At 66.1% G+C, this 45,998-nt stretch carries 42 protein-coding genes; 20 read left to right on the top strand and 22 right to left on the bottom strand.

Annotated features, from left to right (window positions below; genetic code table 11):
* Positions 1–56: 56 nt before the first annotated feature.
* The 4 genes from mmsB to AC07YR_RS14010 all read right to left on the bottom strand — a co-directional run bounded on the left by mmsB (position 57) and on the right by AC07YR_RS14010 (position 5,559).
* Positions 57–1,373: a multiple monosaccharide ABC transporter permease gene (gene mmsB, locus AC07YR_RS14025; protein ID WP_055807299.1), complete on the bottom strand. Its 1,317-nt coding sequence runs from the start codon at positions 1,371–1,373 to the stop codon at positions 57–59.
* Positions 1,374–1,378: 5 nt separating this feature from the next.
* On the bottom strand, positions 1,379–2,908 hold the full coding sequence (mmsA, locus tag AC07YR_RS14020) for a multiple monosaccharide ABC transporter ATP-binding protein (protein ID WP_494734335.1): 1,530 nt from the start codon (positions 2,906–2,908) through the stop codon (positions 1,379–1,381).
* A 107-nt stretch (positions 2,909–3,015) separates the two neighbouring features.
* Positions 3,016–4,140, bottom strand: a complete 1,125-nt coding sequence (gene chvE, locus AC07YR_RS14015) for a multiple monosaccharide ABC transporter substrate-binding protein (RefSeq protein WP_200939444.1) — start codon at positions 4,138–4,140, stop codon at positions 3,016–3,018.
* Between the two features lie 315 nt (positions 4,141–4,455).
* A complete protein-coding gene (locus AC07YR_RS14010; protein ID WP_494734334.1) occupies positions 4,456–5,559 on the bottom strand; it encodes a DNA alkylation repair protein in 1,104 nt (367 codons plus the stop codon).
* A gap of 155 nt (positions 5,560–5,714) precedes the next feature.
* On the opposite strand from AC07YR_RS14010, the gene AC07YR_RS14005 reads away from it, so the two are divergent.
* Both AC07YR_RS14005 and AC07YR_RS14000 read left to right on the top strand, forming a co-directional pair.
* Positions 5,715–6,497: a phosphatase PAP2 family protein gene (locus tag AC07YR_RS14005; protein WP_436058613.1), complete on the top strand. Its 783-nt coding sequence runs from the start codon at positions 5,715–5,717 to the stop codon at positions 6,495–6,497.
* 6 nt (positions 6,498–6,503) lie between these two features.
* A complete protein-coding gene (locus AC07YR_RS14000; RefSeq protein ID WP_436058612.1) occupies positions 6,504–6,809 on the top strand; it encodes an MmcQ/YjbR family DNA-binding protein in 306 nt (101 codons plus the stop codon).
* Between the two features lie 42 nt (positions 6,810–6,851).
* On the opposite strand, the gene AC07YR_RS13995 is transcribed toward AC07YR_RS14000, so the two are convergent.
* The gene (locus AC07YR_RS13995) at positions 6,852–7,148 is read right to left on the bottom strand and encodes a MerR family transcriptional regulator (protein ID WP_055807284.1); all 297 of its coding nucleotides are present in this window, start codon (positions 7,146–7,148) and stop codon (positions 6,852–6,854) included.
* A 140-nt stretch (positions 7,149–7,288) separates the two neighbouring features.
* On the opposite strand from AC07YR_RS13995, the gene AC07YR_RS13990 reads away from it, so the two are divergent.
* The 4 genes from AC07YR_RS13990 to AC07YR_RS13975 all read left to right on the top strand — a co-directional run bounded on the left by AC07YR_RS13990 (position 7,289) and on the right by AC07YR_RS13975 (position 10,166).
* A complete protein-coding gene (locus tag AC07YR_RS13990) occupies positions 7,289–7,714 on the top strand; it encodes an Hsp20/alpha crystallin family protein (RefSeq protein WP_055807675.1) in 426 nt (141 codons plus the stop codon).
* A gap of 105 nt (positions 7,715–7,819) precedes the next feature.
* The gene (locus AC07YR_RS13985; protein ID WP_436058611.1) at positions 7,820–8,218 is read left to right on the top strand and encodes a J domain-containing protein; all 399 of its coding nucleotides are present in this window, start codon (positions 7,820–7,822) and stop codon (positions 8,216–8,218) included.
* Between the two features lie 18 nt (positions 8,219–8,236).
* Complete coding sequence (locus tag AC07YR_RS13980; protein ID WP_436058610.1) at positions 8,237–8,626, top strand: hypothetical protein; 390 nt, start codon at positions 8,237–8,239, stop codon at positions 8,624–8,626.
* Between the two features lie 40 nt (positions 8,627–8,666).
* A complete protein-coding gene (locus AC07YR_RS13975; protein WP_494734333.1) occupies positions 8,667–10,166 on the top strand; it encodes a GH1 family beta-glucosidase in 1,500 nt (499 codons plus the stop codon).
* A 44-nt stretch (positions 10,167–10,210) separates the two neighbouring features.
* On the opposite strand, the gene AC07YR_RS13970 is transcribed toward AC07YR_RS13975, so the two are convergent.
* The 3 genes from AC07YR_RS13970 to AC07YR_RS13960 form a co-directional block, all read right to left on the bottom strand.
* Positions 10,211–11,269, bottom strand: coding sequence for an App1 family protein phosphatidate phosphatase (locus AC07YR_RS13970; RefSeq protein WP_436058608.1), 1,059 nt, complete (start codon positions 11,267–11,269; stop codon positions 10,211–10,213).
* Positions 11,270–11,358: 89 nt separating this feature from the next.
* Positions 11,359–12,090, bottom strand: coding sequence for a DUF72 domain-containing protein (locus AC07YR_RS13965; protein WP_436058607.1), 732 nt, complete (start codon positions 12,088–12,090; stop codon positions 11,359–11,361).
* Positions 12,091–12,124: 34 nt separating this feature from the next.
* Positions 12,125–13,006: an aldo/keto reductase gene (locus AC07YR_RS13960; protein ID WP_494734332.1), complete on the bottom strand. Its 882-nt coding sequence runs from the start codon at positions 13,004–13,006 to the stop codon at positions 12,125–12,127.
* A 47-nt stretch (positions 13,007–13,053) separates the two neighbouring features.
* On the opposite strand from AC07YR_RS13960, the gene AC07YR_RS13955 reads away from it, so the two are divergent.
* From AC07YR_RS13955 to AC07YR_RS13935, 5 genes are all read left to right on the top strand, one after another.
* A complete protein-coding gene (locus AC07YR_RS13955; protein WP_494734331.1) occupies positions 13,054–14,847 on the top strand; it encodes a glycoside hydrolase family 15 protein in 1,794 nt (597 codons plus the stop codon).
* A gap of 106 nt (positions 14,848–14,953) precedes the next feature.
* Complete coding sequence (locus tag AC07YR_RS13950) at positions 14,954–15,826, top strand: fumarylacetoacetate hydrolase family protein (RefSeq protein WP_494734330.1); 873 nt, start codon at positions 14,954–14,956, stop codon at positions 15,824–15,826.
* 84 nt (positions 15,827–15,910) lie between these two features.
* Positions 15,911–16,288 carry a VOC family protein gene (locus tag AC07YR_RS13945; protein WP_494734329.1) on the top strand — a complete coding sequence of 126 codons (378 nt, stop codon included), beginning with the start codon at positions 15,911–15,913 and terminating at the stop codon, positions 16,286–16,288.
* A 115-nt stretch (positions 16,289–16,403) separates the two neighbouring features.
* Positions 16,404–16,715, top strand: a complete 312-nt coding sequence (locus AC07YR_RS13940) for a DUF1508 domain-containing protein (protein WP_055807253.1) — start codon at positions 16,404–16,406, stop codon at positions 16,713–16,715.
* 61 nt (positions 16,716–16,776) lie between these two features.
* On the top strand, positions 16,777–17,475 hold the full coding sequence (locus AC07YR_RS13935; protein WP_494734328.1) for an HAD family hydrolase: 699 nt from the start codon (positions 16,777–16,779) through the stop codon (positions 17,473–17,475).
* A 24-nt stretch (positions 17,476–17,499) separates the two neighbouring features.
* Here the strand turns inward: AC07YR_RS13935 and AC07YR_RS13930 are convergent, their stop codons facing one another.
* From AC07YR_RS13930 to AC07YR_RS13905, 6 genes are all read right to left on the bottom strand, one after another.
* A complete protein-coding gene (locus AC07YR_RS13930) occupies positions 17,500–17,718 on the bottom strand; it encodes a hypothetical protein (RefSeq protein ID WP_055807248.1) in 219 nt (72 codons plus the stop codon).
* A 138-nt stretch (positions 17,719–17,856) separates the two neighbouring features.
* Positions 17,857–19,020, bottom strand: a complete 1,164-nt coding sequence (locus AC07YR_RS13925) for a serine hydrolase domain-containing protein (protein ID WP_494734327.1) — start codon at positions 19,018–19,020, stop codon at positions 17,857–17,859.
* Between the two features lie 155 nt (positions 19,021–19,175).
* Positions 19,176–19,988, bottom strand: coding sequence for a bifunctional allantoicase/(S)-ureidoglycine aminohydrolase (locus tag AC07YR_RS13920; RefSeq protein ID WP_043431026.1), 813 nt, complete (start codon positions 19,986–19,988; stop codon positions 19,176–19,178).
* Between the two features lie 10 nt (positions 19,989–19,998).
* Positions 19,999–21,273, bottom strand: coding sequence for a DUF6986 family protein (locus tag AC07YR_RS13915; protein ID WP_436058600.1), 1,275 nt, complete (start codon positions 21,271–21,273; stop codon positions 19,999–20,001).
* Between the two features lie 3 nt (positions 21,274–21,276).
* Positions 21,277–22,875 (bottom strand): malate synthase A, encoded by a 1,599-nt coding sequence (aceB, locus tag AC07YR_RS13910; RefSeq protein WP_436058599.1) that lies wholly within the window; start codon positions 22,873–22,875, stop codon positions 21,277–21,279.
* A gap of 26 nt (positions 22,876–22,901) precedes the next feature.
* The gene (locus AC07YR_RS13905) at positions 22,902–24,341 is read right to left on the bottom strand and encodes an NAD-dependent malic enzyme (RefSeq protein WP_436058598.1); all 1,440 of its coding nucleotides are present in this window, start codon (positions 24,339–24,341) and stop codon (positions 22,902–22,904) included.
* Between the two features lie 221 nt (positions 24,342–24,562).
* Between AC07YR_RS13905 and AC07YR_RS13900 the strand changes: the two genes are divergently transcribed.
* Positions 24,563–25,318, top strand: a complete 756-nt coding sequence (locus AC07YR_RS13900; protein ID WP_011693256.1) for an IclR family transcriptional regulator — start codon at positions 24,563–24,565, stop codon at positions 25,316–25,318.
* Between the two features lie 199 nt (positions 25,319–25,517).
* Here AC07YR_RS13900 and AC07YR_RS13895 read toward each other — a convergent pair whose 3' ends face one another.
* The 4 genes from AC07YR_RS13895 to pucL form a co-directional block, all read right to left on the bottom strand.
* The gene (locus AC07YR_RS13895; protein WP_436058597.1) at positions 25,518–27,080 is read right to left on the bottom strand and encodes an NCS1 family nucleobase:cation symporter-1; all 1,563 of its coding nucleotides are present in this window, start codon (positions 27,078–27,080) and stop codon (positions 25,518–25,520) included.
* Between the two features lie 118 nt (positions 27,081–27,198).
* A complete protein-coding gene (locus AC07YR_RS13890) occupies positions 27,199–28,023 on the bottom strand; it encodes a MurR/RpiR family transcriptional regulator (protein WP_436058596.1) in 825 nt (274 codons plus the stop codon).
* Between the two features lie 104 nt (positions 28,024–28,127).
* Entirely contained in the window at positions 28,128–29,633 is a 1,506-nt protein-coding gene (locus tag AC07YR_RS13885) for a nucleobase:cation symporter-2 family protein (protein WP_494734326.1), read from the bottom strand.
* Between the two features lie 179 nt (positions 29,634–29,812).
* Complete coding sequence (pucL, locus tag AC07YR_RS13880; protein WP_494734325.1) at positions 29,813–30,721, bottom strand: factor-independent urate hydroxylase; 909 nt, start codon at positions 30,719–30,721, stop codon at positions 29,813–29,815.
* 363 nt (positions 30,722–31,084) lie between these two features.
* On the opposite strand from pucL, the gene AC07YR_RS13875 reads away from it, so the two are divergent.
* Entirely contained in the window at positions 31,085–31,273 is a 189-nt protein-coding gene (locus tag AC07YR_RS13875; RefSeq protein ID WP_055807224.1) for a hypothetical protein, read from the top strand.
* Between the two features lie 113 nt (positions 31,274–31,386).
* Here AC07YR_RS13875 and ligD read toward each other — a convergent pair whose 3' ends face one another.
* Positions 31,387–32,631 carry a non-homologous end-joining DNA ligase gene (ligD, locus tag AC07YR_RS13870; protein ID WP_494734324.1) on the bottom strand — a complete coding sequence of 415 codons (1,245 nt, stop codon included), beginning with the start codon at positions 32,629–32,631 and terminating at the stop codon, positions 31,387–31,389.
* 44 nt (positions 32,632–32,675) lie between these two features.
* Entirely contained in the window at positions 32,676–34,040 is a 1,365-nt protein-coding gene (locus AC07YR_RS13865; protein WP_494734323.1) for an 8-oxoguanine deaminase, read from the bottom strand.
* 410 nt (positions 34,041–34,450) lie between these two features.
* On the opposite strand from AC07YR_RS13865, the gene AC07YR_RS13860 reads away from it, so the two are divergent.
* From AC07YR_RS13860 to AC07YR_RS13830, 7 genes are all read left to right on the top strand, one after another.
* Positions 34,451–34,945: a nucleoside deaminase gene (locus AC07YR_RS13860; RefSeq protein WP_494734322.1), complete on the top strand. Its 495-nt coding sequence runs from the start codon at positions 34,451–34,453 to the stop codon at positions 34,943–34,945.
* 14 nt (positions 34,946–34,959) lie between these two features.
* Positions 34,960–36,492: an NCS2 family permease gene (locus tag AC07YR_RS13855; RefSeq protein ID WP_494734397.1), complete on the top strand. Its 1,533-nt coding sequence runs from the start codon at positions 34,960–34,962 to the stop codon at positions 36,490–36,492.
* A gap of 217 nt (positions 36,493–36,709) precedes the next feature.
* A complete protein-coding gene (locus tag AC07YR_RS13850) occupies positions 36,710–38,017 on the top strand; it encodes an XdhC family protein (protein ID WP_494734321.1) in 1,308 nt (435 codons plus the stop codon).
* On the top strand, positions 38,008–39,018 hold the full coding sequence (locus tag AC07YR_RS13845; RefSeq protein WP_494734320.1) for an FAD binding domain-containing protein: 1,011 nt from the start codon (positions 38,008–38,010) through the stop codon (positions 39,016–39,018). The genes AC07YR_RS13850 and AC07YR_RS13845 overlap by 10 nt, the downstream gene beginning before the upstream one ends.
* Before the next feature lie 2 nt (positions 39,019–39,020).
* Positions 39,021–41,894, top strand: a complete 2,874-nt coding sequence (locus AC07YR_RS13840; protein ID WP_494734319.1) for a molybdopterin-dependent oxidoreductase — start codon at positions 39,021–39,023, stop codon at positions 41,892–41,894.
* Positions 41,895–41,901: 7 nt separating this feature from the next.
* A complete protein-coding gene (locus tag AC07YR_RS13835) occupies positions 41,902–42,885 on the top strand; it encodes an aldo/keto reductase (RefSeq protein ID WP_055807669.1) in 984 nt (327 codons plus the stop codon).
* Between the two features lie 94 nt (positions 42,886–42,979).
* Positions 42,980–43,630, top strand: a complete 651-nt coding sequence (locus tag AC07YR_RS13830; RefSeq protein ID WP_494734318.1) for a uracil-DNA glycosylase — start codon at positions 42,980–42,982, stop codon at positions 43,628–43,630.
* Positions 43,631–43,634: 4 nt separating this feature from the next.
* Here the strand turns inward: AC07YR_RS13830 and nboR are convergent, their stop codons facing one another.
* Together nboR and AC07YR_RS13820 are read right to left on the bottom strand one after the other, a co-directional pair.
* Complete coding sequence (gene nboR / locus AC07YR_RS13825; protein WP_494734317.1) at positions 43,635–44,243, bottom strand: nicotine blue oxidoreductase; 609 nt, start codon at positions 44,241–44,243, stop codon at positions 43,635–43,637.
* Between the two features lie 84 nt (positions 44,244–44,327).
* On the bottom strand, positions 44,328–45,998 hold a 1,671-nt coding region (locus tag AC07YR_RS13820), incomplete at its 5' end, for a transketolase-like TK C-terminal-containing protein (protein ID WP_494734316.1).

The following is a 45,998-nucleotide window of genomic DNA, read 5'->3' as shown; positions in this document are numbered from 1 at the left end:
CCCCCCCCCCCCCCCCCCCCCCCCCCCCCCCCCCCCCCCCCCCCGGGGGGACTCTGTCAGGAGTTCCGCACGGTGCTTTCCTGCCGGGAGCTGGCGGGGACGGCGACCGGGCGGTCCGCTGCGGTCTCCGCGCTTTCTGCAGCAGCCGGAGGCGTGGTCTTCAGCTTGAACCGCGTGCGGAGGGCGCTTCCTCCGCCGCGACCGCTCCGGTTCTTGTTGAAGATGTCGAAGCCGACGGCGAGGAGGAGGACCAGGCCCTTGATGAGCTGCTGGTAGTCGGTGCCGAGGCCCAGGATGGACATGCCGTTGTTAAGCACGCCCATGATCAGCCCGCCGATCATGGCTCCGGCCACGGTGCCGATGCCGCCCTGCACCGCGGCGCCGCCGATGAAGGCCGCCGCGATGGAGTCAAGCTCGAACCCGGTGCCGCCTGCGGGCTGGGCCGAGTTAAGGCGGGCCGTGAAGACGAGGCCTGCAAGGGCCGCCAGGACGCCCATGTTGACGAAGAGCCGGAAGGTGACGGCCTTGGTCTTGATGCCGGAGAGTTCCGCTGCATGGAGGTTCCCGCCGATGGCGTAGGTGTGCCGGCCGAAGATGCTGTTGTTCATCAGGGCGGAGTAGATGATCACCAGGGCCGCGAGCACGATGAGGACGATCGGGGTTCCGCGGTAGCTCGCCAGCAGGAAGGTGATGATCAGCATCAGCAGGGCGATGAACGCAGTCTTTACGGCGAACCAGGCCATTGGTTCGTTCTCCAGGTTGAACTTCCGGCGGACGCGACGCTCCTTGATGGCCTGGAAGAGGATGGCCGCGGTGCCTCCGACGCCGAGGATGACGGTGAGCCATTCGAGTACGGACGTGCCCCCGCTGATGTCCGGGAGGAAGCCGCCGCCGAGTGCGCGGAGTTCGTCCGGGAACGGGGTGATCTGCTGGTTTTTGAGGGTGATCAGCGTCAGGCCGCGGAAGATCAGCATGCCTGCCAGAGTGACGATGAAGGCCGGAATGCCGACGTAAGCGATCCAGTATCCCTGCCACGCGCCGACGAGTGCGCCGACCAGCAGGCAGGCGGGGATTGCGATCCACCATGCCCAGCCCCAGTGGACGATCATCACGCCCGATACGGCACCGATGAAGCCCGCAATGGAGCCGACGGACAGGTCGATGTGGCCGGCGATGATGACCATCACCATGCCGATGGCCAGGATCAGGATGTAGCTGTTCTGGACCACGAGGTTGGTGACGTTCTGGGGCTGCAGCAGGATGCCGTCGGTGAGGACCTGGAAGAGCAGGACGATCAGGATCAGGGCGACGAAGATGCCGACCTGGCGGAGGCGGCTTGCGAGGAAGCCGAGGGATTCTCGGAGGGCGGACATGGTCGCTATTCCTTCTCTTTGGTCATAAGGTGCATGAGGGTCTCCTGTGAAGCGTCGGCGATGGGCACTTCGCCGGTGATGTGGCCTGCTGACAGCGTGTAGATCCTGTCGCAGATGCCCAGCAGTTCGGGGAGTTCGGAGGAGATCACGATGACCGCCTTACCCTCTGCCGCGAGCTTGGTGATGATCGTGTAGATCTCGAATTTGGCCCCGACGTCGATGCCGCGGGTGGGTTCGTCCAGGATCAGCACGTCGGGGTCGGAGAACATCCACTTACTCAGCACGACCTTCTGCTGGTTGCCGCCGGACAGCTTGCCGGTGATGGCAGCCACTGACGGTGCCTTGATGTTCATGCTTTGCCGGTAGCTGTTGGCGACGATGGTTTCCTGGTTCTTGTCCACCCAGCCGCCCTTGGCCAGTTTCCGCAGGGCCGCCATGGAGATGTTCCGCTTGATGTCTTCAATGAGGTTCAGGCCGTAGTGCTTGCGATCCTCGGTGGCGTAGGCGATGCCGTGCTTAATGGCATCCGACACTGTGGAAGTGTTGATCTCCCGGCCGTGCTTGTAGACCTTCCCGGACACGGCAGTGCCGTACGTCCGGCCGAAGACGCTCATGGCCAGTTCCGTCCTGCCGGCGCCCATGAGGCCGGCCAGTCCCACCACCTCGCCCTTTCGGACGTTGAGGCTCGCGTTGGTCACCACCATCCGGGTGTGGTCCTGCGGGTGCCGCACCGACCAGTCTTCGATCCGGAGGACTTCCTCGCCGATTTTCGGGTCGCGGTCCGGATAGAGGCTGTCCAGGTCCCGGCCCACCATGCCGCGGATAATCCGTTCCTGCGTAATTTGGCCCTCATCCAGCCGCAGGGTTTCGATGGTCTTGCCGTCGCGGATGATGGTGACCGCATCCGCTACCTTGCGGATCTCATTGAGTTTGTGGCTGATGATGATGCTGGTGACGCCCTGGCCCTTCAGGTGCAGGATGAGGTCCAGCAGGTGGCCGGAGTCCTCGTCGTTCAGCGCGGCCGTTGGCTCGTCCAGGATGAGGAGTTTGACCTCTTTGGAGAGTGCCTTGGCGATTTCGACGAGTTGCTGCTTCCCGACGCTGATGTGCTGGACGGGCGTGACGGGGTTTTCGCTGAGTCCCACCCTGGCCAGCAGCTTGGTAGCCTCCAGGTTTGTCTTGCGCCAGTCCACCCACCCGTTCTTCGTCAGCTCATTGCCGAGGAAGATGTTTTCAGCAATCGAAAGATAGGGGCTTAGCGCCAGCTCCTGGTGGATGATGACGATGCCGCGCTTCTCGCTGTCGCTGATGCTGTTGAACGTGCACGGTTCGTTTTCGAAGAGGATGTCTCCGTCGAAGGAGCTGTGCGGGTAGACCCCGGAGAGCACCTTCATGAGCGTGGATTTTCCCGCGCCGTTTTCACCGCAGATGGCGTGCACCTCGCCACGCTTCACATCCAGCGTGACGTTCTGGAGGGCCTTGACGCCCGGGAAGGTCTTGGTTATTCCTCGCATTTGAAGAATGGGTGTGTTCATCGTCAATTCCCACTGACTGGTCGGTTCTGGGCCGTCCTGCGGCTGCAGGGGCCTGCCGGACGGGTTGTGGCCGGGCCGGCGACGACCCGGCCACAACCCCGCCACGGCTACTTGACGTCGGCGTCGGTGTAGTAGCCCGAGTCGATGAGTTCCTTCTTGTAGTTGTCCTTGGTGATGATCACGGACTCCAGCAGGTAGGACGGGACAACCTTGACCTTGTTGTTGTAGGTCTTCGTGTCGTTGACCTCCGGCTCCTTGCCCTTCAGCACGGCGTCGACCATCTTGACGGCCTGGGCGCCCAGCTGGCGGGTGTCCTTGAAGATGGTGGAGTACTGCTCGCCGGCGACGATGGACTTCACTGAGCCCTTCTCGGCATCCTGGCCGGTGACGACGGGCAGGCTTCCCTTGGAGTAGCCGCCGGTGCTGGTCAGCGCCGAGATGATGCCGATGGACAGTCCGTCATAGGGGGACAGCACGCCGTCCAGCTTGGTGCCGGAGCTGTAGGCGGCGGTGAGGATGTCCTCCATGCGCTTCTGGGCAACGGGTGCCTGCCAACGGAGGATGGCTGCCTGTTCGAACTTGGTCTGACCACTCGGAACCTTCAGCGTGCCGGCATCCATGAAGGGCTTGAGGGTGTCCATGGCGCCGGTCCAGAAGAAGTTGGCGTTGTTGTCATCCGGGCTGCCCGCGAATAGCTCGATGTTGAAGGGCCCCTTGCCCTCCACCTTCTTGCCGCTGGCGTCGAGGAGGCCCAGGCCGGTGAGCAGCGAGGTGGCCTGCTGGACGCCCACCGTGTAGTTGTCGAACGTGGTGTAGAAATCCACATTGGGCGTCCCGTTGATGAGGCGGTCGTAGGCGATGACCTTGACGTTCTGCTCCTTCGCCTTGGCCAGGACGTCAGTGAGCGTGGTGCCGTCGATTGCGGCAATGATGAGGGACTTGGCGCCCTTGGTCAGCATGTTTTCGATCTGTGACACCTGTGTGGGGATGTCGTCATTGGCGAACTGCAGGTCCGTCTTGTATCCCAGGTCCTTCAAGGACTTCTCGACATTCCCGCCATCGGCGATCCAGCGCTCCGAGGTCTGCGTGGGCATTGAGATGCCCACGAGCGCCCCCGAATTATCCGCGCTGGCGGCCGGGGTAGCGGCGCCGCCCCGGCTGCCGCAGCCTGTGGCCCCCACCGTCACTGCGAGGACGACGGCGAACGCGCCCAGGAGTTTCTTGATTCTCACTATGTTCTCCTTCCGCGGACGGCTCGGTCCGCGAACTGGTGCTAAACCGGAAAGCATCTGCGCTTCACGGCGGTGGGGCCGGCCGGGAGGATCCGGTCGACTGATGAGGCGGACCGGAGCCCGCTCATCGGAAGTTGATCTCGCCGGAAGGAGCGCAGGGCTCCGGTGCCAGCAGGATGATGTTCGAAATCATAGACTGAGTTGTTAGCGCTAACAACTCGTTGAGCTTAGCTCTCAGTTGCCTGTGAGTCAAATCACATTTATAACGTCTGGCGCATCCCCGCGGTTGAGTTGCTGCTGCCGTCCCGCAGTCGGTCAGACCTCGACGAGGAACTGCGTATGGGCGTACCGGATGCCGTTGATCTGGAGCTCCAGGGCGTGGCTGCCAGGGTGGTGCACGCGGGTGGTCATCTGGCGGAAGGCGTGCCGCTTGGACATGGTCCGGGTTTCACCGGGGTTCAGGGTCAGGGCCGTCAGTTTGAAGACCTTTTCTGCCTGGGAGCCGTTCGCCTTCCTATAGTGCACGATGTAGTCCACCGCGAGCTTGGCCGGGGCGGCCCCCGTGTTGGAGATCTCGAATTCGAAGGCGAGGTCCGCCGGCAGCGCCACGGTATCCCGGTCCAGCCTGGGCGGGGACACCGAGAGCGACGCCGGAGCGAACCCCTGGAGGGCCAGGGCGCCAGGGTGGGCCTTCTTGATCAGGGTGCGCAGCCCGTGGCGGACCACCCACGGCGTATTGGCATCCGGGGCTGCTGTCCACGCCGCAGCCGCAGCCACGACTGCCTCGGGAGAGTGGCGTGCCAGGTCATTGAGGTGGTTTGCCACCGAACGGCGAACGTATTCGTGCGGATCCCGGTAGAGGGCGTCGAGGATGGGGATCGTGGCCTCAGGGCGCTGGATCAGGCCCGGAACCCGGACTGCCCAGGGGAGGTACGGGCGGGTCCCTTCGCTGGCGAGGCGGCGCACATGCGCGTCGGGGTGGGCGGTCCAGGTCATCACGACGGCGAGTGCACGGTCCAGGTCGGCGGCCAGCAGCCGCCGGATGGCGAATTCCCCGGTCAGCCGCGGAGTCAGCTCGGCGAGAAGCTGGAGGCAGTCTTCAAAATCGGCGGATCCGGTCGATTCGAGGGCGAGTGCCACTGCTGTTTCCGTGACCGGCCATATGGTCCAGCCGGTGAAGTCGGGGTCGGTGAGGGCGCGGCGGAAGATGTGCGCCGCCGTCGAATAGTCCCCGGGACTTCCGGCAGCGGCCAGATCCGCGAGCAGTCCCCGGCTCACGTGGTCGGTCCGTTCGCGCAGGCTAAGGTCCGCCAGCGAGGCACCGGCAGCTTCGGCGTTGGACCAGGACACGGCGGGGGCGGCATGCGCGAGCACGCGCACCAGCCTGCCGACCGCGGCCTGGTCAATAAGTTCGTTCATGGCACCCATGCAGTCAGGCTACCGGTGCGGCCGTCGAGGCGGGTGCGCCGAGGATGCCGGCGGAACCGGATTCCCGGTACCGCGAGCCAAAATCGCGGAACCGGGATAATGTCAGCGGACACAAATCTATAAGACTGCATAGGTGGAAGCGGCACATGGCTGAAGATCGATCCCGGAAATCGCCTCACTGGTGGCGGGTTTTCCATGACAAATTCGTCGTCGAAGAACGGTATATGAGCGCTGCGTCCCGGAAGAACCTCTACCGCATCGCCGTGATCCTGATGATCCTGGGCACCGGACTCTTCCTGTTGACCTTGACGGACGTCCTGGGGCGGGACGGCCTGACCGGACTGGATGAACCCGCGCGGTCCTGGCTTGTCACCCAGCGCTCGGAGCCGATCACGGCCCTGATGATCTTCCTCGCGATTGTCTTCGGGCCTGTTGCCCTGCCGATCATCGTGCTGGTTGTCACCGTGGTGTGGGGCATCGCCGCCAAGCACGCCTGGCGGCCACTGCTTCTGGCAGGCGCCATGCTCACCGGAGTTGCGCTCGCACAAATCATCGGCCGGTCGGTCGGCCGCCAGCGCCCGCCCCTGGACCTCATGCTCTTCGGCCCAGACGTCACGTTCTCCTTCCCCTCGGGGCATGTGCTCGGTGCCTGCGATTTCCTGCTGGTCACCACGTTCCTGATCTTCTCGCGCCGCCAAAGCACGTGGCCGGCAGTGGCCGGCTTCGCCGCGGCCCTCTTCGGGATTTTCCTTGCCTCAATCAGCCGGCTCTACCTCGGCTACCACTGGGTCAGCGATGCACTCGCCTCCCTGTTCATCTCCTTCGTGGTCCTGGGCGCCGTCATTGCCTTGGACACCTGGCGAACGGCCCGTATCCCGGGAGAACATATCACCGGTGAACTGTCCAAGGCCGATACGGTCGAAAACTAGCCGCGGGTGGCAGACGAAGAGGACGTCCGCCGCCTCTGCCTGTCACTGCCGGGCGTCACGGAACGGCCCAGTTGGAACCAGCCCGCGTGGTTCGCACGGACCCTGATGGCCAGGATCTGGGAGGACGGCGTCCTCACCGTCAAGACCCGTGAACGGGAAGCGCTCGCCGGAACAAACCCGGAAACGTACTTCTGGACTCCGCACCATGAGCGGTCACCGCAGCTGGTCCTGGTCCGGCTGTCCCTGATCGACGGGCAGGAACTGGCGGAGCTCCTCGAGGAGTCCTATCTGATTGCCGGTGGCCGGCCCTGATCCTCTCTGCCATTCGGGTCAGCCCGGGGTCGGCACTATTGGTCAGTCGCGCAAGCGTGCGCGGGCTCTTTTCAGTTCGACCCTGAGCCTGGCGTTGTCCGCCTCGAGTTGCAGCACCTTGGCCACGCCGGCCAGGTTGAGCCCCTCATCCAGCAGTTCGCCGATGCGTTTGAGTACGGCGAGGTCGGCATCGCTGTACTGCCGCGTCCCGCCGGAGGTGCGGTCCGGGGTGAGCAAGCCTTTCCGCTCGTATAGCCTGATGTTCTGCTGGCCGGTTCCCACCAGGTGGGCCACCACGGAGATCGCGTACAGGCCTGTCTCCGCACTGCGCTCTGCCATGATCCTCCCAAAGATTTTCGGGCCAATGCCCTTGCCACAGTTTCTCACCAGTGCTATAAAAAATCTATACCAGCCACGATAGATATTGGCGGGTACCGAGAAAGAACTGGAACAACCACAAGCTGAAGGAGTGGGACATGATGTTGATGCGTACGGACCCGTTCCGTGAACTGGACAGGCTCACCCAGCAGGTGTTTGGAACCGCGGCGCGGCCCGCGGCCATGCCGATGGATGCCTGGCAGGAAGACGGGGAGTTCGTCGTCGCGTTCGATCTGCCAGGAGTCGACGTCGACTCTGTGGACCTCAATGTTGAGCGGAACGTACTGACTGTTCGGGCTGAACGGCGCGATCAAACCCAGCCCAACGTGGAATTGGTCGTTTCGGAGCGACCCCGCGGCGTCTTCAGCCGCCAGCTGATCCTCGGTGACACCCTGGACACGGAGAACGTCAAGGCCAGCTACGACGCCGGTGTGCTGACCCTCCGCATCCCTGTTGCCGAGCAGGCGAAGCCGCGCAAGATCGCGATCGAAACCAAGCACGACACGATGCACGAGATCAGCACCTAGTCGTCAATCAAGCGCCCCGGGGCGGCAGCCGGTCGGTACCGGCCGCCGCCCCGGCACGCAGCCGCCGCAGCCGCCCCGCGACGAGGCAGGCAGTGTGAAAACGCGATGACCAACCAGTTGCCTGACTACTACGGCGTACTGAACGTGGCCAGGACGGCCACGCGTCAGGAGATTTCGCGTGCGTATCGGGCCCTGATGCGGCTCCATCATCCCGACCTCCGGGACCGGTCCGGCAACCCGGATTGGTCCAGTGAAGGTGCCGGCGGCTCGGACGGCATAGCCAACAGCGGGCTGCTGGGCATCATGGAAGCCTTCGCGGTGCTCAGTGATGCGAAAACGCGCGCTGAATATGACCGCGCACTGTCCGTTACGCACATCAACCGCGATTTCAACCGCGGCGGGCCTCGCGAGGTGCCGGTCCGCCGGGTACACACTCCGCAGCCCCCGCTGCTGCGGGTCACACCAGTGCTTTGGGAGCGCGGCCCCTGGCCGGGCACCGGATAAGTAGAAGAGGAGCAGTCCATGAGCGCCTGGCGCCGTTTTGATTCCCATCTGATTCCGGCGTTCCACGAACGCTTCGAGCAAAGGTGGGGCGTGGGCACAGCCCCGTTCCTGGACCCCGAGGCCCACGAGGAGCCGCTCCCGCGGGCCCAGTGGATCCATCCTGAGACGGGTGCGGCACTGGCCGTGGTTCCCATCTGGACCCCGGATGACAGCCAGCACCGGTCCTTTGGGGTCTTCTATCTTCCGCCGGGCGGTGACATCTGGGTGCTTCGCCCGGGCTTCACGGGCTACCTTGAACCTGCCGCGGACGACTCCGAGCACCTGATCACGCTCCGCAACGATGCCTTCAAGAAGGCACTGGCACACGCCAAGGAATTCCTCTTCGGCTCCGACGCCACGGTGCACTAAAATCAGTCCACTATCGGAAACCACATAAGGGATCAAGCAGATGAACTATTCCGCCAAGGACCTGGCTGCCAGGATCCCCCCATCATTCACTCTGGGCGTCGCCACAGCGGCCTTCCAGATTGAGGGCGCCCTCGACGAGGACGGCCGCGGACCGTCCGGATGGGACGTGTTTGCGAAGAAGCCCGGCGCAATAGTGGACGACCACAGCCCCGTCACGGCCTGTGACCACTACCACCGGATGCCCGAAGACGTGGCGCTGATGAAGGACCTGGGTGTGGATTCCTACCGGTTCTCGCTGTCCTGGTCCCGTATCCAGCCCGGCGGAAGCGGCCCGGTCAACCCGAAGGGCCTGGATTTCTACGACCGCCTGCTGGACCAGTTGCTGGCCAGCGGCATCTCACCCATGGTCACCCTGTACCACTGGGACACGCCCCTGCCGCTCGACGAAGCCGGTGGCTGGCTGAACCGGGACACGGCATACCGGCTCGGCGAGTTTGCTTCCATCGCGGCAGCGGCCTTTGGTGACCGCGTGGCCCGCTGGGTTACCGTCAATGAGCCTGCCACCGTGACAACCAACGGCTACGCCCTGGGCCTCCACGCGCCCGGCGAAGCGCAGTTGCTCAACGCGCTGCCCACCGTGCACCACCAGCTCCTTGGCCACGGCCTGGCCATGCAGGCACTGCGTGCAGCCAACGTCCCTGGTGAGATCGGCATCACCAACGTCTACTCACCCATGATTCCGGCCTCGATCAACCCGCTGGACAAGCTGAGCTCAACGCTTATGGACGTTTTCCAGAACAGGCTGTTCGCCGATCCTGTCTTGCTCGGGAAGTACCCGGACGTCATCCGGGCCGCCACGTTCTTCAGTTCGTTCAGCCCCTCCGACGAAGACCTGCAACTAATCTCGCAGCCGCTGGATTTCTACGGGCTTAACTACTACATGCCTACGATGGTCGCGGCCGGGCCCGGCGACGGCGCAGTTCCTCCCGGGATGGCGGAGGCCATGGGGGATGACCTCAGCGGCAGCGCTCCCGGCGCGCCCTTCCACATCACCGAGTTTCCCGACGCCGAGACCACGGCATACGGGTGGCCGATCAGGCCCGACTACATGCCAGTGGCGCTTACCGAAATGGCCGAACGCTACCCCGACCTGCCGCCGGTCTTCATCACGGAAGGCGGAGCGAGCTTTGAGGACCTGGTGGTGCGGGACAAGGCCGGGGATCGGATCATCATTCCGGACGAGCGCCGCCTGCGCTATCTCGCCGAGCACATTTCCAGCGCGGTGGAGGCCACAAGCCCCGGAGGCCCCGCGGAATCCATTGATTTGCGCGGCTATTACGTCTGGTCCCTGCTCGACAACTTCGAGTGGTCCGCGGGCTATAAGCAGCCGTTCGGCCTTCTGCATGTCGACTTTGAGACGCTGAACAGGACGCCCAAAGCCTCTTACTACTGGCTCCAGGAGCTGCAGGAAGCCCGCAAGTACGGAGCAGCCACGGCAGTCAATTCGAGTGCGGCCGGTGAGCCGGAGCCGGTGGCATGACGCCTCACGCGTGGCCGGCCGCACGCCGGCCGCGCGTTCGCCAGCTAGACGATCTTGAGGTCGGCGAGGCCCTTGGTGATGCCTGCGCCGTCGGGGGAGTAGATCCACGGGACCTTTGAGCCCGTGTGGTCCCCGTTCTCCGAGTGACCGCCGGCCAGGACGGACTCGCCCACCGAGAGCTGGCGGATGGCGATGGCGGCCACACGCTCGCCGTGATCCCGGGCAAACCTGGAGTAGATCTGCTCGTCGTGCTGGCCGTTGTCGCCAATCAGCAGCCAGCGCATATCGGGGAATTCCTTGGCGAGCCGGTCCAGGTTGCCGTTCTTGTGCTCCTGGCCGCTGCGGAACCAGCGGTCCTGGGTCAGCCCCCAGTCCGTCAGCAGGAGGGGACCGGAAGGATACATGTTGCGGGTCAGGAACCGTGCCAGCGTGGGTGCGGCATTCCAGGGTCCGGTGGACAGGTAGATCACCGGCGCATCGGGGTGCTCCACCACCAGGCGGTCCATCAGCACCGGCATTCCGGGCGTGGCCATGCGTGCCCGCTCACTGAGCACGAAGGTGTTCCACAGGGCTAGGAACGGCCTGGGCAGCGCCGTGACCATCACGGTGTCGTCGATGTCTGACACGATGCCGAACTTGGTGTCAGGACCTATCACGATGATGTTGGCCTGCACCGCTTCGGTTCCGACGGCCCGCAGGGTCGCTGTGTGCCAGCCGGGGGAGAGTGCTACGTCCACCACGGTGTCCACGAGGCCGCCGCGGTCCGCCTTGACGCGGGTGGTCACACCCTCGATTTCGATGTCCACTTCGGTGAACTGCAGCGGCACGCTGGTGAACGCCCGCCAGCCGCGGATGTTCTGGTTGCCGTTTTTCGCGGCGTGTTCGGCGCGGCTTCCCGGCTTGGGCTTCGTGGTCAGCACCACCCTGCCGAGGACACGCACCCACGACGTGGAGCCATACCCTTGGTAGGCGACGGTCTGGGGAACGAAATTCCAGCGCCGGGCAAGCCTAATTCGGACGCTGTTGACTGTGTCCGAGACCCTGTGTGCCGCCCGGAGCGCGTGGGTTCCGGGCAACGATGATTCCTGCGGCGCCAATTCCATGCTTCCACTCTGCCACAATGGCGCCCGTCGGCACCGGCGTGCTGGTACTAAGGCGCCGCACCGTAACAAGCTGCACCGCAAATAAGAAGTCAGCCTTCCCCGAGCAGCCACCGCAAGGTGTCGGCATTCCGCACGGCGTTGCCGCCGCCGTCGTTATTGAAATAGACAAACACGTCCCTGCCCTGGCCTTTCCACTCCCGGATGCGGTCGGCCCACCATCGGAGGTCATCCTCCGAATACGAGCCGCCGTAGAGGTACTCGTGGTCCGGCCCGTGCAGGCGGACGTACACGAACGGCGCCGTGGCCCGCAGGATGCAGGGCAGGTTGGCGCCGCTCATGATGCAATAGGCGGCCCCGTGGCGCTCCAGCAGTGCATACACCTCGGGATGGTCCCAGCTGGGGTGGCGGAACTCCACTGCCACGCGCACCCACCACGGCAGGGCCGCCAGGAAGTAGTCAAGACGGGCGTCGTCGCGGCCAAGGCCCGGCGGGAGCTGGACCAGCAGCACCGCCCGCTTGTCACCGAGCTCATGCCAGCACTTGATGATCCGCTCCACCCAGGCGTCGGGACCGTAGAGCTTCTTGGCATGGGTGAGGCCGCGCGGGGCCTTGACGGACATCATGAAACCCTCCGGAAGGCGCCGGCGCCAGCTGGCGAAGGATGATTCCCGCGGCCAGCGGTAGAAGCTTGCGTTCAGTTCCACCGTGCTGAACCGCGCCACATAGTGGGCCAGCCGGTCGCGGGCCGGAAGGCCCGGCGGGTAGAGCACGTTCTCCCAGTGGTCATAGCTCCAGCCGGATGTGCCGATGTGGATCCCCATGATTTCGTTGGGTGTCAGTCAGTCCGCGCCGGGCTCAGACCTCGCCGGCCCAGTCCGGCGCATGCGGGGCGAACGCGTCTTCCCAACGCCGGCGCTCAAAGTCAGGCAGCGGTCCACGTCCGACGGCGGCGGCCGCGGCCTCAAGGTTGCGCACCTGGGAGGTCCCCACGATCGCCGTGCTCACGCCCGGGCTGAAGGCCGAAAACCGCAGCGCTGTGCCCTGCCAGTCATCCGTTTCCGGCTCGACGTCCATCCGGCGGAGCCTTTCCCAATACGTCTCGCCGTACACGCCCACGGGGCGCTCGGCATGGCGCCAGGGCGCGTTGGCGAGCGGCCGCTTGGCCACCACCCCCAGTCCCTGCCGGCCGGCGGCAGGCAGGACGTCACTCCGCGAGCGCTGGTCTGCGAGGTTCACGGAGGACTGCAGGGCGCCGAAGAGGCCGGCGTTTCCGGCCCAGGCGAGGGCGTCGTTCTCTCCGCTGTAGCCCGGCACCCGGACCTTTCCGGCCTCCACGCAGCGCAGCAGCGCCTCCACGGCATCGCCCTGCTGCAGGACAGCGAGCGGACAGGAATGCAGGAATACGACGTCGATCACGTCCGTTCCCAGTTTCCGCAGGGCCTCGTCGACGCCGCCGGTCACCGCTGCAGCGCTCCAGTCCTCAGCGCCGTCGACGTCGTAGCCCACCTTCGTGGACAGCACCACAGACTCGCGCCGGCCGGGCAGCCAGGAGCCGATCCGTTCCTCGGAGAGGCCGTAGCCCCGTGCAGTGTCGATGAACGTGACGCCCAGATCCGCTGCCCGGTCAAGGAGGCCGTGGGCTGCCCGCTCACTAACGTCGTCATAACCGATATGCCCGGCGCCGAATCCAAGCGCGGACACGGTCAGGGAAGAGTTTCCGAAGTTCCGTTGCAGCATGCCTTGGATAGTAGTCGGCCCGGACCGGTTGTGGCACTGTAAGGTCCATGGCACGCATAGAGGACTACGCCGTGGTGGGCGATCTGCATACGGCTGCCCTGATCAGCACCGAGGGCTCCATCGACTGGCTGTGCCTGCCGAGGTTTGATTCGCCGGCCTGCTTCAACGCGCTGCTGGACACGCCGAAGGCCGGGCGGTGGCTGTTGGCGCCTGCCGACGGCGGGGAGTGCACGCGCCGCCACTACCGCAAGGGAACCCTCATCCTGGAAACGGAGTGGGAAACTCCCGGCGGCAAGGTGAAGGTCATCGACTTCATGCCGCCGCGCGACAGCGTGGCGGACATTGTGCGGATCGTTGTCGGCGTCCGCGGTTCCGTGCGGATGCGAGGCGAGCTGGCGCTACGGTTCGACTACGGCCACATCGTGCCGTGGGTCCGGCACGACAACCACGGCATCCACGCCATCGCCGGCCCGGATGCGGCCTATCTGGTCACCGACGCCCCGCTGCGGGGCGAACGCATGCACACTGTCAGCGACTTCACGGTCCGCGCAGGCGAGCGGATTCCTTTCGTGCTGACCTGGACCCCGAGCCACCTGCCCCGGCCCCGGTCCATCGACCCGGAGGCATACCTGGACTCAACGGAGTTGTTCTGGCGCGAATGGTCCGCCAAATGCAAAATCACCGGACCGTACCGGGATGCCATCCAGCGCTCGCTGATCACCCTGAAGGCGCTGACCTACGCTCCGACCGGAGGCATCGTGGCGGCGGTGACCACGTCACTGCCCGAACAGCTGGGCGGCCCCCGCAACTGGGATTACCGGTACTGCTGGCTGCGGGATGCCACGCTGACGCTGCAGGCTCTGCTGGCCGCCGGCTACACCGAGGAAGCTGCGTCCTGGCGGGACTGGCTGCTGCGGGCGGTGGCCGGGGACCCGGCTGACCTGCAGATCATGTACGGCATCCACGGGGAGCGGCGGCTGCCGGAGATGGAGCTGCCGTGGCTGGCGGGGTATGAAAATTCAGCACCCGTCCGGATCGGCAACGGTGCCGCCGGCCAGCTCCAGCTGGACGTGTGGGGTGAGGTGCTGGACTGCCTGGCCCTGACCCGGCACTCCCTGCTGAAACACAGCGACGAAGCCTGGGACGTCCAGGTTGCCCTCATGGAACACCTCGAAGGTGCCTGGCAGCGCCCGGACAACGGCTTGTGGGAGATGCGCGGACCGCAGCGCCACTTCACACACTCCAAGGTGATGGCCTGGGTTGCGGCGGACCGGATGGTCAAGGGCGTGCGGGACTTCGGCCTGGTGGGGCCGGCGGACCGCTGGGAGGCCCTGCGCGACACGATCCACGCCGACGTCATGGCGAACGGCTTCGACGCGGAGCGCAATACCTTTGTCCAGTCCTACGGGCGCCCGGAGCTGGACGCGAGCCTACTGCTGATTCCGCGCGTCGGCTTCCTGCCGCCGGATGACCCCAGAGTGCTGGGCACCATTGAGGCCGTGCAGCGCGAACTCACCCACGACGGTTTCGTGCTCCGGTACCGCCCGGAAGAGGCGGACGACGGGCTGCCGGGCGACGAAGGCGTCTTCCTTGCCTGCTCCTTCTGGCTGGTGGAAGCACTCATCGGCGTGGGCCGGCGCCGCGAAGCCAAGGAGCTGTTCGAACGGCTCCTGGCACTGCGCAACGATGTGGGTCTCCTCAGCGAGGAGTGGGGCGTGGAGTCGGGCCGCCAGCTGGGGAACACGCCGCAGGCATTCAGTCACTTCGCGCTTGTCATGAGTGCCATGGAGCTGCATGAGGACAGCGTCCAGCGCAGTGACGCCCCCATGCGCGGGCACTAACCTCCGCCCCGGGCCGGTCACATTTGGTTCAGCTGGGGGCCGGTGCCTGCTGCGTGGTTCCATGGTCACGGAACCTATTGGAGCAGGCACAAAGGAGTGTGGACCGGTGAAATTTGCGCGTCTCGGAGATCCGGGCAGGGAACAGCCGGCCGTTCAGCCGGACGGCCCCGGGGCCAACGGAAAGTGGTTTTCCCTCGATGGCATTGCCGCCGACATTGACGGAGCGTTCCTTGAAGCCGCCGGTGTTGCCCGGGTCCGCGATGCCCTTGCAGCCGGGAGCCTGTCCGCAATCCCCGACGCCGGCACACTTCGCGTCGGCGCGCCGCTGGCCCGCCCGGGGGCCGTTGTGGGGATCGGCCTGAACTACGCCGGGCATGCCGCGGAGTCCGGGGCAGCCGTCCCGGAGGTTCCGGTGGTGTTCCTGAAGCCCAGCAACACCGTAGCGGGGCCGTTCGACGACGCCCCCATCCCGCCGCTGTCCCGCAAGTACGACTGGGAAGTCGAGCTGGCTGTTGTGATCGGACGCCGGGCATCCTACCTGGCATCCGCGGACGAGGCCGCGGACTGCGTCGCCGGTTATGTGCTGGCCAACGACCTGTCGGAGCGGGAGTACCAGCTTCCCGGCGCCGCCGGACAGTGGGTGAAGGGAAAATCGCTCCCCGCCTCCACGCCGCTCGGCCCCTGGTTTGTTCCGGCCGCTGACCTGGATCCGTCGGCCCTGCGGCTGCGGACCTGGGTGAACGGTGAACTGCGCCAGGACTCGTCCACGGCGGACCTCATCTTTGACGTTTCGGCGGTGGTGCACCACCTGAGCCAGTTCATGGTGCTGGAGCCGGGCGATGTCATCCTGACGGGCACGCCCGAGGGTGTGGCTCTTTCGGGGCGCTTCCCCTACCTCCAGGACGGCGATGTGCTGGAACTGGAAGTCGAGGGGCTGGGCCGCCAGCGCCAGGTTCTTCGCCGAACCGCTGCCTCCTGAAGAGCACGCCGGAACCCCTCGCCAAGGGGCCCGGCTTGTGGCACTCTGGGCCGTATCTAACGGATTCCAGGTGCAAGGAGTGCCATGTTCAAGCCAAAAGACGCCTTTTCCAGCTTCAGCGTTGATGATCTGGAGAAGGCCCGGCAGTTCTACGGCGAGACGCTGGGACTGGAAGTTTCCGAAAGCGCGATGGGAACCCTCCAGGTGCAGCTCCCGTCGGGTTCCCGGGTCATGATCTATCCGAAGGATAACCACGAGGCGGCGACATTCACCGTGCTGAACCTTGTCGCGGGGGACGTTGAACAGGCCGTGGACGAGTTGAACAGTCTGGGTGTCCAAACCAAAATCTACGATGACCCTGCAATGCCTACTGATGCCAAGGGGATCATGAAGGAGGGCGGCATGGCGATTGCGTGGTTCAAGGACCCGGCCGGCAATGTGCTTTCGGTGGTCAGTGCCTGAACCAGCCAGTGCCTGAACAAGTCAAGGCTTCAACAAGCCACCGGGACTTCCCTTACCCGCATAGGTAAGTATACTTACTAATACCTCAGGTTGGGGTTGAAGCGGAGGAACTGCAATGGCTGGATATTTCGAACTGGTTGATGCGCCCGACGGCGGATACCGCGTTAAGCTCATCGACGGAAACGGAACGCTGATGGCGATCTCAGTGACCTTCCCCACCAAGCGTGCCGCAGCGGCCGGTGTGGCCAAGGCCAGGGAAATCGCAGGCACCGGGCTGATCCGGGACCTCAGCGAAAGCCAGGACTCCGAGCCGCTGAAGCAGCCACCCGTGCGGCAGCATGTCAAGACACCGAAGAACATAGGCGTCCTGGGGTCCGGGCGGCCAACCGGAGCCACGGGTCTCAAGCGTGCCCGCACGCACTACTGAAACACGGCGAGCCATGTCCCTCAACGCGTGTGTCACCTAACTGCTATGTCACCTGACTGCTGTGTCACCTAACGGGCCGGGAGGCCGGAAGCGCGGCGTTCTCTTCGATGTCGACGGGACCCTGGTCGATTCCTGCTACCTGCACACCCTCGCATGGTGGCAGGCCTTCCGCGGGGCTGGGCTGGACGTCCCGATGGCGTCCATCCATCGTGCCGTGGGGATGGGCGGTGCGGAGCTGCTGGAGCACCTGCTGCCGGCAGATCGCGACAAGTCGGGAGACAAAGCGATCATGTCCTCCCACGGAGCGGTTTTCGCCACCTTCTGGCCCGCCCTCCGTCCGCTGGACGGGGCCCGGGACCTTCTGGCCCAGTGCTATGAAAGCGGCTTTGCGGTTGCTCTGGCGTCTTCCGCCCGGAAGCAGGACCTTGACGCGCTGCGGTCAGCGCTGCGGGCGGATTCCTATCTTCACGCCGCGACCAGTGCCAACGATGCCAAGGCGGGGAAGCCCGCTCCGGACATCCTGCAAGCGGCGCTGGATGCGGTGGGCCTGCAGGCGGGGGACGTGGTTTACGTGGGCGATGCCGTCTGGGACGTCTACGCCGCCGGCCGGCTTGGCATTCCCACCATCGGACTCACTTGCGGCGGAACCTCCGCCGCCGAGCTGCTGGAGGCCGGCGCCGTGGAAACATACGGGAATCCACGGGAGCTCCTGGCGAACCTGCGCGACAGCGCTATTGGCAGGCTCGCCAGAAGCTCCTAGTCCTGCTCTTGGTGCGGGGCGGGGTCAGGCGTCGGCGATGGCGCCCTTGTTCCAGGAGACTGCGATACTGACCGAACCGTCGTCGTCCCGTTCAACTTCGGTGATGACATCGGTGGGCCCTGCCCCCATTTCCATCAGCTTGGCGCGGTACGACGTGACCAGTTCTTCAAGGCTGGATTCCGTCCACTCGCCGGGACGCATGCGCGTTGAAATCTCCACCGGCTCTGGTTGATACAGCGTCATTTCGTTGCCTTTCCTCGATGCTCGGATTCTTCAACGCTATGGTCCGCGGCGGCCGCATGCAAGAGATTTACTCAGTGTGCTTAGCTTCGGCGGCGCGCTATGCCGGTACTAGAGGCTCCGGTCCCACCAGCGCGAGTCCTAACAGCTTGAGTTGAGGGCTTCCTCCACGACGTCGACGAGGTCATCCGCCAGGCCGTTGCCCTTTAGGCTGAAGGGCTGCGGCGGGGAAGCAAGGGAGACCGATGCCTGCCGGGTTCCGTCAGCGCTGGACATCGAAATCGTTCCGTAGCCGGCCGTGTCCGCGGCACGGCCGTAGTAGAAGTTGTTGGTGCAGGTATCGTTCCAGCGCTGGATCCCCATCCCGTACCGGGCGTAAGGCGGGGTCTGCATATCCGTGACCAAGGCCCGTGGAATCAGGCGGCCCTCGAGCAACGCGGCGTAAAACGTGTTCAGGTCGCCGACGGTGGACACCAGGCCCGCGGCAGGGTCGCCTGCGCGGACTGCGGGGTAGCTGACGTCCAGGCGCTCGCCGGAAGCGGTGACGTAGCCGTGGACCAGCGAGGGAGGGGCGGGGCCGCGTTCGGTCATCCGCGTGGTTGTGAGGCCTAGCGGCTCTGTCAGGTCGGACCGCAGGACGTCGCTGATCGGCAATCCTCGAAGCCGTTCCACGATCATGCCCAGCGCGACGTAGTTCGAACCCGAGTACTCATAACCCTGCGCCAGCTTCGGCTCCCACTTCTGGGTCGCGGCCAGGGCGAGGAGTTCCCGGTGGCTGCGGCCGGTGGCCAGCACCTCGCCCAGGCTGCCCTGCTGAAGGAGCGGGATGGGGTAGTCCGGCATCCCGGACTCGTGCTGCAGCAGCCGCCGGATCGTGACCGGCCCGGGCGGGTGCATGATGCTCTCGAAGTCCGGCAAATGCTGGCTGACAGGATCGTCAAGGCTGAGCCTGCCTTCAACCGCGAGTTTGAGTACGGACACGGCCACGAAGGACTCGGTCACCCTTCCGATAGGCACGGGATCGTCAATCTCCAGCGGTTCCCCGTCCTGCAGGCTCCTGACGCCGGAGGCCCGGGACCATTCCGCACCCCGAACTTTGGCCTGCATCAGGACGGCGGGGGCGCCGTCGTCGAGCATTTCGTTGCCAAACTCTTCCAGCGCTGCCGCCAGTCGTGCCAGGGACGATGGCTGCTCCGGCGGTTCCGGGGCCGCAGTGCAGCCGCCCAGTGCGGCGACCAGCACTGCGACGGTTGCCGCGGCCGCGGTCCGGAACGGCAGTGCGCGAATCCGTGCCACGGAACTCATGTTCCTCAGGGCATTCCGATGCGTCAATAGCTAACGGATGCCGCCGTCGGAACCCGATTAAAGTCCCGTTAACCCCCAACTGACTCGCAGTTAACGTTGCGAAATCGCGTTTTGGCGACGTTAACTGCCAGTCAGTTGGGGTGGGAAGGCCAGGCCTAGGTCAGGCGGATCTGGCGGTTCATGTCCTTGTACAGCAGGTAGCGGAACTCGCCCGGGCCGCCGGCGTAGCAGGCCTGCGGGCAGAAGGCGCGCAGCCACATGAAGTCGCCGGCCTCCACCTCAACCCAGTCGTTGTTGAGCAGGTACATGGCCTTGCCCTCGAGGACGTACAGGCCGTGCTCCATGACGTGGGTCTCCGGGAACGGGATGACCCCGCCCGGCTGGAACGTCACAATGTTCACCTGCATGTCGTGGGCCAGGTCGCTGGAATCCGTGAAGCGGGTGGTCTTCCAGGCGCCGTCGGTATCCGGCATGGCGGTGGGTTCCACCTCGGCGTCACTGGTGACGAAGGACTTTGCCTCGTAACCCTCAAGCCGCTCATAGGCCTTGCGGATCCATTGGAAGGAGACAATGTCATCCGAGACGTTCTCCAGGCCCCAGGTGGAGCCGGCGGCCAGGTAGGCATAGCCGCCTTCCTCAAGCTGGTGCAGTTCGCCGTCGAGGGTCAGGTTGACCTTTCCCTTGGTGACGAAGACAACGCCTTCGACGCCGGGCTCAAACTCGGCTTTGGGAGCGCCGCCGCCGGGGCCGATCTCCACGATGAGCTGCGAGAACGTGGTGGCAAACCCGGCAATCGGGCGGGCCAGAATCCAGGAGCGGGTGTTGGAGAAACCCGGCAGGGTGCTGGTCACAATGTCGGTCATGACGCCCTTGGGGATGACCGTGTACGCCTCCGTGACGATGGCCCGTTCCGTGGTGAGGTGGGTCTGCGGCGGCAGGCCGCCCTGGGGGTAGTAATACTTTCCCATCATAGGATCCTTACTTCGAAGTGGAGTGGGCCAGCCGCGGGTGCGCAAGGCCGGTCAACTGGGGGATTCCGACGCCGGCAAGCGCCTGGACGTCTTCGGCGCCGACGGCTCCGCACTGGACGCCGCGCAGCACGAACGCGGCCAGGGCGCGGGCGGTGGCGGGTTCGTCCATGACCCCGCCCTCGGTGCGGTCCACGTAGTTGCGCAGCCGGGCCGCCGCGGCGGGCAGGCCCTGGCGGTAGAACGCGTAGGTGGCCGCGAACCGGCTCGGCAGCTGGGCCGGGTGCAGGTCCCAGCCCTGGTAGTAGCCGCGCTCCAGGGAACGCCGCACCAGCCGGCCGTGCAGCTGCCACGCGTTTTCCACGTTGTCGCCCACGGGGATGATGTTGGTGGAGCCGTCCGACAGGCGGATGCCCGTTCCGGCCACCGCCAGCTGCATGACTTCCTTGGCGAAGTCCGCCACCGGGTGCTCCATGGACTGGTATTCCGCCGAGATCTGCAACGAGGCGGAGTAGTCGTAGGTGCCGTAGTGCAGGCCGCTGATCCGTCCCGGGACCGCGTGCGGCAACTGCGCCACCGGCGACGTTCCTTCCGCGCCGAGGATGAGCTGCGGCGTTTCCACCTGCACCTCGAACCGCAGCCGGCCGGCGGGCAGTGAGTGCGCTTCCTCCAGCCGGGAGACGGCGAATTCCATGGCCTTCACCTGCGCCACGGTGGTGACTTTGGGAAGGGTGAGGATCAGGCCCTGCGGCAGCTCGCCCGCCGCTGCCAGCCCGGAAACGAACAGGTCCAGGGTCCGGAGGCCGCGGGCACGGGTAGCCGCTTCGAAGCACTTGAAGCGGATGCCGATGAACGGGGGCGCTGAGCCGGCCGCGACTGCGGCGGCCACGGCGGAAGCCGACGCAACAGCGGCAGCGTCCTCGGCGTCGTCGCCCCTGTCACCGAAACCGTCTTCGAAGTCCAAGCGCAGGTCTTCAATCGGTTCGCTTTCCAGCTTGGCCTGGACGCGTGACGCCACGGCCTCGGCGAGTTCGGTGTCCTGGCCCAGCAAGTGGCCCAGACGCGCTAGGCCGCCGTGGGCTTCCGCCGCCGCCAGCGCCTCGGCGCCCCACTCAGCAGCGAACGACGGCGTGAAACGGTCCGCCGGTACATACACGGTATGCACGGGCTGGCGTGTGCCGTCGTCGCCCGGGTAGTTGCGCTCCAGCAGCCGGTCGGTGGGGGCCAGCTGTGCGTCGATCTGCGCCAGATCGTCCGCGCTGAGGGAGCCGGAGGGAACCGCCATGCCTCAGCCCACCAGTTCGTAGGCCGGGGTGGTGAGGAAATCGGTGTACTCCTCGGACAGGCAGATGTCCCCGATCAGTTCGCTGGCCGGCTTGTAGTACCTGGCGAAGGACTCCTCGCCCACTTCGCCGCGGAGCTTTTCGGTCTCCTCGGCCAGGATGGTGCTGACCAGTTCCCGCGTGACCGTGTTGCCGGTATCGGCCAGGACCACGCTGTTGCGGATCTGCTGCCAGACCTGCGAACGGGAGATCTCGGCCGTGGCGGCGTCTTCCATCAGGTTGTGGATGGCCACCGCGCCGTTGCCCGAGATCCACACGGCCGTGTACGCGACCGCGACGTAGAGGTTCAGGCGAAGCCCGGCCTCCGTGACCTTGCCGTCGGCCGAGGCGATGTCCAGGAGCTGGTCCGCGGTGACGCTGACCTCCGGGCGCTGCTTGTCCAGCTGGTTGGGCCGCTCGCCCAGGACGGAATCGAACACTTCCTGGCACACCGGGACCAGGTCCGGGTGGGCCACCCATGAGCCGTCGAAGCCATCGTTGGCCTCGCGCGTCTTGTCCGCACGCACCTTCTCGAACGCCTGGGCGGTGACCTCGGGTTCGCGGCGGTTGGGGATGACGGCCGCCATGCCGCCCATGGCAAACGCGCCGCGGTGGTGGCACGTCTTGACCAGCAGCTCGGTGTAGGCGCGCATGAACGGTGCCGTCATGGCCACGGTGGCGCGGTCCGGCAGCACAAACTCCGCCCCGGCGTCGCGGAAGTACTTGATGATGCTGAACAGGTAGTCCCAGCGGCCGGCGTTCAGCCCTGCTGCGTGGTCACGGAGTTCGTACAGGATCTCGTCCATCTCGAACGCTGCAGGGATGGTCTCGATCAGCACGGTGGCCTTGATGGTGCCCTGCGGGATGCCCAGGAAGTCCTGCGCGAAGACGAACACCTCGTTCCAGAGGCGCGCCTCCAGGTGGCTCTCCATCTTGGGCAGGTAGTAGTACGGGCCCTGGCCGTTGAGGAGGAGCTGCTTGGCGGTGTGGAAGAAGTGCAGGCCGAAGTCCACCAGCGCGCCCACGGTGTGTTCGCCGTCGAGCAGGAGGTGGCGCTCATCCATGTGCCAGCCGCGGGGGCGGGCCACCACGACGGCGAGCGGGGCATCGGTGCGGAGCCGGTATTCCTTGCCCTCGGGCGAGGTGTAGCTCAGGGTTCCGGCGGCGGCGTCGCGCAGGTTCAGGATGGCGTCGATGACGTTGGCCCAGGTGGGTGTGCTGGCGTCCTCGAGGTCAGCCAGCCACACCTTGGCACCGGAGTTAAGGGCATTGATGGCCATCTTGGCCGGCGAGGCAGGGCCGGTCATTTCCACGCGGCGGTCCTGCAGCGCGGCAGGCGCCGGAGCCACCTTCCAGTCACCCTCGCGGACATCCTTGGTTTCGGGCAGGAAATCAAGCTTTCCGGTCCGGGCCACCTGCTCGCGCTTGGCCACGCGGGCTTTGAGGAGTTCGGCGCGGGTGCCCGCAAACCGCTTGTGGAGCTCCTCGACGAAGGCCAGGGCCTTCGGGGTGAGGATTTCCTCTGCTCGTGCAATCGGCTGCGGGTCTGTGACTGAGAGAGCCATTGTCCGGGTCCTTTCTGGGCTGCGAATCAGGCGTTGGCGGGTTCTAGGGCTGCAGTGGCTGCGTTTGCTGCATTGGCCGCCCGTGCTGCGTGCGCTGCGTTGGCTACGGCCGCGGCAACGTCGGCGGCAACGTGCGGGTCAAAAACGCTGGGGATGATGTAGCTGGCATTGAGTTCGTCGTCAGCCACGCGGTTGGCGATGGCTTCGGCTGCGGCCACGAGCATGTCCGGCGTGATGTCCGAGGCGCCGGCATCGAGCAGCCCGCGGAAGAACCCCGGGAATGCCAGGACGTTGTTGATCTGGTTGGGGAAGTCGCTGCGCCCCGTAGCCACCACTGCCGCATGCTTCGACGCTACCACCGGGTCGATTTCCGGGGTGGGGTTAGCCATGGCGAATACGATCGCATCCTTGGCCATGGCGGCCACCTGCTCCTCGCCGATCACGTGCGGGGCGCTGACGCCGATGAAGACGTCCGCTCCGACGAGTGCCTCGTGCAGGGTGCCGGAGAAGCCTTCCTCGTTGGTGTTGGCCGCGATCCAGCTGCGGTGTTCGTCGCTGTATTCCGCGCCGGAGTGGATGGCGCCTGAGCGGCCGGCGGCGATGATGTGCTGCGCGCCCTGAGCCTTGAGGAGCTGGATGATGGCCGAGCCCGCGGCGCCGACTCCGGACACCACGATCCTGACGTCGGCGAGCTTCTTGCCCACTACGCGCAGCGCGTTGACTAGCGCCGCCAGGGTGACGATTGCCGTGCCGTGCTGGTCGTCGTGGAAGACCGGGATGTCCAGTTCCTCGCGGAGGCGGTTTTCGATCTCGAAGCAGCGGGGGGCAGCAATGTCCTCAAGGTTGATGCCGCCGTAGACGGGGGCCATGGCCTTGGCGATCATAATGATTTCCTCGGTGTCCTGGGTGTCCAGGCAGACCGGCCATGCGTCAACGTTGGCGAACTGCTTGAACAGGGCGGCCTTGCCTTCCATCACGGGCAGGGCCGCGGCCGGGCCAATGTTGCCCAGGCCAAGGACGGCTGAACCGTCGGTCAGGACGGCGATGGTGTTGCGCTTAACGGTCAGGTTGCGTGCCGCTGAGGGGTCCTCCGCGATGGCCAGGCAGACGCGGGCGACGCCGGGGGTGTAGGCGCGGGACAGGTCGTCGCGGTTGCGGAGGGCGACCTTCGGGACCACCTCGAGCTTGCCGCCGAGGTGCATCAGGAACGTGCGGTCGGAGACATGCTGGACCGTAACGCCGTCGAGCGCGTTCAGGGCGTCCTTGACGCGGGCGGCGTGTTCGTCGTCGGTGGTGTTGCAGGTGACGTCCACAACCAGGGTCTCGTGGTGGGACTCGGTGACGTCCAGGGCGGTGATGGCTGCGCCGGCAGCTCCGACGGCGGCGGCCAGTTCGCTGGTCGCGGTGAAGCTGGACGGCGCCTCAACGCGCAGGGTGATCGAATTTCCGGGGCTCGGGTTCGCCATTGAATGTTCCTCCTCGTCGGGCCCGGACGCTGAATGCCTCCGGGCGTACTGCTCAATCAGATGTTTTCGTATTATGGATATTATTATCTACTTTGTGGAAACACAAGCCCTGAAAGTGCATCGACGGAGGCGTGCGCGTGCTGTATCTTGGGTCTTCTAAGCAATTTTTTTCACGATGTGGATAAGAGTTGTCGGAACCGATACCGCAGGAGACCACGGTTATGGCTGAGAAAGCCCCGGGAGGCGTGCAGTCCGTTGAGCGCGTCTTCGAACTTTTGGAACTGATCACTGATGCCGGCGGAGACGTCACGCTCAGCGAGCTCTCGTCCTCCACAGACCTGCCGCTTCCCACGATCCACCGCCTGCTGCGCACGCTGGTCACGCTGGGCTACATCCGCCAGCTGCCCAACCGCCGCTATGCCCTCGGCCCGCGGCTCATCCGGCTCGGCGAAGGCGCCAACAAGCAGCTTGGTGCACTCGCCCGGCCGCAGCTCAAGTCCCTCGTGGACCGGCTGGGGGAGACCTCCAACATGGCGGTGCTGGACTCGGACATGGTCATTTACGTGGCCCAGGTCCCGTCCCTGCACTCCATGCGCATGTTCACCGAGGTGGGCCGTCGCGCCCACACCCACGCCACCGGCGTGGGCAAGGCGATCCTGGCCCAGCTCGACGACGAGACCGTGCGCGGGATCGTCCAGCGGAGCGGCATGCCCACGCCCACTCCCAAGAGCATCGGTGACATCGATTCCCTGCTCCTTGACCTGAAGCTGATCCGTGAACGCGGCTACTCCATCGATGAGGAGGAGCAGGAGATCGGCGTCCGCTGCTTTGCGATGGCGGTCCCGAATGCGCCGACGCCCACGGCCATTTCGGTGTCCGGGCCGGTGTCCCGCGTGGACCAGTCCTTCGCCGAACGCGCCGTCCCGCTCCTGCGCGAAGCAGCCCAGGCAATCTCGGACGAGCTCAACCAAAACTGACCTCCCGCCGTCGTACGTCCCGCCGTACCTCCGAGCGCGAACGGGCACTTAAGCCCCTACTCCGAGTGCGAACGGGCACTTAAGCTCCCTACTCCGAGCGCGAACGGGCACTTGCGGCCCGTCTTCCTGATGGAAGGCGGCCGCAAGTGTCCGTTCGCGCTTAACAACTGGAGGGTCAGGGTTTCGACGGCGGCGGGTGCTAAACCAGTGTGCCGTCGCTGACCGCTCCGCTGTCCTCCCCGGCGGGTTCGAGCGAGATCATCGGGGACTTGCGCTCCAGCGCCCGGAAGACGACGAAGCCGAGAGCGCATCCGAGGAACCAGCTGTAGTTGCCGATCCAGGTGGCGTTCACCGAGGTGGCGCCGGTGTCGAGCAGGATCTTGGGGATCACCACGGACGCGATGGAGATGGCGCCGCTGATGGCCACCGCCTTGACCGCGTTCGGGTTGTAGCCGTTGCGGAACCAGTACCGGCCGGTGGTCTTCAGTGTGTACATGTCGTCCACCCAGACTTTCTGCCGGCTCACCACGTAGTATCCGGCGATCAGGATGCCGAACAGCGGGCCGATCAAGGCGCCCAGGACACCCAGGGTGTAGTGGATGGCGTCGTTGTTGGAGTACCAGTTCCACGGGGTCAGGATGACGGAGCCGACGGCGGCAATCATGCCGCCTGCCCGCCAGCTGATCTTCTGCGGGCTGACGTTGGAGAAGTCGAACGCGGGCGAAATGAAGTTGGCTACGATGTTGATGCCCACGGTGGCGATGACGAAGGTTAGTCCGCCCAGCAGGACGGCGAATACGGTGTCGATTTCCTGGACTGTCTTGACCGGGTCCGTGATGAGGCGGCCGAACACCGGGATGGTGGCCGAAGCCGTGATGACGGTCAGGAGCGAGAAGAACAGGAAGTTCACCGGCAGGCCCAGGAAGTTGCCCTTCTTCACGGCCTTGTAGCTCTTGCCGTAGCGCGCGAAATCGCCGAAGTTGAGCATCGGACCGGAGAAGTAGGAAACCACCAGGGCGATGGCGGAGATCATCACGGGGATGGAGGCGGCGAAGTCCAGGGGCGGACCGCTCGAAAGATTCAGGCTGATGTTGCCGATGCCGGCCTTGGAGACCAGGTAAATGGCCAGGACCAGCATCACCACGTAGACGGCGGGACCGGCGAAGTCGATGAACTTTCGGATGCTTTCCATGCCGTTCCAGAACAGCGCGGCCTGGGCCACCCAGAGGATGCCGTAGCAGATCCAGCCCAGGGTGGAGAGCCCCAGGAAGCCGTTCTGTTCGACGTCGTACAGCGGTGCCATGCCGGGGAAGAACTTGAGGAAGACGATCACCAGGGCCTCGGAGGCGAGGAAGGTCTGGACGCCGTACCAGGCAACCGCGATCAGCCCGCGGATGATGGCCGGGATGTTGGCGCCCTTGACGCCGAAGACGGCCCGGTTGATGACCGGGTACGGGACACCGGTCAGCTGGCTGGGCTTGGCGACGAGGTTGCAGAAGATGTTGACGATCACGATGCCCGCCAGCAGTGCCACGAGGACCTGCCAGCTGGCCAGGCCCAGGGCGAAGAGGCTGCCGGCCGTGACATAGCCGCCGATGCTGTGGACGTCGGACATCCAGAAGGCGAACAGGTTGTAACTGGTCCAGCGCTGGTTCTTCAGGGGGACGAGGTCCTCATTGCTGAGCTGGGGATCGTAGTCGGGGAGCTGGCCGGTGCGGGCGGGCGCTTCAACCCGGGGTGCGGCCATCGCGGAGTCTGTCATGGTTTCCTCTGAAAGATTGGGACAGCCGCCGATCCGGCCGTTTCACACTTTCAATTAGATGGAACCAATGTTTCAGAGCTGTTTCTGGTGCAAGAAATCCTGTTTACTTCGGGGCGACCTACTTCGCTTCGATTTCGCCCAGGGTGTCGAACAAGCCCGTAACGTCGCGGACGCGCTCGCGCCCGGGCCGTCCGAGGGCTACGAGGACGCCGTTCGCGAGCACGCTGACCAGGCTCATAGCAGCGGCGTAGCTGTCAAAGGCATGCGCGCCGTCCACCGGGCACTCGAGCCACAGCGTGGCGTCCGCGGCCAGCCTGCGTGCGCTCGGGTCCCCGATCAGAACCGTGGTTGCCCCGGTGGCAGACGCTGCCTGGAGGACTTTGCGGAACCCGGCAGGCCGCCGTCGGAAGCCAAACAGGACCACCGCGTCCCCGGCGCCCAGGCCGGCGAGCTCTTCGCCGATGCTCTGCCCGGGCTGCGGCGCCACGGCCACCGCCGGGCGGCACTGGAGGAGCTGCTGCCGGAAGTGCAGCGCTACTGGAAAGCTGTTGCGGAAGCCGAGCAGCAGCACGGTTCCGGCGCCGGCGAGCTTGCCGCTGGCCTCCGACAGTTTGTCCTCGTCGAGCGATTCGGCGAGGCGGCGCAGGTTTTCCTGTTCCTGCCCGAAGTGGGCGGCCGGGCCGCCGTCGGACGACTGCGGACCCAGCGGCATCCCGCTGGAACGGATGGACCGGGTGTGTTCCTTGACTTCGTTGAAATCCTCGAAGCCGAGGCGGCGGAACAGCCGGCTCATGGTCGCTTTCGAGACGCCGCTCAGCCTGGCGAGTTCCGCGGCGTTGTAGACGGCGAGGTCCCCGAGGTGGTCCAGGAGGGTGTCCGCCGCCTTCTGCTCCTGGGGGCTCAGCTCTGCATACTGCCGTTCGATTCGTTCATCGATCCTCATGAAACAACCGTCTCACAGCCCAAGCAAAGCGCGAACGGACAGCTGCGGCCCTTCGGAAAGGGGCCGTAACTGTCCGTTCGCGCTTGTTGTGCCAGTCGGTGGGCTTAGTGGTCAGATTTCGACGCCGACTCCACCGGGACTTCCTGGCCGTCGCAGTCGATCAGCTTGCCGCCTTCGTAACGGTCGCCGTCCGCCAGGCACTTGAGGTCTTCTTCGCGGACCACGCGGCCGGTGCCGGCCACAAAGACGGACTGGTTCTCGGAATTGCCGGCCTTGAGGTGGTTGAAGAGCAGGTTCAGCAGGATGGCCATGACCGCGGCCGAGCTGATGCCCGAGTGGAAGATGGTGCCGAACCAGGACGGGAACTTGTCGTAGAACGCCGGCGCGGCGATCGGGATCATGCCGAAGCCGATGGATGCCGCCACGATGATCAGGTTCATGTTGTTCCGGTACTCCACCTTGGCCAGTGTCCGGATGCCGCTGGCGGCAACAGTTCCAAAGAGTACGACGCCGGCACCGCCCAGGACGGGCGTCGGCACCGCCGCGACCACCCGGCCAAGAACCGGCAGGAGGCCCAGGATCACCAGGATCAGGCCGCCGGCGCTGACCACGAAGCGGCTCTTGACGCCCGTGATGGCGACCAGTCCCACGTTCTGGGCAAAGGCGCTCTGGGTGAACGAGTTGAACAGCGGCGAGATGGCGCTGGAGAGCATGTCCGCCCGCAGGCCGTCGCCGATGCGCTTGGAGTCAACCTTGGTGCCCACGATCTCGCCGACTGCGATGATGTCCGCGGAGGTCTCGGTGAGCGTCACCAGGATGACGATCAGCATGGAGATGATCGCGGCGATTTCGAAGGTGGGCGGGCCGAACGCGAACGGGGTGGGGAACGCGACGATTTCGCCCTGGCCCACCTTGGAGAAATCCGCCATGCCGAAGACGAACGCAATCACCGTGCCGAGCACCATGGCCAGCAGGATGGAAAGCCGGGAGATGGCGGCGTTGCCCACTTTGCTGAGCAGCAGCACGATCGCCATGGTGGCTGCGGCCAGGCCGATGTTGGCCATGCTGCCGTAGTTCGGCGCCTTGCTGTTGCCGCCCATGGCCCAGTTGGCCGCGACCGGCATCAGCGTCAGGCCGATGGTGGTGATGACCGTGCCCGTCACCACCGGCGGGAAGAAGCGGATGATCTTGGAAAACAACGGGGTGATGAGCAGGCCGATCAGCGAGGCCGCGATGACCGAGCCAAAGACCGCCTGGATCCCGCCGCCGCCGTGGACGATCGCCACCATGGTGGAAACACCGGCGAAGGACACGCCCTGGACCAGGGGCAGCTGGGATCCAAAGAACCGGATGCCTACCGTCTGGAGAATCGTGGCAAGGCCGCCGACGAAAAGGCAGGCGGCGATCAGCAGGCCGATGTCCTGCGATGACATGCCGGCGGCTGCGCCGATGATCAGCGGCGGGGCGATGATGCCGCCGTACATGGTGAGCACGTGCTGGAAGCCGTAGGCGAATGTGCTTCCGAGGGGCAGCCGCTGGTCTTCGGGGCGGTCGGACTGCTTGCGGCCGGTGGCGGCCTTTGCAGCGCCGGATTTCTTCTTGGTGTTCATGGCAGACTTTCTTGGTTCATGGCAGACGTCTTTGTCTGGCTAACGGTGTCTGGCTAACAGTTGTCAATCATTGGTGGGGATTTCGACGGGTTCAGTCGACGCATGGCTGCTGGTCGAGCCCGTCGATACCCAGGGGATTTCGACGGGCTCAACCACAGGCGCTGCCTGCTACGTGCGGCTTAGCAGAAGCCGGCGATGCCGGACCAGGCGATGTCCGCCGGGGCGGCGTCCTCGCGCTGGACGGTGGCCTCGATCAGGCCGTACGGGCGGTCGGCGGCAAAGAAGACCTCGTTGGGGTTGTCGAGGCCGAACGGCGAGAGGTCCACCAGGAAGTGGTGCTTGTTGGGCATCGAGAACTTGATTTCGTCGATCTCGCCGTGTGCCTCCAGAACTTTGGCGCCCATGTCGAACAGGGTCTGCTGCAGGGCGTGGGAGTACTTCTCGGTGAAGCCCTCCAGCAGCAGGCTCTTGACGTCTTCGTAGCTCTTGTTGAAGTCGAGCGAGCTGAAGTCGGTGTTGGCGTTGAAGCGCCAGCGGGCGGAAACATCCGTCGCAAGGATGCGGTCGGTGGTTTCCGGCAGGGTGGTGTACTTGTCCCGCGGGTAGCCGACGAAGCCGGACTGGGTGGACTTGAGGACGGTGAGGTCCTTCAGGCCCGAGATGAGGTGTGCTGCCGCGCCGTCGCGGACCAAAACCGCAGTGCGGACTTCCTGGCCCTTGCGCACGAAGGAGTGGTCGTGCTCCGCGCCGTGGGCCTGGATCCGGTCCCAGCTGTAGGACTCGGCTTCCCAGCGGCCGCCGGTGACCCAGCCGAAGCTGGACGTGAAGTGCTCGCCCAGCCGCAGGAGGAATGCCTCCGGTGAGCCGACGCCCTCACGGGCAAACGCGTAGATGGTGTTCTTCTGCGTGTCCGTGGCAACGACGTGGCTGTTGTCGCCTTCGAGGTGGGCGGCGGCGAAGTCCCCTCGCAGCTGCGAGGTGACGTTCAGGTCTTCGATCTCGTGGCGGTCGGTGTCGCGAGTGATTTTTACAACCCGGACTTCGGCCTTGCCGTACTGGTTCTGGCCGAGGATGATTTTGCTGCTCATGGTCTGTTCCCAACTTCCGTGATGTGGAACCTAGGTTCCATCATTGAAATTAAGCGCGTGTTTCGCACGCGTTTCTGATGGAGCCGACCCAACAAAAAAGAGCCGGCATCCAATGACGCCAGCTCATTACGACCCTGCCTGCTGCTCCCAGGTTACGTGACCTACGCCACGAGTTGACTTAAAGCGTAGCCGAGCTTTGCCGTGGTGTACATCACTCCTTGAAAAATCCGATTATGACCGGCAAGCGCCCGGAACCATTGACGAACACCAGGGGTCCGCCCTAGGCTATTTCACATAGCAAAAGTTATTTTCCATTTTGCGGAATCTTTGAACGAGCCATCAACCACCTCGGAGGAGGATCAGATGTACCAGCAGGACACAACGCCGGTTGCACCGGCACAGACGGCGGCACCCTCAGTCCAGGAGTTCTACCTCCCCCTTGGAGGCGGAACGGATCCGGACTTCTACCTGCCCGCAGACCGGGAACACGTCCCGGGCCGGTTCTCGCGCTGGGTCCACGGCCTGCCGGGTTTCGGCGGCCAACGTCCGTAACGGGGCTGGCTGCACGCATATTCGCTGATGACACGCACAAGGCCTGGCGACACCGGAATCCGGGTGTCGCCAGGCCTTGTGCGTGTCGCCGGGCACTTTGCGTGTCGCGGGCCTCAGGACTCCGGGCGCCCCGGCCACTCCCTGCCCGCCCAGGGATCGTAGTCGGCGATGAGCTCCTCCTGCGGCGGACGCTCCGCATCCGGAACGTGCTGCAGGTTCACCCGCACCCTGTACCAGAGCGAGCTTGATCCGCGCATTCCATCGACCAGGACGTCGGCGGGGTGCAGGGCCGGGACGACGTCCGCGTGCAGGGACTTCCACTCGTCGAGCGCGGCAAGCGCCTCGGGCTTGGTCCTGGTCCGGGCCACCTCGATCAGCGGCATTGCCGACTGCCGGCGTCCTGATCCATCACCGCTGCGAGGCGGTTTCTCGGCGGGCCCGAGTTCGGCTGCCAGGGCGAGGAGCCCGTCGAGCGTGCCCGCCGCGTCGTCGATCCCGGCGTGAGGGTCGCCGAGGTTCGCGAAGCGCTCCAGCACCGTGGGCACCGTGAACTGTTCCGGCCGGGTGCTGCGGACCTCGTCCCAGGTGAGCGGCGTCGAAACCCGGGCGTCGGGCAGTGGCCGGACCGAGTAGGCGGATGCCACGGTGCGGTCCTTGGCGTTCTGGTTGAAGTCGACGAACACACTCTCGCCGCGTTCCTCCTTCCACCACCTCGCGGTGGCCAGGCCGGGAGCGCGGTTCTCCACCTCGCGGGCGAGCGTCTCCGCGGCGAGCCGCACGTCGCGGTACGACCACCGCGGCGCGATGCGCACCAGGATGTGTAGTCCGCGCGAGCCGCTCGTCTTCGGCCACCCGACCAGCCCCGCGTCGTCGAGCACCTCACGCGCCACATAGGCGACGTCCACCATTTGAGACCAGTCGACCCCCGGCATCGGATCGAGGTCCACCCGGAGTTCGTCGGGGTGCTCGAGGTCCTCGGCGCGTACGGGATGCGGATTGAGGTCCAGGCAGCCAAGATTCACCACCCACGCCAGGCCCGCGGCATTCCGGATAACGGCCTCTTCGGCCGATGTCCCGGAGGCGTAGTGCAGTGTTGCCGTGTCGATGAAGTCGGGGTGGTTTTCGGGCACGCGTTTCTGGAAGAACGGTTCGGCGTCGATGCCCTTCGGGAAGCGCTTGAGCACCATCGGCCGGCCCCCGGCGCCTCGCAGCGCACCATCCGCGACTGCGAGGTAGTAGCGCACCAGGTCGAGCTTGGTCAGCCCGGGCTCGGGGAACACCACCTTGTCCGGGCTCGAGATGCGAACCTCGGCGCCGTCAATGGTGAGGATCTCGGCCGGAGTCTTCGACGGGCTCATGCCGCAACGCTAGCAACGATCGGATGCCGGGGCATAGGCCCCGGCTACCCGTTCACCAGCTTCCGGGCCGCGGCCGAGTGCTCCGCGATTAGCCCGGCAATATCCAGCCCCGGAATCTGCCCGTCGACCACCCGCCATTGACCGCCTACCATCACCCGGTCGGCCCGGTCTGCTGCGCACAGCAGGAGCGCGGCCACCGGATCGTGGCTGCCGGAGAACCGCAGCTCGTCGAGTTTGAACAGGGCCAGGTCCGCCTGCATTCCCGGCGCCAGTTGCCCCAGGTCACCGCGGCCCAGCACGGCCGCCGACCCCCGCGTCGCCCAACCCAGCGCGCGCTCCACCGGGACCTGCGCACCGTAGCGCAGCCGCTGCAGGTACAGCGCCTGCCGCGCCTCCAGGATTATGTTGGAGGCATCGTTCGACGCCGAACCGTCCACTCCCAGCCCCACCGGGACGCCTGCGTCCTCAAGTTCCAGCACGCGTGCCGTGCCTGAAGCCAGCCGCATGTTGGACGTGGGGCAATGCGCGACGGCGGTGCCAGCGGCTCCCAGCGCGGCGATTTCCGCGTCGCTGAAATGGATGCCGTGGCCCAGCCAGGTCCGGTCCGTCAGCCAGCCCACGCTCTCCAGGTATTCCACCGTGCGCAGCCCGAACATCTCCCGGCAGAAGTCCTCCTCGTCCAGGGTTTCGGCCAGGTGCGTGTGCAGCCGGACGTCGTGCCGCTCTGCGAGTGAGGCGCTTTCGGCCATGATCTCCTTGGTCACGGAAAACGGCGAACACGGGGCCAGGGCAATCTGGATCACGGCACCGTCGCCGCGCTCGTGGTACTCGCGGATGAGCCGTTCGCTGTCCGCCAGGATCACATCCGGCGCCTGGACGGTGGACTGCGGCGGCAGCCCGCCGTCGTCCTCCCCGAGCGTCATGGAACCGCGCGTGAGCGTGGCCCGCATGCCCAGCTCCCGCACCGCGCGGACCTCGATGTCGATGGCGTCCTCCATGCCGTCCGGGAAGAGGTAGTGGTGGTCGGCAGCAGTGGTGCAGCCGGAGAGCAGCAGCTCCGCGAGGGCAACCGTAGCGGCCAGTTCCAGGTCCCGCGGCGTGAGCCGCGCCCAGACCGGGTACAGGTTCTGCAGCCACGGGAACAGCGGGGCGTTGGCCACCGGACCCCAGGCGCGCGTCAGCGTTTGGTAAAAGTGGTGGTGGGTGTTGATCAGGCCGGGAAGCAGGACGTGGCTGCCGGCGTCGAACGTTTCCCGGCAGGGACCTGACGGCAACTGGCCGGCGGCGAGCACTTCCGTGATGACACCGCCGCTCACCACGATGCCGCCGGAGGCGTCCAGGGTGTTGGCGGTGAAGGCCGCGAGCGGGTTCCGGATCCAGAGCCGGTGCGCGGAGGGTCGGGTAGCCATAAGGAGGAGTCCTGTCTGAGCGTGCGGATGAAATGCCAGCTCAGTGAGGGCCTGTCTGCTGATCCAGGCTCCCGGCGCAGTCGAAGGCGAGCGCCGGTTGGGCATCAGCGTAGGACGGCGGGAAGCGCCGCGTCAACGTACTGGATTGTGACAGCCTGCGGCCCCCCTTCCGGGGCCCCGCCCGGCCGACTCAATTTCACATCACGAAATTAACTTTCCAAAACCTATGGCGCAGCTCACGTTCCGGTGCTAATCTCGATTTTGCCAAAGGCGGGCCCCCGGACTCCGGGGAAGCTATCTACCAGGCGCAACTTAACCTTCAAAAGCACATGCTGAAGCCTGGTAACCGTCGCATCTGGCCATTTCGTCCCACCTCGGCGTACCGGCTTCCCAGCAAAGGGAGTCGCATCATGAGTACCACCGTCACGGCCCAGGATTACCTGGCCAAATCAATCAGGTTGGCCACGGCCAACGTCCTGAACAGCGGCGGCCCGTTCGGCGCCGTCATCGTCACGGCAGACGGAAAAACGTTCGGCGGCGTCAACCGCGTCACGGCCACGAATGACCCCACAGCCCACGCCGAAGTCACGGCCATCCGCCGCGCCTGCAGCGAGCTGGGCACGTTCGACCTCACCGGCGCAACCCTCTACACCAGCTGCGAGCCGTGCCCCATGTGCCTCGCGTCGGCGCTGTGGGCCAGGGTGGAGCGGGTGGTGTTTGCGGCGGACCGGCACGACGCCGCCTCCGTGGGCTTCGACGACGCCGTGTTCTACGAGTACTTCGAAAACGGCGGGCGCGACGCGCTCATGCCGGTGGCCAAGCTGGAACTCGACGACCCGCAGGCACCGCCGATCCTCGAACCGTTCAACACCTGGAACACGCTTGAATCCAGGATTGACTACTAGGGCCGGTGGCTGAGATGACAATCCTGGACACCACCTCCGGCGGCCACCCGCAACATGGCGGGCGGCAGCAGCCGCCCGCGGAGTCGCCAAAAACAGGCCCCAAGCGCCCGCAGCCGACGAACGCTTTCCTGGACCGTTTCTTCGATATCACCAAGCGCGGTTCCACTGTGGCCCGCGAGGTGCGCGGCGGCCTGGTCACGTTCTTTACCATGGCCTACATCGTCATCCTGAACCCGCTGATCCTTGGTGGCTTCAGCGCTGACAATGCCCCCACCGATGTTGCCGGCGGCTGGTTGTCCGCAGCGCAGGTGGGCGCGGTCACCGGCCTCACCGCCGGCGTCATGACCATCCTGTTCGGGCTGATCGCCAACCTGCCCTTCGGGCTCGCGGCCGGCCTGGGCATCAACTCCTTCCTTGCCGTGGCCGTTATCCAGGAGGTCACCTGGGCCGAGGCCATGGGCCTGGTGGTCATCAACGGCATCCTGATCGTCCTCTTCGGTGTCACCGGCGCCCGGACCGCCATCTTCCGTGCGGTTCCCAAGGAGCTCAAGGCCGCTATCACGGTGGGCATCGGCCTGTTCATCGCCTTCATCGGGTTCGTGGATTCCGGCTTTGTCCGGGCCACCACGGCCGGTCCTCCGGTCCAGCTGGGCGACAACGGATCCATCACCTCGGTTCCCACCCTGGTGTTCATTGTGGGCCTGCTGGTCATGGGAGTCCTCGTGGCCCGGAAGGTGCAGGGCGGCCTGCTGATCGGCATCGTGGCCACCACCGCACTGGCCGCCGTGGTTGAGGCCGTTATGAAGATCGGCCCCGGCAGCGCGAGCAACCCCGGCGGCTGGCACCTGAACACCCCTGTCCTCTCCGGCCATCTGGTGTCCGCCCCGGACCTGTCCCTGGTGGGCCAGTTCGACCTGTTCGGCGCCTTCGGCCGGATCGGCGGGCTCGCCGCAACCATGCTGGTGTTCACGCTGGTGTTCACCAACTTCTTCGACGCCATGGGCACCATGACCGGCCTGGCGAAGAGCGCCGGCGTGGCGCACAAGGACGGCACGTTCCCCCGGCTGAAGTCGGCCTTCATCGTTGAAGGCCTGGGAGCCGTGGCCGGAGGTGCGACCTCGGGGTCGTCCAACACCGTGTACATCGATTCCGCCGCGGGCATCGGGGAAGGGGCCCGTACCGGGCTGGCCTCCGTGGTCACGGGTGTGCTGTTCCTGGGCTCGATGTTCCTGACACCGCTCACTTCGGTGGTGCCGCTGGAAGTTGCCGCCGCCGCCCTGGTGGTGGTGGGCGCGATGATGATGGCCCAGATCCGCGAGATCAAGTTCAGCAAATTCTCCGTGGCGCTGCCGGCGTTCCTGACCATCGTCACCATGCCGCTGAGCTACTCCATCGCCAACGGCATCGGCGTCGGCTTCATCTCCTGGGCGGTCATCAGCGCCTGCTCGGGCAAGATCCGGAAAGTGCACCCACTCATGTGGGTGGTCACGGCCGGCTTCCTGGTGTACTTCGCCCGCGGTCCCATCAACGCCCTGCTGGGCGCGTAGGAACCCGGACGTAGGAACACCTTTAGACCGGACCGGGGCAGGCAGATGGGGCCGGCCCCGGTCCACCAAAATGCGGTCCGCCAACTGGCGGCCAACTCAACCGCATTAAAACCGCAATGAAACTGACGCAGGCGCCACAACTGCCGGTGCTTCCCCCGGCGCAGGATAGGAACGAGAATATGGACACCATCGCCGCACAGGAAAAGGGAGTGCAGCAATGTTGGATCTGATGCCCTCACTCAGGGAGTGGCAGCCGGCCGTCACCGGCCAGCGCTGCGCAGTGGCCACCGTGGTGGGCGCGGGCGGATCCGTGCCGAGGCCGCTGGGCACGTCCATGCTCGTGTCCGAAGCCGGCGAAGTGCTGGGGAGCCTGTCCGGCGGCTGCGTTGAAGGCGCCGTCGTGGAGGCGGCCTTGCAGGCGATGCACGACGGCGGCACCCGCCGTGAGCTTTTCGGCTACAGCGCCGAGGACGCGTTCGCCGTCGGGCTCACCTGCGGCGGTGAGCTGGAGATCCACATCGAGCCGCTGGGCTCGGCGCCCCAAGGGCTCCGGCTGGAGAAGCTGCGGACCCTTGCCGGTCCCGGACCCGCCAGCGCTCTCGCGCTGATCCGGAGGGTGGACGCGAACGGGGGCGGCGCCGTTGTGATCCCGGATCCGGCCAGCTTCCGGGTGGATTCCTCGGCTGAACTTGCGGCGCTGATGGGACTGGCATCCATCGGCGCACCGGCCGCACGGCAGTTGCTGCGGGCAGCCGCTGCCCAACTGGAACCGCTGCTCCGCGGCGGCCGGACCGGCCTGGTGCGGCTTGCCCCGCCGGAGGGCTGCGTTTCCGGCGCAACTGTGCCACAAAACCACGCTACGAACTCGGCCACCGGCCCGGAACCGAGCCCGGAGCCGATCAACCTGCTTGTCGAGAGCCGGCTGCCACCCGCCCGGCTGCTGATCTTCGGCGCCAACGACTTCGGCGCAGCCCTGCTGCCCGCCGCCCAGTTGCTGGGCTATCACGTGACGCTGTGCGATGCCCGGCCGGCCTTCGCAAGCCAGTCACGCTTCGCCGGTGCGGAGCAGGTGGTCACGGCCTGGCCGCACCGCTACCTGGCCGGGGAAGCAGCGGCAGGACGGATCGACGCCCGGACCGTGGCGTGCGTCCTGACCCACGATCCCAAATTCGACATCCCGCTGCTGCAAACCGCGCTGGGCCTGGACCTGGCCTATGTCGGCGCGATGGGATCGCGCCGCAGCCACCGGCAGCGCGTCGACTCACTGCTTGCCGCGGGCGTCACCGCCGAAGACCTGTCCCGGCTGCATTCGCCCATCGGACTGGACCTCGGTGCAGTCACCCCGGCCGAAGTGGCGGTGTCCATCACCGCCGAACTCGTGGCCAGCCGCAGCCGCACCGCCGGTGCATCCGTGCAGGCATCGTCGCTGAAGGACGGCGCCGGCCCCATTCACACCGGCCCCATCCACACCGTTACAACTCAGAACTTCAGCACCCCGCAACACCAGGAGACCCCATGGACATGAACACCATCGAGGCCGTGGTCCGCACCCAGGACCCGGCAGAATGGCGCGACGGCGATGCCTGGCTCGCCGGCGGAACAGTCCTCTTCTCCTACGGGAGCCTCGCCTTCGGCAAGGAGCCGCTTCGGCGCCTGTTGGACCTCGGTGACGCCGGCTGGCCCGCCGTCACGGTGACGGATAACGGCATCGAGCTTGCAGCGACCTGCACAGTGGCCGAACTCTATGCCCTGCCGGAGTCCGATGCCGTGGCGCCTGCCGCCGGGCCCGCTTCCGCCAGCCAGGACAGGGCAGCTGCCTGGACCGCCCTGGACCTCATCCGGCCCTGCTGCGACTCCTTCGTGGCCTCATTCAAGGTGTGGAACATGTCCACCGTGGGAGGCAACCTCTGCACCTCGCTGCCGGCCGGGCCCATGATCTCGCTGTGCGCCGCCCTCGACGGGCAAGCTACTGTGCTGGGCCCCGGCGGGACCAGCCGCACGGTGCCGGTGGCCAGCTTCGTCACGGGGGACGGCAAGAACTGCCTGGCACCCGGCGAACTCCTGCGCAGCATCCACCTCCCGGCGTCGGCGCTTGCGTCCCGCGTGGCGTTCCGGCGCCTGTCGCTGAGCAACCTGGGACGGTCCGGGGTGCTGCTGATCGGAAGGCTCGACGCCGACGGCACCCTGGTCCTCACCGTCACCGCCGCCACGAAGCGCCCCGTGCAGCTGCGCTTCGCCGCGCAGTCCGACGCTACGGTCTCCGCAGCTACCCTCGTCGAAGCGCTCGACGCCGCCATCCCGGCGGAGCTCTACCACGACGACATCCACGGGCTGCCCGCCTGGCGGAAGGACATGACCTACCGGCTCGCGGAGGAAATCAGGGCAGAACTGGCAGCCCCTGCCGGGGTTCCGCCGGCCCGTGTTTCCGGGGACTTCTGGCCGCCGCAGCGAAAATCTCCACAGCACTCAGCTTCACCACAGCAAACGTCTTCACCGCAGGCTTCGCCTCAGCAGGAAGGGGCCTGAGCATGGCCAACGAGACCACCCGCGCCATTGAAATCAACGGCGTCCCGGCTGCGGCCGAGCCGCGTCCCGGGCAGTGCCTGCGCACCTTCCTGCGGGAGCAGGGCAACTTCGGCGTCAAGAAAGGCTGCGACGGCGGCGACTGCGGCGCCTGCACGGTCCACGTGGACGGCACGCCCGTCCACAGCTGCATCTACCCGGCCGTTCGGGCCGAAGGGCACGCCGTCACCACTATTGAGGGGCTGGCAGGGACCTGTGGAACCGCGGACGGAACCGCGTCCGACGCCGACGCCCTCCACCCGATGCAGCAGCAGTTCCTGGACCGCCAGGGGTTCCAGTGCGGATTCTGCACTGCCGGCATGGTGATGACGGCCGCCACGTTCGACGAGGGGCAAAAGGAAAACCTGCCCCGGAACCTTAAGGGAAACCTCTGCCGCTGCACCGGCTACCGGGCCATCGAGGACGCCGTCTGCGGCCGTGAAGGACACCCGGACCCCAAGGGTCCCGGTTCGGGGATCGCCGGCGAAGGGCAGCCCGAGCCCAAGCCGGGCCAGCTTGGTGCCGACGTTCCCGCCCCGGCGAGCCTCGCCGTCGTGACAGGAAGGGCCCGCTACACACTGGACGTGCCCGCGGAGGAACTGCCCGGACTGCTGCACCTGAAACTCCTGCGGTCACCGCACGCCCACGCCCGGGTACTGTCCATCGACTCAACCGCCGCACTGGAGATTCCCGGCGTGGTGGCCGTCTTCACCCACGAGGACGCCCCCGCGCAGCTGTTCTCCACGGCCCAGCATGAGCTGTACACCGACGATCCGGACGACACCCGGGTCCTGGACGACGTCGTCCGGTTCATCGGGCAGAAAGTTGCCGCCGTCGTCGCCGATTCCGTGGCGGCGGCGGAAGCCGGCGTGCGCGCCCTCAACGTCGATTACGAGGTGCTGGAGGCGGTCTTCACTCCCGAGGAAGCGATGCGCCACGGGGCCCCGGCGGTCCACGGCGGGAAGGACGCGGCCACGGCGCGCATCAGCCGGCCCGAACAGAACGTTGTGGCGGAGCTGCATTCGGAACTGGGCAGCGTAGCCGCCGGGTTTGCCGAGGCCGACTTCATCCATGAACAGACCTACCGGACCCACCGCGTGCAGCACACTGCGCTGGAAACGCACGCCGCGATCGCCTCGGTCGACGACGACGGCCGGCTCCAGGTCCGCACCTCCAGCCAGGTCCCGTTCCTGGTCCGGCGCACCCTCGGGCGGGTCTTTGACCTGCCCGAGGAACAGATCCGCGTGGTGGCCGGCCGCGTGGGAGGCGGCTTTGGCGGCAAGCAGGAGGTGCTCACCGAGGACGTCGTGGCCCTTGCCGCGCTGAAACTGAAGCGCCCGGTGCAGCTCGAATTCACCCGGACCGAACAGTTCACGGCCGCCACCACCCGGCACCCGTTCACCATCCACCTCAAAGCCGGTGCCAGCAGGGACGGCAGGCTCACCGCGCTGCAGCTGGACGTGCTCACCAACACCGGCGCCTACGGCAACCATGCCCCGGGCGTGATGTTCCACGGCTGCGGCGAATCCCTGGGCGTGTACAAGTGCGCCAACAAGAAGGTGGACGCCCACGCGGTCTACACCAACACGGTGCCGTCCGGGGCGTTCCGCGGCTACGGCCTGAGCCAGATGATCTTCGCCATCGAGTCGGGCATCGACGAACTCGCCACCGGAATCGGGATGGATCCGCTGGAGTTCCGCCGCCGCAACATGGTCCTCGAAGGCGACGACATGCTCTCCACGCACTCCGAACCGGAAGAGGACGTGCACTACGGCAGCTACGGCCTGGACCAGTGCACCAGCCTGGTGCAGGACGCCCTTGCCCGCGGGCTCGAACGCTACCGGGCCGCCGGCCTCGATGACCTGGGCCCGGACTGGGTCACGGGGGAGGGGACCGCGCTGTCCATGATCGACACGGTCCCGCCGCGCGGCCATTTTGCCCACTCCAGGCTCCGGCTCCTTAAGGACGGAACGTACGCCGCCGACGTCGGGACCGCCGAATTCGGCAACGGCACCACCACCGTCCACGCCCAGCTCGCGGCCACCGCCCTGTCCACGACGGCGGCGCGGATCACCGTACGGCAGTCGGACACGGACCTGGTCCAGCACGATACCGGCGCGTTCGGCTCCGCCGGAACCGTGGTGGCCGGCAAGGCCACGCTGGCCGCGGCGGAAGAACTCGCCATCCGGATCCGGGCGTTCGCCGCGGGCATCCGCCAGGTGCAGTCCTCCGGCGTCGTGCTGGAGGAGGACGCCGTGGTGTGCGAAGGAACCCGGGTGCCGCTGACGGATATTTTCGACGCCGCCGAAGCCGCCGGCGTCGAACTCGCCACCGAGGGGCACTGGGGCGGGACACCGCGATCGGTGGCGTTCAACGTCCAGGGTTTCCGGGTGGCAGTCAACACCGGAACCGGCGAACTGAAGATTTTGCAGAGCGTGCAGGCCGCCGACGCCGGCGTGGTGGTCAATCCGCGGCAATGCCGCGGGCAGGTCGAAGGCGGGATCGCGCAGGCCCTCGGCGCCGCGCTGTACGAGGAAGTGAAGGTGGACGACGGCGGGAAGGTCACCACGGACATCCTGCGGCAATACCACATCCCCACCTTCGCGGACGTGCCCCGCAGCGAGGTCTATTTCGCCGAGACCAGCGACAAACTGGGCCCGCTCGGGGCGAAATCGATGAGCGAGAGCCCGTTCAACCCGGTGGCACCGGCGCTTGCCAACGCTATCCGGAACGCCACGGGGGTGAGGTTCGCCGAGCTCCCCATCGCACGGGACAAGATCTACCTGGGGCTGAAGGAAGCGGGACTGGCCACGCGCCTTGAGAGCGCTAACGGCCTATAGTCGGATGATGGAAAAGCGATTGTTGGGCAAGACCGGACGGAACGTCTCCATCGTTGGGCTGGGCACGTGGCAGCTTGGCGCGGACTGGGGCAACGTGGACCCCGCGCAGGCGCAGGCCATCCTGGCCGCCTCCGTGGAAGAGGGCGTCACGTTCTTCGACACCGCGGACGTTTATGGCGACGGCCGGAGCGAGCAGGCCATCGGCGCGTTCCTGGCGGACAACCCGGGCCTGGACATCACCGTGGCCACCAAGATGGGCCGCCGGATGGACCAGCAGCCGGAGAACTACAACCTCGCCAACTTCCGCGAGTGGACGGACCGGTCCCGGCGCAACCTGGGCCTCGAGCAGCTGGACCTGGTCCAGTTGCACTGCCCGCCCACTGCCGTGTACAGCAACGCCGAGGTCTACGACGCACTGGACATCCTCGTGGCCGAAGGTGCCATCCGGAACTACGGCGTCAGCGTGGAGCGGACCGACGAAGCCCTCGAAGCCATGCGCCACGAAGGCACGGCCACCGTGCAGATCATCCTCAACGCCTTCCGGCTCAAGCCGCTGGACGAAGTGCTGCCCGCTGCCGAGGCAGCCGGGGTGGGCATCATCGCCAGGGTCCCGCTCGCCTCGGGCCTGCTCTCCGGCAAGTACACCGAGGACACGTCCTTCGCGGCGGACGACCACCGGAACTACAACCGCACCGGCTCCGCGTTCGACGTCGGGGAGACCTTCTCCGGCGTGGACTTCGGGCAGGGCCTCAAAGCGGTGGCCGAGTTCGAGGAACTGGTGCCCGACGGCGTCAGCACCGCACAGGCGGCCATCGCGTGGATCGCGGCGCAGGACGGTGTCAGCACCGTCATCCCGGGGGCGCGGAACGTGGAGCAGGCCCGCTCCAACGCTGCCGCCGCGGGCGTCAGCGGCATCGACGCGACGTTCGACGTAGGTGTCCATGAAATCTACGACCGCTACTTCCGCGAAGCGATCCACCCGCGCTGGTAGCCGGGTCACCTCGGCGCGAACGGGCAGATAATGACCGCAACCCGGCCGCTTTCGAGGGCCATATCTGCCCGTTCGCGCTTGGAAGGGGGCCAACGTGAGCACGCCGTCCATAGCGGCCTTCGTTGACAGGCTCGCGGCCGTGGCAACCGGGACGGCGTGCAACAACTTCTTCGATCACGCCGTCCCGGAAAATGCGCAGCGGCGGCGGAACCTGCAGATCTACCTCCAGGAAATGCTGGACCGCGCCCCGAAGGTGCTGCTGGTGGGGGAGGCCCCCGGGTTCAGGGGCATGCGGATCACCGGAGTTCCCTTCACGAACCGCACCATGTTTGAGGGGCCGGCCAACAGCTTCGGGCTGTTCGGACCGAGGAAGGGCTACGTGCTGCCGCCTGATGCTGCGGGGATTGCCGCGGAGCCCACCGCGACGGTGATGTGGGACGTGCTGGCCGAGCTGGAATTCCTGCCCCTGCTGTGGAGCGCCTGTCCGTGGCATACGCACGTGGCGGGACGTCCGCTGACCAACCGCACTCCCACGGCAGCGGAAGCAGCACTCGGAACACCGTTCTGGCAGTCGCTGACGGAGCTGTTTCCCATTGAAACCGTGGTGGCGGTGGGCAACGTGGCGCACCGCAGCCTGCAGCGGAGCGGACTGGACGCGACGAAGATCAGGCATCCCGCCCATGGCGGCCGGTCCGGCTTCAAACGCGGACTGGAGGAGTTGCTCGCAGCGGGAATGCGGCCCTGAACTGCTAGTCGAGCAGCCCCAGCTGGTCCGGTGAATCCAGGTCCCCGCCGCCGGACTGGTCGCTGCAGTCCACCAGGTCGATGAGTTCCGGGTGGGCCCCGAGGAAGAAGCGTGCACCCGCGTCGCCCCTTGCTGATTCCGCCGCTTCGGCACGCAAGGTGGCGTCCAGCAGCAGCGGATGACCCCGTTCGAGGGACCCGTCCGGCGCGTGGTAGGCGGCGGCAGTCACCCGGCCCGGCCGGTGCAACGACAGGAGCCGGGCCACTGTTTCCCGGGTCAGCCCGGGCTGGTCGACGAGCGCGATCAGCACATGGTCCCCGGCGGGCGCGGCCGCAACGCCAGACCGGAACGAACCGCCCATCCCGGTCTGCCAGTCAGGGTTCCGGACGACGGTGTACGGGGTCAGGTCCGCGGTGTTGCCGACGTTCGCCGAGTCGGCCCCAAGGACGATCACGACGTCGCGGCAGCCGCCGTCGAGCAGCACCCCGGCGAGCACTTCCACTAGGGTGCGGCCGCGGAACGGCAGCAGGGCCTTGGGGCCCCGTCCCAAACGGGTGCCCGCCCCGGCGGCGAGCAGCACCGCCGTCGTACGCGGTTCCAGTGAGTCAGCCATCGCCCCAGCCTATCCAGCCACACGACAGTTGACGGCGGTTGTTCCAGAGGACGACTGCCGTCAACTGTCGTAGGGATGAGCCGCTCAGGCGTCGCCGCCCGCTCCGCCGGTGGTGCCGGCGTTGACATCCAGGAGCTTGTAGCGGTCCATGGCGTACGACGGCGCGCCCTCCTCCACGTCGCCCCTTGCCGCGAGCAGCTGCAACGTCTTCACCACGATCGAGTGGGTGTCGTTCTTGAAGAAGCGGCGGGCCGCGGCGCGGGTGTCGGAGAAGCCGAAGCCGTCCGCGCCGAGCGAGGCGAACTGATGCGGCAGAAATTGCCGGATCTGGTCCGGGACGGCCTTCATGTAGTCCGAGACCGCCACGACGGGGCCCTGCGCATCGGCCAGTTGCTGGGCCACAAACGGGATCCGGGCCGGTTCACCGGGGTTCAGGAAGGCTTCCTCCTCGGCCGCCAGGCCGTCGCGGCGGAGCTCGTTCCAGGACGTGACGGACCAGACGTCCGCCGAGACGCCCCAGTCCTCAGCCAGGATCCGCTGGGCCTCCAGCGCCCACGGCACCGAAACGCCCGAAGCCAGGATCTGGCTCTTCGGACCCCCAGTGCCCGACGCCGACACCCGGTAGATGCCTTTCAGCACACCGTTGACGTCGAGGTTCTCCGGTTCGTTGGGCTGGGTGATGGGTTCGTTGTAGACGGTGATGTAGTACATCAGGTTTTTATCGGATGCGGCTCCGGTTCCTTCGCCGCTTGCAGCCTCAGGTCCATACATGCGCTCGATGCCGTCGCGGACGATGTGGCCCATTTCGTAGCCGTAGGCGGGGTCGTAGGTGACCACTGCCGGGTTGGTGGCGGCGAGGATGGGGGAGTGCCCGTCGGCGTGCTGCAGTCCTTCACCGGTGAGGGTGGTCCGGCCTGCGGTGGCGCCGATGATGAAGCCGCGGGTCATTTGGTCCGCGGCTGCCCAGAAGGCGTCGCCGGTGCGCTGGAAGCCGAACATGGAGTAGAACACGTAGACCGGGATCAGCGGCACCCCGTGGGTGGCGTAGGCGGTGCCGGCGGCGGTGAAGGCTGCGACGGCGCCGGCTTCGTTGATGCCGGGGTGGATCAGCTGGCCCTGGGCGGATTCCTTGTAGGCCAGGACCAGGTCCCGGTCCACGGACAGGTAGTTCTGGCCGCCCGGGTTGTAGATCTTTGCGGTCGGGAAGAACGCATCCATGCCGAAGGTCCGGGATTCGTCCGGAACAATGGGAACGATCCGGTGCCCGAACTTCTTGTCGCGGAGCAGGTCCTTGAGGAGCCTGACGAAGGCCATGGTGGTGGCTGCCTGCTGCTTGCCCGTGCCGCGCTTGGCTACGTCGAAGGTCTTGGCGTCGGGCAGTTCAATGGCCTTGTGGTTGGGCCGGCGCTCGGGCGTGTAACCTCCTAGTTCCCTTCTTCGTTCAAGGAGGTAGGCGATCTCGGGAGCGTCCGCACCGGGGTGGAAATAGGGCGGGCTGTATGGGTCCTCTTCCAGCCGTGCGTCGGAAATCGGAATCCTCAAGTAGTCCCTGAATTCCTTGAGGTCATCCAGGGTGAGTTTCTTCATCTGGTGGGTGGCATTGCGGCCTTCGAAGTGCGGTCCGAGTCCGTAGCCCTTGACGGTTTTGGCCAGGATGACGGTGGGTTTGCCCTTGAACTCGGTCGCTGCCTTGTACGCGGCGTAGACCTTGCGGTAGTCGTGGCCGCCGCGCTTGAGGTTCCAGATCTGGTCATC

Source organism: Arthrobacter sp. GW460-12-1-14-TSB2, assembly GCF_059423525.1.
Note: the sequence above shows the minus strand (reverse complement) of the source record. Positions and strands in the feature narration are given on the sequence as shown.

Coding starts and splice junctions, on each gene's coding strand:
- mmsB (WP_055807299.1), bottom strand. CDS start 1,373: ATGTCCGCCCTCCGAGAATCCCTCGGCTTCCTCGCAAGCCGCCTCCGC.
- mmsA (WP_494734335.1), bottom strand. CDS start 2,908: ATGAACACACCCATTCTTCAAATGCGAGGAATAACCAAGACCTTCCCG.
- AC07YR_RS14010 (WP_494734334.1), bottom strand. CDS start 5,559: ATGAACGAACTTATTGACCAGGCCGCGGTCGGCAGGCTGGTGCGCGTG.
- AC07YR_RS14005 (WP_436058613.1), top strand. CDS start 5,715: ATGGCTGAAGATCGATCCCGGAAATCGCCTCACTGGTGGCGGGTTTTC.
- AC07YR_RS13995 (WP_055807284.1), bottom strand. CDS start 7,148: ATGGCAGAGCGCAGTGCGGAGACAGGCCTGTACGCGATCTCCGTGGTG.
- AC07YR_RS13990 (WP_055807675.1), top strand. CDS start 7,289: ATGTTGATGCGTACGGACCCGTTCCGTGAACTGGACAGGCTCACCCAG.
- AC07YR_RS13985 (WP_436058611.1), top strand. CDS start 7,820: ATGACCAACCAGTTGCCTGACTACTACGGCGTACTGAACGTGGCCAGG.
- AC07YR_RS13980 (WP_436058610.1), top strand. CDS start 8,237: ATGAGCGCCTGGCGCCGTTTTGATTCCCATCTGATTCCGGCGTTCCAC.
- AC07YR_RS13975 (WP_494734333.1), top strand. CDS start 8,667: ATGAACTATTCCGCCAAGGACCTGGCTGCCAGGATCCCCCCATCATTC.
- AC07YR_RS13970 (WP_436058608.1), bottom strand. CDS start 11,269: ATGGAATTGGCGCCGCAGGAATCATCGTTGCCCGGAACCCACGCGCTC.
- AC07YR_RS13965 (WP_436058607.1), bottom strand. CDS start 12,090: ATGGGGATCCACATCGGCACATCCGGCTGGAGCTATGACCACTGGGAG.
- AC07YR_RS13960 (WP_494734332.1), bottom strand. CDS start 13,006: ATGCTGCAACGGAACTTCGGAAACTCTTCCCTGACCGTGTCCGCGCTT.
- AC07YR_RS13955 (WP_494734331.1), top strand. CDS start 13,054: ATGGCACGCATAGAGGACTACGCCGTGGTGGGCGATCTGCATACGGCT.
- AC07YR_RS13945 (WP_494734329.1), top strand. CDS start 15,911: ATGTTCAAGCCAAAAGACGCCTTTTCCAGCTTCAGCGTTGATGATCTG.
- AC07YR_RS13940 (WP_055807253.1), top strand. CDS start 16,404: ATGGCTGGATATTTCGAACTGGTTGATGCGCCCGACGGCGGATACCGC.
- AC07YR_RS13930 (WP_055807248.1), bottom strand. CDS start 17,718: ATGACGCTGTATCAACCAGAGCCGGTGGAGATTTCAACGCGCATGCGT.
- AC07YR_RS13925 (WP_494734327.1), bottom strand. CDS start 19,020: ATGAGTTCCGTGGCACGGATTCGCGCACTGCCGTTCCGGACCGCGGCC.
- AC07YR_RS13920 (WP_043431026.1), bottom strand. CDS start 19,988: ATGGGAAAGTATTACTACCCCCAGGGCGGCCTGCCGCCGCAGACCCAC.
- AC07YR_RS13915 (WP_436058600.1), bottom strand. CDS start 21,273: ATGGCGGTTCCCTCCGGCTCCCTCAGCGCGGACGATCTGGCGCAGATC.
- aceB (WP_436058599.1), bottom strand. CDS start 22,875: ATGGCTCTCTCAGTCACAGACCCGCAGCCGATTGCACGAGCAGAGGAA.
- AC07YR_RS13905 (WP_436058598.1), bottom strand. CDS start 24,341: ATGGCGAACCCGAGCCCCGGAAATTCGATCACCCTGCGCGTTGAGGCG.
- AC07YR_RS13900 (WP_011693256.1), top strand. CDS start 24,563: ATGGCTGAGAAAGCCCCGGGAGGCGTGCAGTCCGTTGAGCGCGTCTTC.
- AC07YR_RS13895 (WP_436058597.1), bottom strand. CDS start 27,080: ATGACAGACTCCGCGATGGCCGCACCCCGGGTTGAAGCGCCCGCCCGC.
- AC07YR_RS13890 (WP_436058596.1), bottom strand. CDS start 28,023: ATGAGGATCGATGAACGAATCGAACGGCAGTATGCAGAGCTGAGCCCC.
- AC07YR_RS13885 (WP_494734326.1), bottom strand. CDS start 29,633: ATGAACACCAAGAAGAAATCCGGCGCTGCAAAGGCCGCCACCGGCCGC.
- pucL (WP_494734325.1), bottom strand. CDS start 30,721: ATGAGCAGCAAAATCATCCTCGGCCAGAACCAGTACGGCAAGGCCGAA.
- AC07YR_RS13875 (WP_055807224.1), top strand. CDS start 31,085: ATGTACCAGCAGGACACAACGCCGGTTGCACCGGCACAGACGGCGGCA.
- ligD (WP_494734324.1), bottom strand. CDS start 32,631: ATGAGCCCGTCGAAGACTCCGGCCGAGATCCTCACCATTGACGGCGCC.
- AC07YR_RS13865 (WP_494734323.1), bottom strand. CDS start 34,040: ATGGCTACCCGACCCTCCGCGCACCGGCTCTGGATCCGGAACCCGCTC.
- AC07YR_RS13860 (WP_494734322.1), top strand. CDS start 34,451: ATGAGTACCACCGTCACGGCCCAGGATTACCTGGCCAAATCAATCAGG.
- AC07YR_RS13855 (WP_494734397.1), top strand. CDS start 34,960: ATGACAATCCTGGACACCACCTCCGGCGGCCACCCGCAACATGGCGGG.
- AC07YR_RS13850 (WP_494734321.1), top strand. CDS start 36,710: ATGTTGGATCTGATGCCCTCACTCAGGGAGTGGCAGCCGGCCGTCACC.
- AC07YR_RS13845 (WP_494734320.1), top strand. CDS start 38,008: ATGGACATGAACACCATCGAGGCCGTGGTCCGCACCCAGGACCCGGCA.
- AC07YR_RS13840 (WP_494734319.1), top strand. CDS start 39,021: ATGGCCAACGAGACCACCCGCGCCATTGAAATCAACGGCGTCCCGGCT.
- AC07YR_RS13835 (WP_055807669.1), top strand. CDS start 41,902: ATGGAAAAGCGATTGTTGGGCAAGACCGGACGGAACGTCTCCATCGTT.
- nboR (WP_494734317.1), bottom strand. CDS start 44,243: ATGGCTGACTCACTGGAACCGCGTACGACGGCGGTGCTGCTCGCCGCC.